Origin of the sequence: Cyclobacterium xiamenense (assembly GCF_009467825.1) — a bacterium.
GTDB classification, from domain to species: Bacteria; Bacteroidota; Bacteroidia; order Cytophagales; family Cyclobacteriaceae; genus Cyclobacterium; species Cyclobacterium xiamenense.
Genome location: NZ_WIOK01000032.1, coordinates 1 through 55,203, shown reverse-complemented (window position 1 = coordinate 55,203; position 55,203 = coordinate 1). Strand labels below are relative to the sequence as shown.

Here is a 55,203-nt window from a genome sequence, read left to right as displayed (position 1 = left end):
ATTCGAATATAGACAGACTCTTATACTTCTTTTCCATAAAATCAGCGTTTAACGACAATATAGCCTTATTCCAACCATTTAACAAACGCCTTATTCAATAATAGAAAATATTGTTTTTTGAATCTAAAGGTCTGATCATGATAGGGATTCCATCTTTGTCCAAAATACCATTTTTCAAATTATAATATTTGGATGTACTCTTTTCATATAAGAACAACATTCTTTCAGCATCTTGCATATATTCACATACTATATAGGAGGAAGAGTTAGAAATATTCAACATTAAAGGTGTAATATACCCATCCAAATCTAACTTTTTCGATTTTTCAAAAACAATTTTTTTATATGGTGTCATTGTAACTCCTTCTATTTGGTAGAGAGTATCTGGAAAAATTGACTCTTGTGTTAAAACTGGTTTATAGAAATAGTTTTCAAACTCATCACTTGATATATAAAATTTAAAATTATACCCTGTAGATTTATTTTCGTCGATAATTACTTTTCTTATCATTGAGCTATCATTAACGATCAAATCATGACCTAGCTTGTACAAAGTTGTGTTATTAGTAATTCCAAGCTCAGAATCTTCGACAATTTCGTCAGAAATGATCAATATGTTCTTATCGATAACATTAATATATGGAAGCAACATAGGATATCTCCTTTCCTCAATCAATTCATGGTCCTGAGAGAAAACAATTAATTTTCTAGCAGATGAGATATAAATCAAATTTGAATCGAAATCAATTGCCATGGAATAGACAACTCCATATTCGCCGGGTCCATCTCCCTGATTTCCTAATTTAAAAAGAAAATCTCCTTTATCGTTAAAAACGAGAACCTGGACTCCATCATTTACATAAAATTTTTTATTATAATATTTGACATCTTTAATTATTCCTAAAAGAGCAGTTTCATTGGTCTCTAATTGTACTCGCTGTACTGAACGGGTTAAATCAGTTAAATAAAGATCTGAATCGATATTTTCAGGAATTACAATGGTTGGTAATTCTTTAACAGTTGAAGGGGATGGACAAGAGGATATCAATATAGTCAAAAGGCATAAAAATGTGAAAAAATATAGATTTGGTATTTGGAGCATATTTTTATTTTTAAATAATATAATCGGAATATCCTTTTGGATATTCCGAAATTTTCAAAAAATTAAATCCTTTCACATCGTATCACCCAAGCACACTCAACCATCGCATCCTCAGGATAGGAACAATCGGTTATATATATGGACTGCCACGGACCATCCGGCGAACACATACATTTCCACCAACCATTGTTATTGCAATTACCGGATCCTCCATAAATATTTCCCATTTGGCTTCGCTGTAGCACATCCTCTGCTGCCAACTTTAATTTTTCTAAATTTAACTTTTTCATTTTTCTTTAAATTAGTAATATTTGTTATTTTCCCGGACCAGCTAAAGACACCCGGGATTTGTGCCCACTCATCGCGAAAGAATTTTTTTTATCTACTTTTAAGCATTGTATTCTTTGATGTCTGCAACGCTGGTAATCCCTTTGTAATGCTACTTTTAGTCATCCAAGGATTCTACCGGAACTGTCGAAACAATTATTCATGCGGATCAAACAGTTTAATAGTAGGTAGATTACCAGAAAAATAGGAGCCCAGATATATTTTTGCTCTTATTACTTCCCAATCTAATGGATAAAATCAAAAAATATAAATGAATAATTGTATTACCTGTGAACTGGCCTGTTTTTCCCGTGAACGGGCGGCATATTTTTTTCTATGGACTGATGAGCGTTTTGGCAAACATATTTCGCCCTTACAGGGCTGGGGTTTAGGTTTCGGGTTTTGTCACAGGGCTGCACCCTGTGCTTTGGTATTGCGCACCTTCAGTGCTCGGGATTCCGTTCGGTTTTCATTCATCCAAGCCCTGAAAGGGCGGGATACCTCAGCGATGGGTGTAGCCCATCGACATGGGAATCCCCGGTTGCTCTGAGCCCTGTATGGGCGGCATATTTTTTTCTATGGACTGATGTGGGCTGCACCCTGTGTTTGGGTATTGCGCACTTTCAGTGCTTGGGTTTGAATAACTGGATAGCGCATGCTGTCTTTCGTTTCTTTGATACGCAGGTATGGCAAAAAAATAACATATTGTTCCAATACAAGCCTTTGGGGGATCTTGGAGGATATTGTAATCAGGACGTAACACAATGTTCTTTTTGATTCACCCTATAATAGGTTAGGTGTTATTCTACTGTAGTCCGAAATACTGGCTCCGTATATGATACTGTTTTAGTATTCTATTTTGTGCCTTGGAATCCCAAGCCAGAGACCAAACTATAATCCTCCAAACACATGATCCAGCTTCAGCTCAAATCCAGGCAGGGCTTCAGAAATTACCCTGTCACCCAAGGTGAATAAACGGGAGGCGCGGTATTTCCGCTTATCCAGGGTATAAATAAGAAGCGTTCGCTCATCCGGATGGATGACCCAGTATTCTTTCACTCCCGAATCCTCATACACGTCGTATTTCAACTTCAAGTCTTTTCGATTGTTACCGGGAGAAAGTATTTCTATGATCAAGTCTGGCGCACCAAGACAGCCACGTTCGTCTATCTTCCCTGCATCACATACGACACATAAGTCTGGTTGGACCACCGTATCGATATCTTCATTCTTTTTAGAAGCCACCGGCAGTCGTACATCGAAAGGTGCTGAGAATACTTCACAAGGCTTACCCTTTAGAAAATCGTACAGCGAGTAGAAAATTTTTCCGGAAATCCGTTGGTGTATCACTCGTGGTGCGGCTGCCTGTCGAAACACCTTTCCACGGATCAGTTCTACCATTTCATCTATCTCCCAGGTAAGATAATCCGCATACGTGTAGGAGCCGTAAGCAAAGTCAGGTTCTTTGGCTATGTTTTTTTCAGGTTGCGTTTCCATAGGGCTAACAAAACACGTGAATGATTTATAAAAATAATAAAAACCAATCAATTCCGCGAGAAATACCTATCGGTAACGGAAACATGGACTGGATGCCTGGAGTTCGATACAAAATCCCAAAAAGCTACCAGGGTACTTTGCTGCCCAAGTCAATATCATCTGACGAAATCTAAACAACCCTTTTCCTACCCGTCTTATCAAATTGCCGTAAAAGAAACACAGAATATCCCTATTTTTGTCAGCTTCCAAAGCGTTTCCGGCCCTTTAACCCTTAACCACCACCTTGGCTACCGCAAACGAGTACAATCCGGCATACGAAAAGTCAAAACTCCGATTGTAAAATTACGGAAACAATTGATTTTAAATGGGGTAAGTCTTTTTGGATAATTTCCCAAACGGCTTTCATTTTGATGTTGAAATAGTCGTGAGCGATCATATTTCTAAAGGACTTAACCTTATACCATGGATAGTCATATTTAACCAATTTTTCGTTTTCCACGTAGTCGATTGACTCCCCGATAATAATAAATTGCATCAATACAGCATCCTGAACAAGCCCGTTTTTGCAGAAAGCAATCCGATCCAACCCTTCTACATATCGGTCGATGGTAATTATGGCTTTAAGGATTTGCGCTAATCTCCTCTGGCTATCCCAATGCTTCTCTTTCATATATCAATTTTAGGTCCTTTTTTACCTGCTCAAAAATATAAGGTTTAAATGAATCGATAAATCCTATATCCACCTTGCGGTCGATGGTTTTTTCCAAGGCATATTGGATATCCACCAGATCAAAATAGGAGAAAGTGGGATCAGCTTGAACCGCAATGTCCACATCGCTTTTCGGCCCATCTTCTTGCCTGGCAAATGATCCATATATCCAGGCCTTTTTTACCTGCTTGAATTTGCTGATTCCATTTTGTATTTTTCTCAGAATCCGATCCCTGTCAATTTTCTGAAATGCGGCATAAGCTGCCCTTTCTTCAGCCATTTGCAATGCTTCCAAAGCGAGCTCTTCATCACCAAGCTCATACGTTATTTTGTCTGCTAACCAGGCCAGCAATAAATCTTTTTCGGAAATTTGAAAATAAGCAGCCAGTCTGACTACCAGCTCCCGCTTTGGTCTTCGGAGTCCGCGTTCGATCTTACTCAAAATAGCCTGGTCAATACCGAGATGATCAGCCACCGTCCGAAGTGGAAGTTCCCTTTCATTCCTTAATTCCCTGATGGTTTCTCCCAGGCTACGCATACAATTTTTGGATTTTGGATACTTAAAACTTGACAAAATTTGTCAAAGAAGCAAAGAGTGATTTGAAAAAAAACAAAGGTTCCTAGTTATTATCTGCATTTTATTGGTAAACCGTGCTGTTCGGAATTTGCAATTCCGAACCTGGACTAGCAGGATTTACAATCCTGATTACGTGATTTCAAACGATTACATGGTTTTATGAAGAAATAACTAAATTTCATTTATGCCTGGCCATTACAAATGGCCTTTTGGAATATGGTGTTCCAAATTGCATTTTCGTAAATATCTGGGAGAAATTGCAAATTTCACCCAGCACAAATTGATGGTTTGATTATATGATGGTACAATGGTTTGATGAATGATTGGCTGATAAATTGATTTGCTAATGTGCAAATGGTTCGATTTCGGATTTGTCCTAATTTTTTTCCCTAATCATTTTCAAAAATGCCACCAATCCTATTACTTCAATACCGCCTTTCATAGGGAATTGGTCGGAACCGGAATAAATCACAAGCTTTCTTGTGGCTTGTATGTCTTCACAAGCATGGTAAAATCCTGAACTCAAGGTTGGGGAAACCGATTTTTTTATTTCTATCGCCCAAACCTCCCGGGCAGGTCCTTCCAAAACCAAGTCTATTTCACTTTGATTGCTTGATCGATAATAGCTGCTGACCCAATCGGGGGTCAGGAGCGTACTGATATTTTCTATAACAAACCCTTCCCAGCTAGCGCCAACCAACGGGTGTCCCATCAATTGTTCGAAACTGGGGATCGTTAATAGACTGTGTAACAAACCCGTATCTCGAATATAAATCTTCGGGGACTTGACCAATCTTTTTCTGGTATTCCCAGACCAGGGCTGCAACTGCCTCACCATAAAGAAATCCTGAAGAATGTCCAAATACGTCCGAATGGTGGTGTGACTGACTTCCAGACTTTTAGCTATTTCGCTAAGCACGGCTTGTTGGCCATGGTAATGCGCCAGCATGGACCAAAATCGTTTCATGCGGGTAGCTGAAACCTGGGCTCCAAATAAGGGTATGTCCCGTTCTACGTAGGTAGTGATAAAATCGTATCTCCAATCCCAACTGTCACTATCCGTTTCGGCCAGATAGCTATCTGGAAACCCTCCTCTAAACCAGAGTTTCTCATAGTTGAATCCCGAAGGATCATTCTGATACAGCTCCATGACTGAAAATGGACTGAGTTCCAAATACCTGATTCTGCCAGCCAAGGTCTCAGAAGACTGCTGCAATAGATCTTTCGAAGCAGACCCCAAAAGCAAAAATTGGCAGGTTCTTTCCCCAACTCTTTTCCTTACGTCCACCAATCCCCGGAGGATTTTAAATAACGCGGGGCGACGTTGAATTTCATCGATTACCATTAGTTGGTTTTCAAACCTTCTCAGGTAGCTTTCCGCATCATCCAGCTTTGCCAGATCCGAATCAAGTTCCAGATCCAGGTAATGGAGGGGTTTACCCAGGTCGAATTTGTTCAGATCTATTGCAAGGGTTGTCTTTCCGACCTGTCTGGGTCCCAATAGGACGACTACTGGCATGGATTTTAGACCCTGGATCAGTTTTTCTTCAAGAATCCGATGGATCATTGTTACTTAAATTCAGTAGGTTTTTTTTAAATTAACCATAAAGTATGTAATTTGAAAGTAAAACTTTCAAATTACATAAAATTAAACAGTAAACCTTAACCACCTCTTTTCCTACTCAAAGCAATTCCAATGACAAAAAATCAGGTCTGAACAACCCAAAACCCTCCCGATCCTTTAGCCCTGAGAGTGTTGGACTCCATTGAAAATTACCTTGATATTTTTAAATAATCATAAATCTTCGCTATTTTTAGTAGTAAAAATAACGGGATGCAGCCGCTTAAATTGAAAACGTACAAGGCAAAAAAAGGACGCCTGATACAGGGGATACTGCTTGTCCTACTGGTATTGCCACTGGCATACGGGCTTTTAGACCCGAAACCCATGGAGGAGAAGCTGCGAAGGATCATCCCCCTGGCCGCTCCGGCCTTATTGATTATCTGGCCGTATTTTGACACCCGGTATCGGGTACGGGGTCATACCTTTTACTACAAGTCAGGCTATATCAAGGGAGAAATTGACATAGCTAGCATCCGGACCATACGTAAAGGCAAAACCCGCTGGGTGGGAGTGAAGCCTGCACTGGCTACCGGAGGCTTGATTGTAAAATACAACCGGTACGACGATGTGTACATTGCCCCGGAAGACAGTGATGCCCTGATTGCCGACCTGCTCACCATCAACCCCAGCATTCAGGTGATCCCACCCGGGAAAGATACCTAGGGGGCATTAACAAAGTGCTGAGTATATCGAAATCCAGGAACGTACTTGCAAATTTTGAAAAAGTAAAATCCCCCTTTCAAAGGGGGCAGGGGGATTTACGTACGAAAATCGTATCAAAATCGTAAAATGCATAGATGGGATGGGTACAAAAAAATCCTCTCCCGACAAAATCCTCTCCCGACTCTGGTCGGGAGAGGCGTTGCCCTCCGCCGCGGCGGAGGGATTTTAGTTACACTACCCGAAAGCGCTAGCGGTCCACTAGTGCATGTAAATCTAATGGACAGTTAACCAACTAAAGCTGAATAAATGCCATTTAAACGGACTGAAAAAAATTCCCCTAACAGCAGCAAGTAGGAAGCTTTGCTTTGTTTTTTTAAACCAATAGTTTTACTTTTAATCATGTCGAATCTTCGCCTAGTCCTAATAACACTACTAGCAACTTGCCTGCTGTCCTGCTCCCGCTCCCAAAAGGAAACTACCCATTCCCCCAGCTATTCCCTTCAATTGGTAGACTCCGTTCGCATCGACTATATGGGCAGCCTGGAACTAAAGGATTACGATCGGGAAACCAACCGCTACCTGGCCTATAACCAACAAAAAAAGGAAGTCTTGATTTTTGATACCTCAGGGGCTATCCAACACACGTTTATCCTCCAAGACGACGGGCCGGAGGCCATCAGCGGCTATGGGTTGAACCCCAGGTTCTCCGCAGGAAACATCTGCATCTTTGGCGATAAAATCTACACCCTGAGCCGAGAGGGAAAGGTGTTGAACCGGACGGAGATACCCTATCCCTATTTTTGGATCGTGGGGGGCGCGCATATAGCAGCCTCTTCGCTGGGGGATAAATTGCTGTACTACAAACCGGAACCGGCGGAAGAGGGGCAGGACCGGCAGGCAGCCTACCAACGCATGTTGGACGGAGGACCCATGATGGAGGTGTTGGATACAATCAGCGACGAATATTATCCTACCATGCATTTTCCGGAAACTGATGCCTTTGAAGAAGGGCTCTTTTACGGGTATCCTACGCCACTTATTCAAAATAGCGGCTCCCAATGGTTCCTTTCGGTCACCAATGCCCTGGAGTTTCATGTTTATAGCGAAAAGGAACAGCAGTTGCTCTTTGAGCAGACGGTAAAAATTCCGGCGAAGAACGCCTTCACGGACCAGCCGGTGCCATTGGAGCAGATGGATACCTTCTTTGAAAAAAATGGAATGGTGTATCGTATCCCCCAGATCCACCGGTTTTTACCCCTGAAGGATCATTTTATCGCCTTTTACAGCAAGGGGGTTTCTCCCGAAACGAAAGCGGCTTATGATGTGTCGGATCCAGCACAGCGGCGGGAATTGGTGTACTCCTTTCCCATGGAATTCGCCGTTTTTGTTTCGGAGTTTGGCCTGCGCGCAGTGGACCTACCCATTCCGAAAAGCATCGTTCCTTTTACAGCCCAAGTGGACAAGGAAGGCCAACTCGTGGCTCTAAAAGACCAGGAACAGGCAGGTGTGGAAGAGGATTTTCATACGGTGTATAAATTTAAACTGGACTACGGAGGGGAGTAAATTTAATTTTTGGTCGCGAGAAGATAGCCAATTAGGTAGAAACCTGTATTCGATTCTAGCTGATGTTTCTGTGGACAAGTGGTTCCTTTTTACCATGAACATAGAAAATGCAGATAAGATAAATCCCTCCGCCGCGGCGGAGGGCAAGGGGGGATTTTTTCGACATGCTAAGTATTAAAATCCTTTATTTATCTCCCAAAATCCCCCGATTAGTAAAATTTAACACCTTTTATGTAATGGTTTCATTTTCTTTTGTGGATCTTGGGAAGATGAAAATAGGGCTTTGTATATGCTGTTTGGCTTCGGCCTTTTTCGGGTGTAGCAATAACGGTAAAAAAAGCAAGGATGATTTTACGTATCAATTGATGGTAACTGACTCCATTCAGGTGGATTATCAGGGGAATCTGTTTCTTTATGACTACGACTCGTTAACCCACCTTTTTCTGGGCATGGACAACGGTACGGACGAAGTATTGCTGTTTGACAGGGAAGGAAACGTCAGTTCCCGGTTTCACCTGGCAAAGGACGGTCCCAATGCCATCTCCTGGGCTATGGGATGGGGCTTTTTTACGGGGCAATTCACGGTAATGGATGCCGCAAAGGGCTTGCTGTTTTTTTCCAGGGAGGGAGAAATCGTCAAGCGCATGGATTTAAATCCACCGTACACCTTTATCAACGGGCTCAAAAGTCCCGTTCATGCCTTCGGAAAGGAACTGGCTTATATCCGGCCGGAAAGGGGAGAACAGGATTATACCAACCAGGCCGAAATGTTTGCAAGCATTTACCGCAGTCCCATTCTGGAGCTACTTGATCCGGAAACAGGTGCCTACAGGCAGACCATGCCTTTTCCCCCCGGAACGATATACGAGGACGGTAATTTTTACCACTGGACCTTTCCTACCGTGATTCCTGCCGGAGAGGAGTGGTTGGTCTATTTCAGGGGCGAATTGGCCTATCACCTGTACGGGCAGGAGGAGGAACATTTGATTTACCAAAAAACCATCGACCTGGACCTGAAAGATGCCGTCGCAATCAAGGGTGTTCCCATGGCCAACATGGATGATTACTACGAAGCGAGTCTTTACAATGTCTTTGGCAGGATCCAAAACCTGTTTGTTTTGGACAGCCAGATCCTCATCCATTACACCAAGGGTATGGAGGAGGAAAAGGCCAAATCCTTTCCCAGGAATACGATGGAAGAAAGAGCGGCATTTTCCCTTCAAATCACCAATTACCTGGCGGTTCTGGACCGGGAACATCGGATACTGCAAAAGGATATTGCGGTTCCACAGGGTATTACGCTCAGCAGTGTGGTGGATGAAAATGGAGCTATTTTTGGTCTGAAGGACCAGGATTATTTAGGGGTGGAGGAGGATAAAGTTACTTTTTATCAATTAAAGTTGAAAATAAAATAATCTAAAGAAGGTCTCTTCCGGAGCGTTTACGAAAAAAACCGTCGAGGTCCCAAAGACCTCAACGGTTTCAATGGCTTTTTTTAATCCTCCGAACTTTCAAATAAGTCCGAAATAGTTAATTTAAAACCTGTAATTACCTGAGAATGGACCAGATCTCCATGGGTGAGTAAGCGGCTGGGCTGATAGGCACCATTAATTAGCCGGTAGACCAATAAAGTCTGTTCATCTGGATGAATGATCCAGTATTCTTTAACCCCACTTTTTTCGTAAACGTCATATTTTTGCTTGAGCTCTTTCTGGTTATTGCCTGGAGATAGGATTTCCACCACCAGGTCGGGTGCACCCAAACAGCCCCTTTCGTCCAATTTGCTGCGGTCGCAAACCACGCAACTATCCGGTTGTACCACGGTATCTATTTTTTCAGGCAGGTTGGAGTCCTCAGGAAGACGAACATCAAATGGGGCAATAAACACCTTGCAGGGATGTTGATCCAGGTAGTCAGCAAATATTCTGGCCATTTCCAGCAAAAGTTCCTGATGGATCCTTCGCGGTGCAGTAGCCGCCCGGAATACGTTACCCTTGATCAATTCCACCATTTCATCCATCTGCCATTGGAGATAGTCCAAATAGGTATAATGGCCATAAGAAGTGAATGGCTCTTCCGATTGGTCAGATTTTTCATGGGGGATCATAACAGAAAATTACAAATAATATTTCAGAATTACAGGTTGATAGGCAGGTGATTCATGGAAAACTATACAATCAAGTTGATGTGCTGATGATGTGATAATTTGATGATGTGGTGATGTGCTATATTTTTTCCGACATCAATTTCAAAAGCTCAACGAATCTCCATATTTATAGGGAAGAGACTTTTCCTCCTAAAATCGGTAGGGATTTAGAAGTGAGTTTTAAAATGTAAAGTGCAGTGTTACTGAATATTTGCGAAAAAAATCCCCCAACCCCCCTAAAGAAAGGGGGATTTTGTCTACGGAGGGATTTACGTTTACATTCCTGGTTTGAATTGTCCTTGGACCTGGTGGTTTTCATTGACTTATTCCGATAAACTCATTTCCAATTCGGAAAGATTATCAAAGCTTCATCCTGTGTATGACAAAATATTTGGTATTTTGGTCGGCGTAAGTCAAAATCCTTATTGCCCAAAACACCCATCCCCTATGGACCAATCGGGTGGGCTACATGGATTTTGAGAAAACGAGCGACTCGGTGGCAGCAGCTATTGCCATTGCCAAACATGAACAGCAGCTATAACAACAATACGCAATGAAACTGATTGTACGTTTATTACCCCTGCTCATCAGCTTACCATTTAGCTTGGTTGCTCAGGATTCTGGCCATGTCACATTGAATGACTCCCTGGTTTTGAAGCCTTCTTTGATTTATTCGGAAGCATTCAATGACCTAAACGCTTGGAAAACCGAACAACAACCCGGAGGAACGGTTGTTTTAAACGGGGGTAGAATGGAAATCGAAGACAAAGCGGGCTGTACCGTATGGTTTGAACAACCGTTGCAGCAACCTGTTATGATCGAGTTTACCGCTACGGTGATCGATGAAGGTGGGCCGCAGGACCGGGTCTCGGACTTAAACTGTTTCTGGCTGGCCAGCGATCCCTGGCACAGGGATTTTTTTGGGGACCCGCATCCCCACAGAACGGGTAAATTTAGTCAGTACGATAGCTTACAGCTCTATTACGTGGGGCTTGGCGGTCATAATAACACCAAGACGAGGTTTCGCAGGTATGCTGGAGATGGGCAAAAGCCGCTACTCCCGGAGCACGATCTTTCGGATGAAGCCTACCTGATCGTCCCGAATGTACCCAACCGGATACGCATTATCGTGTACACTACTACGATCCAATACTGGAGAAATGAACAACTGATTTTTAATGTATACGATGCGTCACCGTATGATTCCGGCTATTTTGCCTTTCGAACGGTGAATAATCACCTTTTTATTGATGATTTTAACGTGTATGACCTTTCAAAAATGGATGTTCCGTAGTACCAAAAAAGAAAAAAAAAGTGGATAGTTCTAACACTTAGGAAAAAATGATCGAAAACAATCTTTTATATCGTGCAAAAATGAAAAAATACATCACTGGGGCCTTCCTACTGGTTGGCGTTTTCCTGATTTCCTGTTCGGAAAAGCAACAAGAAACGGAAACGAGGCAACCCAATATCCTCTTTATTGCCGTGGATGATTTGCGGCCCGAACTCAATTTTTATGGGGAAGGGCACATTCATTCCCCCCACCTCGATCGGCTGGCCAGCCAAAGCCTGGTATTCGATCGGGCCTATTGCAACGTGCCGGTCTGCGGGGCATCCCGGGCCAGCTTGCTGACCGGGGCCAGGCCCACCCGCCACCGGTACCTGGATTTTAAGACCCTGAAGGATGCGGACTACCCGGAGGCAGAATCCCTGCCCATGCGCTTCAAAAATAACGGCTATACGACCATTTCTAATGGGAAAGTGTACCACCATGCCAAAGACGATTCCCTGGCCTGGGACGAGCAATGGCAGCCGTCGGGAAAATATACCTATGCGACCGATGCCTACCGGGAAATTCGGGCAAGCACCTACCGCGGCATGCCTATGGAAAACGCTGATGTACCGGATTCCGCGTACAGGGACGGTAAGTTGGCGCTAAAAGCCATTCGTGATTTGAACAAACTCAAAGAAGGAAACAAGCCTTTCTTTCTGGCGCTGGGTTTTTACAAACCCCACCTACCCTTTACAGCACCCAAAAAATATTGGGATGCCTACCGACGGGAGGACATAGCGCTTCCCGAAAATTACCGGCAGCCGGAAACTACGCCCCGCAAAGCCTATCATAACTTTGGTGAGCTCAGAAATTACGAGACCATTCCCAAGGAAGGTGATTTGCCGGAAGCACAGGCAAAGGAATTGATCCATGGGTATTATGCCTGCGTCAGCTATACCGATGCCCAAATCGGCCTGGTTCTGGATGAATTGGAGCGGCTGGGCCTGGCAGAAAACACCATCGTGGTCCTCTGGGGAGATCATGGCTGGAATCTGGGCGACCACAAGCTTTGGTGCAAACACGCCAATTTTAATTCCTCCCTCCGGGTTCCCATGCTGGTGAAAGTCCCGGGGAAAACCAATGGACAGCACACCCATTTCATCACCGAGACCATCGACCTGTACCCCAGCCTATGTGAGCTCGCAGGCATCGAAAAACCTGCGCACCTGGAAGGTGACAGCTTCGTTTCCCTAATGCAAACCGGAAAACGGGAAAAGGACCATGCGGTGGTCAAGTTTCACGATGGAGTCACGCTGATATCCGGCTCGTTCCAGTATACCGAATGGACCGATGATCGAGGGGTAGCCTACGAACGCATGCTGTTTGACCAAGCCTCCGATCCGTTGCAGCTAGATAACCTGGCCGAAAAGGAAGCGTACCAAACCAAGGTAGCCGAATTGTCCCGGGAACTGCGGGAGCGATGGGGATCGGATTTCCTGACTAAAAGAGATCAACCATGAACAGGTCGAGGTGGTGGCTGGTTCCGATGTTGGTCTGTCTCTGCGGCACGCTTCCCGCGCAGCAAAAGCAGCGACCATTCATCTGGGTGCGTGCACAGGATAGAATGGCCATTCTGGAGAAGGTTGAGAAGCAGCCCTGGGCCAACGAAATTTATACGGAATTTATCGATCAACTGGACAAGACTATCCAAATCCATGAATCCGACCCCGTGCAGTTCCTCGGCGAATTGCCTTTCGATTGGGAGAAGCGAACAGGCGACCAAATTCCGCCCTTTCATCGGACGTACCACATCGAAGACGGAATACACAAAAACCTGGACAATGCCACAGAAGCCGAAATGGCCCATGCCAGAACCCTAATCCGCTACCTGCAAGTAGCGGTGGACTGTGGCATCGCGTATTACCTGACCGAAGAAGAAAAATACGCCCAATGCGCCGCAGATATACTGTACGTTTTTGTAACGGCCGTGCGCCAATCACCGGTGTCGGAATGGCGGGGACGCGGGGGCTGGCTTTTTCCGGACGATGGATTCCGGGAGGTTCGGGAGATCGGGTACAAGGTACCCCTGGTGTACGATTTTATCGCCGACTACCTCAAAGATGGCGGAAAACCCTTTGATCCGGTGAAAAACTCGACAACCGAATTTCCAGTTGCTGCCGCGCAGGAAGTATTCCGTACCTATGCAGCGCTGAGCATACATTATGGGCAGACCGGGTCGAATCACCCCATTCTGGAAGCTCCCAATTTGGTCTACAATGCCCTGGCCATGGAGAACGAGCAGGAGCGGGACCGGTTGCTGGCCTATTTTCTAACCGAAAATACCGAGAATCAGGATGCATTATCGGAAATGGCAAAAATGTATAAGAAAAAGGGAGACCTCTGGCCCGAAACCTCCCAATACCTGAATGCCGCCGCTTCCATTTTGACACGGCTCATGCTGGTCGTCAACCGCTACGATCCCACAAATAGGCTGGGACAACGGTACGCGCCCATCTTGTATTCCTTGCCGGCATTGGATTACCTGGTGTATCCAAACGGGCAACTGATTCGCTGGGGGGATGGAAAGCGAACCGGAACTCCTCCCTACAGCAGCTACGAAGAAGCCTACCTCCTGGGGGCCATGGACGGTTCGGAGGAAATCACCCGAGAATTTGCTTCCTTATTGGTCAGCGCCATGCAGGAGGGTGCTTACCATCGGTCCGGAATATTGGCCGTCCTCTGGTACGCGCAGGAATACAGTGGCGAGGGAGAAGAATTGGTATTGCCCAGAACGGATAAAGTGGACCACGCCGGGATCTTTCTCCAACGCAACGAAAGCAATACCGGAAATCCCGAAGACGGGCTGATGGCTTTTGTGGGGGGAGCCCACATGGTACACGGGCACGCGGAAGGGATGAACGTCGAGCTGTACGGCAGGGGCGAGGTGCTGGGTGTGGACAACGGCCGGGGCCGGTACCAACAAGACATTCACGAAAACTATTCCCGCCTGTTTGCGGCCCACAATACCGTAATCGTCAACGGAAATTCCCGGAGTGAGGGCGGCTGGGTAAACCTGGGCATCAACACCGTTACCCAGGTAGCCATGGAACCGCAGCCCTGGGAAAAGGCCCTTTCTCCCGATCATTCCTTCTCCATTACCCGTTTTGTCGACGACAAAGGCGAGCTGGCTAAGGCCGTTCAGGAACGTACCCTGGCCCTAATACGCACTTCGGATACCAGCGGGTATTACGTGGATGTGTTTCGCTCCCGTTCCGAATTACGGGAGCAGTACCACGATTACCTGTACCACAATATCGGCGATAGCCTGGTGTTTCTAAACGACGAGCTGACCTTGACACCCACGCCGGATCGCTATACCGCCAATGCCAGTTTGCCCTGGATACAAAACCGGCAATACCGCCATCCGGGCTGGCATTTTTTTGAACAGGTCCAAACAGCGGAAAATTACCAAAAAGGTGTCCGGGCCAGGTTTGTTGCAGAGAAATTCGATCAACCCATCTACATGGACCTGCACATCCCCCCACAGGACGGCCGGTCCTACACCAAGGTGCTCGCTCCACCCACGTTCGAAGCGCCGGATCCCTACGAAAACCAGCCCACGCCAACGCTGCTGATCCGCCAGCAGGGGGAAGCCTGGCACCAACCTTTTGCACTTGTTTTTGAACCGTTTGGGGGTAAAGCGGCGAGGCCCACGTTGCAGTCCGTTGAAAACCTGAGGCAGGAGGGGGATTTTGCGGGCCTTCGAATTCATAGCCGGGTAGCGGGTCGCGACCTGGTACAGTACGTCTTGCTACCGGCTTCCGGGAAAGGCTTCCGGGACGACAGCCTGGGCATTTCGTTTACCGGATCTTTTGCTGTCATTACCACTGATAGTGACGGTAAGCTGCAATCGATCTATATTGGGGAAGGGGAGGAGCTGCGGTACGGTTCCCGGGTCATTCGTCCGGCTTCTGGTAAAAAATCCGTATACCGGAGGTTTTAAATGCAAGTGCCCGCTGCCTGGCCATGCCGGTACGTTGGATAGAGCCAATTTTGGAAGACGTATCAAAAAACAAGGCGCTGTACTTGCCGGGAGGATTAGGGGTACATTTTTTGGCAGTCTTTGTTTGAAGCGGCCCAATAACTCGCGGGGTGCTGGATATTTTCTCAAAAAGAGGTATCTTTCCTATTCTTTTTTCAAACAGACAATCACCGAATACAAAATAACCAGATACATGCATAGACCCATGCTCGTCCTGTTGTTTTTCCTGGCCATCGGCCGGATACACAGCCAGGCACAATCCAATTCCAAGCCCAATATCATCTTTATCCTGACCGACGATCAGCGTTGGGATGCCCTGGGGCATGCCGGTAATCAGTTGATTCATACCCCGGAAATGGACCGGCTGGCAGCCGAGGGAGCCTATTTCAAAAATGCCATGGTCACCACACCCATCTGCGCTGCAAGTCGGGCCACCATTTTCACCGGCCTGTACGAACGCAGCCATGCCTACACGTTTCAAACCGGCCCTATTCGGGAAGAATACATGGAAACCGCCTACCCCAAGCTGTTGAAGGAAGCCGGATACCGTGTCGGTTTTTTCGGAAAATTCGGCGTTAACCACAAGGACCTGGCCGGGCAGTTTGACGAATACGAATCCTACGATCGGAACGGACAATTTAAAGACCGCCGGGGGTATTTTTACAAAACCATCGGCAGCGATACCGTCCACCTGACCCGATACACAGGGCAGCAGGCACTGGATTTCATTGAGCAAGCCAATCCGGAGGAACCCTTTTGCCTGTCGCTCTCCTTCAGTGCTCCCCATGCACACGATCCGGCCGAAGACCAGTATTTTTGGCAGCAGGAAGTGGATCCCCTTTTACAGGGCATTACGGTTCCGGATGCCGACCTTTCGGAAGACCGTTACTTTGAGGCCCAGCCGGAGATTGTCAAGTCCGGCTTCAATCGCCTGCGCTGGACCTGGCGTTACGATACTCCGGAAAAATACCAGCATAGTGTCAAGGGCTATTACCGCATGATTTCCGGTATCGACCGGGAAATCGCCAAAATCAGAAAACAGCTCGCTGACAAAGGATTGGACCAAAACACGGTCATTATCCTGATGGGAGACAACGGGTACTTTTTGGGCGAGCGGCAATTGGCCGGCAAATGGTTGCTGTACGACAACTCCATCCGGGTGCCACTGATCGTTCACGATCCACGGGTGGACAAGCCGGTAGAATCGGCCGCATTGGCTGCCAATGTGGACGTGCCGGCTACCATTTTGGATTTGGCTGGGGTCCAGGTACCCAAGGCCTACCAGGGCAAAAGTCTGGTTCCGGTGGTTCAGGGACGGGAGGAACTCGGCCGGGATACGATACTTATCGAGCACCTCTGGGATTTTGTGAACATTCCTCCCAGCGAAGGCCTGCGTACGGCAGACTGGAAATATTTCCGCTACATCAACGACAAGTCCATCGAAGAACTGTACCACCTGGGAACGGATCCCCGGGAAATAAACAATTTGGCCACCGACCCTGCTCATGCCGCTACCTTGCTGGCATTCCGCAAAAAAATGGATGCCATGGGCGAGTCGCTTTCGGACGAAACCACCGCGGCTCCGACAAACCTGCACGTGGAAATGCTGCGAAAGCCTGCAGGGCTGCCGCTGCGCGACCGAAATCCGGAATTTGGCTGGCAGGTACCCGAAGGAATCGCCTTCCAAACAGCCTATCAGGTGCTGGTGAGCAGTTCGCCGGAAAAAAGCCGGCAGAATCTGGGCGATGTCTGGGATAGCGAAAAGGTGCCGGGCAAAGCATCGATCAACATTGCCTACGAAGGGCCTGCCCTGGATGAAAATAAGACCTACTACTGGAAGGTGCGCATTTGGGACGGGGACAACCGTACCGGAAGGTATTCGGCTGCCCAGTCATTTCAGCTGGGCGGCCAGGAGCAAGGCTACCTTACCACGGCGAATCGGTTCATGCAGGAAGACATCCTGCCCCAGACCCTGAAAAAAGTAGGCAACGGGACTTGGCTCGCGGATTTTGGAAAAGCCGCCTTTGCCAACCTGACTTTCCGTTACCAGGCGGATAAACCGGAAACCCTGACGGTTCGTCTGGGCGAGCAGCTGGAAGGAGGGAGGATCAACCGGAACCCGCAGGGCCATATCCGCTTTCAGCAAGTGGAGGTGGCGGTGAGTCCCGAAAAAGACCGATATGTGCTGCAATTGCCACCCGATGAACGGAATACCGGGCCTGCAGCCGTGGCCCTACCGGACTCCTTCCCTGTGTTGCTTCCCTTTCGCTATGCGGAAATCACCGCAAAAAAACAGCCGGAAAGCCTGACCCAAAAAGCCTATTTTGGGTATTTTGAGGAAGATCAAAGCAGTTTTAGCAGTTCGGATACCATCCTGAATCAGGTGTGGGACCTGTGCAAGTACTCCATGAAGGCCACCTCCTTTGCCGGGATTTACGTGGATGGAGACCGGGAGCGCATTCCTTACGAAGCCGACGCCTACATCAACCAACTCAGCCATTATGCAGTAGACTGGGAATACCCTATCGCTCGTCGGAGCATCGAATACTTTATGGAAAACCCCACCTGGCCCACCGAGTGGCAACTGCACGTGGCGTTGATGTTTTACGAGGATTACCTGTATACCGGCAATACCGAATTGATCGAACACTATTACGAGGAGCTCAAGCACAAAACCCTGATGGAACTGGCCCGGGAAGACGGGTTGATCAGTTCGGAACGCGCCACGCCGGAATTTATGAAAAAGCTGGGCTTTAGCGATCCGGAGGTGAAGATGCGCGACATCGTGGACTGGCCACCGGCACAAAAGGATACGGGTTGGAAGCTGGCCACGGAAGAGGGCGAGCGGGATGGTTTTGTGTTTACGCCCATCAATACTGTCATCAATGCCTTGTACTTCCGCAACCTGCAGATCATGGGCGAATTTGCCCGGATACTGGGCAAGACTGCGGAGGCCATGGAGTACGAGCTGATGGCAGCCAAGGTGAAGAAATCCGTCACCGAGAAGTTGATGGATCCCGAAACCGGCATTTACCTGGACGGGGAAGGAGCGGGCCATTCCTCCCTGCATGCCAACATGATGCCGCTGGCGTTCAATATGGTTCCTGAGGAACATATCCCCCCGGTAGTGGAATTTATCAAGTCCCGGGGCATGGCCTGTAGTGTGTACGGATCCCAGTACCTGATGGACGGACTCTACAATGCCGGAGAGGCAGATTATGCACTGGACTTGATGACGGCCACCCACGACAGAAGCTGGTGGAACATGATCGCCATTGGCTCTACCATGACCCTGGAGGCCTGGGATATGAAATACAAGCCCAATGCCGACTGGAACCATGCCTGGGGAGCCGTACCCGGGAATATCGTGGCCCGCAAGATGTGGGGCATCGTCCCCAAGACACCGGGAGCCGCCCTACTGGAGATCAAGCCCCAACTGGGCCGACTGACCGAAACCTCCATTCGGGTCCCTTTCCTGACCGGTACCGTGGAGGCCGCTTACAAACGGGTCAATAACCGCCTGCAGCGTTACACGTTCGTTTTGCCTGCCAATGTCTCGGCAGAACTTTCGCTCGAATACGGCCCCAACGATGCACTATCCCTCAATGGTGAAAAAGTCAATACGCAGTTTGGCACCATCCGCCTTTCGCCCGGCATGAATGAAATTGAGTTGCAGGTGAATTCCTTTTAATGTCCTGGAAAAAGGTACTCGTATGGTTCTTTTGATCAACCGCCTACTGCTTCAGCTGTAGGCAATTTGAAACGTTCTCACTACCCCTGGCTTTAGCCAAATCATACTAAATTACAGGCAAAAACCCTGGAATATCAGAAAGTTCCTTAGTTCTCCGCAATCAACCCATCGCGTAGCAGCTGTTCGACGACTGCCTTGGCAAAGGAGGTGGAAAACTTCTCCAATGAGGAGGGGTTGGTGGTTTCGGATTGAGAGGACCAGACCAATTGCTCCGTTTCCGTATCGTACAGGTTGGCTTCCAGGTAATAATTTTTATCGGTGGTATAATAGCCAGGGTCGTACATAAAGGGATTGTAGGTGCCGTAATACGACCAAAACCGTCCGTGAAAACCAACCCCGATGGGCGCGTACATGGTGTTCCCTGGAACGTAACGTGTTTCGTTTGTTTGATCCAGCAAAGTCACCGTGAGGATGGCCTCCGTCCCCAACTTCCGGATTTCCTCCAGTATTTTTTCCTTGTCGGCTTCCTCCGCGTTAAACCCCGGAGGAATGACCGCAAAGCTTCCGGTCGCCGAGACTCCCTGGGATCGGATCGTTTCTTCCAGCTGTGACTCTACGGTTTGCCTGGCCAAAACATTCTTGGTCAGTGCCGTCACAAACAGACGGGAATAGCCTTCGGTTAGTTTTTTTTCAGGGCTAGTCCAGGATCCGATAATACGAACACTGGGAGCACAGGAGGAAAGTAAAAGCAGCAGGACTCCTGCGAGGATGGATAATTTTTTCATGGGGTGGCGGATTATTTTTTGGTCATTTTCTGAAAGAGAAGTTCGACCACATCGTCGATGGTGCCGGGAGTGTTTTTTGCTTTTTTGGGAAGGGCGCGTTGGATGGTTCCCACCCAAACGGGCTCCTCGGATGCGTTGTCTACCAGGTGCATCGTTAGCGTGCCTTCCTTGTAGCTACCTACCGGGATTTCCTCTACTTTCCAGGTATAGGAGCGTTGGCCGATGTACAGAAAAGGATCCGTTGCCAGGTTGGTTTCCCGGGTTTGAACTTTGTCTTCCACCACAATACCCAGGTTAATCTTCAGGTCGGGATTTGTGGAAGATTGCCGGAGGCCATACATTTCCATTTTTTGGCTGATGGCCTCTTTCAGGTAGGCGATGTTTTGCGCAAATTCCGGCGTGCCGGTGTCTTCCGCATCGATCTGGAAGAAATCGAAGGCTTGGTAGGCGCCCAGGTCAAGCGGTTCGTACCGTTCTGCATCTACCAGGACCGGGCCACTACCGCAGCCAGATACAACTGCGAGGAAGAAAAAAGACAGGATTTTCAATGTCTTGTTCATAGCTAGCAGGGGTTTTATTCGTTAGAATTCGTCAATAAAGGGAAGTTCCTGTAAGGTAATGTTTCGTAGGGTGCTGTGGATGTAATTATCCAGCTGCATAAATTTTGCTGCATCCCGGGCCGATGTCATCTTTTTGAATTGCTTGTAGTACTTTTTGTGGAGTTTGTTGCGAGCCGCGGTATTTTTCATGATGCCTTTGGCGAGCGAATCGGATAATTCATTATCCAGGTTTGCGTAATTTTCCAGGTACTCGTTGATGAGCAAAATGCGTTCCCGGGCGAGCAGTTGGCGTTGTCCCTCGTACTGCTGGTAAACGATCCAAAAGCCGGGTGCCACCGATTCAGGCAGATCCATTACGGCTTCTACCAGTTGTTTTTTACCCATGCCAAATTCTGCCTGGATAAGCGTGATTTCGTCGTTGATGTCCTGAGCGATTGCCAGGCTGCCCAGAGAAAAGGAGAGCAGGAAAAGAAACGTTGTTTTTTTCATGAGGATTATGGTTTACGTAGCTTACTGATTGGTGAATGCGTGTTTTGTTTAGGTTTTGATACGGCTTTTACCAGCAGAGCAGGTACCTGCGTTTCGTCCGCCGGAAAGGGAGTCAGGACCTGCCGGGAAAACCGTCCGTATTTTTTTGGTTACTGCCCGACCCGGAAGACCAGCCCTCCGTCAAAGCCAAACTGGAACATGCTGGAATAGGAGTTCAATCCAACTCCCGATCCACCGGTGCCGAAGTAAAAGCCCCCACCCATGGATTGCACGGCGGAAAACAGGGATGCTTGCGCCCGGAACGCCAGGTTTTCCAGCAACCATACATTGATGCCTCCGCGTGCACTGTAAGCAAGTTTGGTGGTCGATCGTTCGTTATTGGTGCTGGGATTGGTCAGCGAAAAGATCCCCATTCCGAGGGCAGCGCCGGCGAAGGGTTCCAATTGTTCACTTACCCGGAAATAGCGCGTCCCGTTTAACATCAGCCAGTTCAGTCGTAAATCAAAATTGGTTTGCTGCACCTGTCCTCCAGAGAGTATATTGTCCAGGTATACCGTGGGGGCGTTGGTGTTTTGCCGGAGGTACTGTAGCTCCAGGCCGCCTCTATCGGGGATGAGGTATTCGATACCGCCCCCAAAGCGGCCTCCGTCTTGAATCTGTCCGTCGTAGTACGAGCTACTGGAATAGTAAGAGTCCACCCGGTCTTTAAAGACATAGCCTCCATACGTATTAATGCGGATCTCCTGACCGAACACAACCGAACTTAGCCCGGTGAGCAGTAAAATAAATAGACATTTTTTCATGGTAGTTGCATTGGAAGGTTTTGGTTAATTTGTTTGCTTGGATCCGTTTTCAGAAAGCGGTCCCCCACCAACCACCTTGTAGTACCGGATATGGGCTGAAAGCAGGGATTGCCGCAGCTGTACCAGGGCCAGTTCTGCATCGAACGCCTGTCGCTGCGATTCCAGGACTTCAAGGTAGCTGGTTACACCTTGGGTGTACCGCTCTCCACTAAGGTATTGGGCGTTTAAGGCCGATTTTTTCCGTTCCTGGGCGGCGATTATTTCCTGATTGAGTGTGCTGATTTCCACTTTCACGTCTTCTACTTCCCGCAGCGCATTCAGCACCGTGTTTTCGTAGGCAAATAGCTGTTGAAAGGCGCTACTCTGCTCGATGTCCACCCGGCGCCGGAGTTGCCCCCAAAAGAACAAAGGGCCCATGAGTTGTCCGCCGATGTTCCATAGGGGATTGGAGAGATCCCAATTCCGGAAATCATCCGTGATGATGCCGAGGGTGGCATTCAGGCTGATCGTGGGAAGCCGGCTTGCTTTGGCGGCGCCTACCCGCGCATATTGGCCCATGAGTTGGTACTCTGCTTCCAGAATGTCGGGGCGGTTTTCCAGCAGTTCTACCGGAGAAAAACGATCTGTATCCACGTCTACCACCAGTTCGGGTAGGGAACGTCCTTTTGGAAGGCGGGTGGGGTTTCTGCCGATCAAAAAATTGAGGGCATTTTCCAACTGAACCGATTTTCGCTGAAATCTTGGTACCGCACCTGCCGCGATGTTTTTCAGGATATTCGATTGATCCACGTCGGTTTGCTGGATGATGCCTTCGTCAAAGCGCGCCACGATAATGCGGTGCATGCTGTCCCTCAGGGCCAGGTTGCGTTCGGCGATTTCCAGTTCTTCCAGGGCCTGCAACCAATTGAAATAGATAGCTGCCACGTCTGAAATCAGGGATAGTTGCATGCTTTTTAGCCCGTGCTCGCTTGCCAGGAGGTTGTACCGGGCGGCATCGGATAAGTTCCGCAACCTGCCCCAAAAATCGATCTCCCAGTTGAGACCGGCGCCGGCAATGAACAGCTCGTTTACCTGCCCAATTTGGTTGAATAGAAAGTTGCCCCTCTCTGCCGAAGCCTGCGCACCGATTTTGGGCAGTAGCTCTGCATTTTGCAGACGCAGTGCGTAGCGGTTCTGCAGCAGCCTTTCTGCCGCAATATTCACGTTTCGGTTGTAACGCAGGGCGGAACGGATGAGCGTGTCAAGTAAGGGATCGTCAAAATAGCTCCACCATTCCAGGTTTGCATCGCCAGCTTTGGCTAAATCCAGGGTATTGACGCTGTCGGCTTCGGCTTGTTCCGTTGGGTCCCCAGATGCCTGGAAGGCGCCAGGGACGACGACATCCACGCCGGTATAATTTTTCCCGGCTTTGCAAGCGCCAAGCAGTAGTACCAAGAGTAGGACTTGAAAGATCGTTTTCATTCGTCTGAGGGATTTATGGTTGCAGCCAGCGCTCTTTTTTTCTCGTAGTTGAATACTTTGCCTACCAGCACAAAAAGCATGGGGTACAGAAATACGCCCAGGAAGGTGGCCATGCCGATGCCTCCGAGCAGGGCCATTCCCATTACTTTCCGTGCTTCCGCACCCGATCCCGAGGCCAGAATCAAAGGGAGAATTCCCAGCACAAACGAAAATACCGTCATCAAAATGGGACGGAACCGCAATCGGGCGGACTCGATCGCTGCATCAAACAGGGACAGCCCCTCATCAAATTTCATTTTGGCAAATTCCACAATCAGAATCGCGTTTTTGGCTGCCATGGCGATCAGCAGGATAAGCGAAATCTGCGCGAAAATGTTGTTTTCAAAACTCAGGCTAAAGAGGCGGGCTCCCGCCAGAAAGAGAAAGGCACCAAAGAGCGCAAATGGCGTCCCCAGCAGGATGCTGAGCGGCAGGGACCAGCTTTCGTACTGAGCGGCCAGTATGAGAAATACCAAAAAGAAGGAGAAGGCGAAAATCAGTCCTGCCGAGCCGGAGGAGGCTTTCTCCTGAAAGCTCATCCCACTCCAGCTAAATTCCATGGTTTCCGGCAATACCTCTGCTGCCACTTCCTCCAGGGCATTCAGTGCCTGAATGGAACTGTACCCGGTCGCCGGAATCCCCGTCACCTCCGCCGAGCGAAACAGGTTAAACCGGTTGGTGTATTCCGGTCCGCTTACTTCGCGGACGGTGAGAAAGGTACTGATGGGCACCGACTCACCGGCGTTGTTTTTTACGTAGAAGAGGTCCAGCCCCTGCTCGTTTTGGCGGTATTCCGATTCGGCCTGAATGTAGGCACGGTACGTTCGTCCAAATTTGGAAAAGTCGTTGACATAGGCACCTCCCAGAAAGGCGCCAAAGGTTTGGTACAACTCCTGCAGGTTCACGCCAGTTTTCAGCACCTTGTCGGTATCCAATTCGATAAACCGCTGGGGTACGGAGGCCTGGTACTGGGTGGAGGCCCGGGCAATTTCCGGTCGCTGCCGGGCTGCTGCGATAAATGCCTGCGTTTGCTGAAAGAGGTACTGCGGATCTTCGCCCAGTTTGTCCTGGATCATCAGGCTGAACCCCGCGCCCGAACCCAATCCCGGGATGGCTGGAGGACCAAAGGCAAAGGTAAAGGCGTCTTTGATTTCCCGGGAGAGCAAAACGTTGATTTTTTGGGCCACATCCTTGGCTGTCTGATCGGGTCGTTCGTCCCAGTCTTTTAGGGAGATAAACATAAACGCGGCATTGGTGCTCAGCGCATCGGCCAGCATATTATACCCCACAGCAGTAGAATAGGTGTCGATTTCCGGTATTTCCTTCAGCAGGCGTTCGATCTTCTGGGAGACCTCGTCGGAGCGCTGCAAGCTCGCCGCATTGGGTAGCTGTGCACTCAGGAACAGGTAGCCCTGATCTTCTTCTGGGATAAATCCTCCGGGAAGCCTGGATCCGAGAATGCCGGCTGCCAGCAGGGTAAGGACAATGAATACGGCGCCCCGCTTCAATTTACCTGAAATCACCGTGGTAAAGGACGTATAGGAGGCAGTGGTGCGGTCAAAGGCACGATCGAATCGGTCGAAAAACCGACCCAAAAGCCCCGTTCGGCTTTCTCCTTCCTTTTTTGGCTTGAGTAGCAGCGCACAAAGGGCCGGAGAGAGGGTGAGCGCGTTGATGCTGGAAATGATGACCGATACGGCGATGGTGATGGCGAATTGTTGGTACAGCTTGCCCGTAATTCCCGGGATACCGATTACCGGCACAAATACGGCCACCAATACCAGGCTGGTAGCAATGACAGGCGCGGTCACCTCTTTCATGGCTTCGGTGGTGGCCCGTTTTACGCCCAATCCCTGCTCCATTTTGACCTGTACGGCTTCCACTACCACAATGGCATCGTCCACCACGATGCCGATCGCCAGGACCAGCCCCAGCAGGGAAAGTACGTTGATACTGAATCCGAGCAGGGGAAATAGCATAAAGGCCCCGATCAGCGAAATGGGAACCGCCAAAGTGGGAATCAGCGTGGCCCGCCAGTCTTGTATGAACAGAAAGACCACCAATATGACCAATACCAGGGCAATGACAAGCGTCTCGACGATCTCGTCGATTCCGGCGACTATTGGCTTCGTGGCATCCAGTGAGACGCCGTAATCAATTCCTTCCGGGAAGCCCTGCGAGAGGGCTTCCAGCTCGTTTTTCACGTCTTCGGCCACCTGTACAGCATTGGAGCCGGGCGACTGGTAGATGGAGATCAGGGCGGCGTCGGTGCCGTTGGTCCGGGTAAAGGCACTGTAACTTTCTGTACCCAGTTCTACCCGGGCAATGTCTTTGAGGCGAACTTGTGAGCCATCGGGATGGGTTCGGACCACAATTTCCTGAAAGGCCTCCTCTGTCTGCAGCCGCTCCGGTAGCCGCACCACGTAGGTAAATTCCGTACCCGGCGGTGCGGGTTCGGCCCCCAGCTTCCCTCCCGGCACGATGGTGTTCTGGGCGCGAATGGCTTGGGTAATTTCGCCGATGGTAAGCCCCATCTTCGAAAGGCGGTCCGGTTGCACCCAGATGCGCATGGAGTAATCCGAGGCGCCGATCACGCTCACCCGTCCCACACCGGGAATTCGGGCCAGTCGGTCCTTGATATTGATCATGGCATAATTGCCCAAAAATTGCTGATCGTAGGACTGATTGGGGGAAATCAGGGAGATCAAAAGCAGGGTGTTGGACATGGACTTTTCCGTGGTGACGCCCATGCGGGTGACTTCCTCCGGAAGCTTGGCCATGGCCGAGGACACCCTGTTTTGGGTAAATACCGTATTCATGTCCGGATCCGTACCGATATCAAAGGTGACCTGAATGCCCATGGTACCGTCGTTGGAATTGGTGGACTTCAGGTAGATCATGTTTTCCACCCCGTTGATTTGTTGTTCCAGGGCGGTGGCTACGGATTGTTCCACCGATATGGCATTGGCACCGGTATATTTGGCACTGACCCGGACCACCGGCGGAGTGATGTCGGGATACTGCTCGATGGGCAAGCCGGCCAGGGATACCAGTCCTACAGTAACGGTGATGATGGAAATGACAATGGCGACTATGGGCCTGCGGACAAAAAAGTGGTGCTGCATTTCCTTCATGGGTTTTCCGGGTTGAATGACACAAGTTCAGCGGTCACTTTCTGACCCGATTGCACGGCCATCAACCCCTCCATCAGCACTTTTTCGCCCTTGCTTAGTCCGGATTGGATGACAAATAAGTCCTCGAAATCGTCCAGTATTTCCACCCGTTTTTGGGTGACCAGACCGTCGTCTCCCACGACAAAGACGTTGTAAAATCCCTGAAGCTCGACCACACAACGCTGCGGCACGAGCAAGGCTTGGTCCAATACCTGTACGATGCTTTTCACCTTGGCATACAAGCCGGGTCGAATCAGTCCCTCGGGGTTGGGAAAAATGCTTTGCACCAGTATGGTGCCTGTACCTGGATCCACGTTTCGGTCCAAAAAGGTGATTTTTCCGGTGTAAGGAAATTTTTCCCCATCTGCCAGGTACAGTTCCAGCGGGTGGCTGGTACGATTTAATCCACTGTCACCGTTTTCCAGCAATTGTTTGTAGAATGTAATGTAATCTTTTTCGTTCAGAAAAAATTCGACTACCACGCTGTCTATCTGGGAGATGGTATTGAGAATGACGGGGTTGGGGCTTTTACCCACGTATTCCCCTTCCTTTGCTTTGGTTTTACCGATGATACCGCTGATGGGGGCGCGTATCTGGGCATAGCCCAGGTTGACCTTTGCCAGGTTTAGGTTGGCTTCGGCGGCTTTTACCGCATCGGCGGAAGCATCCCTTCGGGCGGTAGCGGCATCCAGGTCCCGCTTGCTGATGGCATTGATGGAGACTAGCGGCTCAATGCGGGCGAGTTCGTTTTCCGCGTTGACCAAATTGACGTTGGCCTCGGAGAGCATGCTTTCTTCCCGGCTCACATTGAGCCGAAAGGGATCGTCGTCGATGCTGTACAGGAGTTGCCCCTTAGCAATCCGGCTACCTTCCTGGAAATGGAGCTTCTCGACAAAGCCGTCTACCCGTGCCCGAATGGGGATGTCGGCCTTTCCGTATACTTGCCCGACAAATTCTTTAAAGAGGGGAACTTCCCGTTCCACTACCTCGACGGCTTTTAGGTTTGGGGGAGCGGCCTGTTGTACCTCCTTTTCCGAACAAAAGGCGAGAAGTAAAGGCGCAAACAGGTATAACAGCGGAAAATCGTTTTTCATGGTGCTAACGTTGCGTGATAAAAACGTGACGGCAAAAGTTTTTTCAAACCACAATATACCGCTCATCAAAAAAATATACCTATAATTTTTTATTTTATATAAAAAAAATTGGTGCGCCCGGTCCCAAATGGAAGGAACAGGATCGGGTTATCAACCGGATGATCCCAGGTAGCTCGCTGGCACCGGTATTCGTTTTCTTGCAGTTGGAGGATTGGGTTTAGGGCACTGATAATCCTTGGATTATCCCGTTCGAACGGGCAGGGGAGTTGGCGGCGATCCGAGGTTGGCAGCGTCCGGCTGCAGTGGGAAGGGCTTGCTGCAGGAGGAGGATTTTGCGGAAACCGGCTGCTGATTTTCTTTTGCCTTGCCAAATGATAGCCTACCGTTCGTACTTGTTTCTATACGTTATATTGATTATTTTATACGGTTGATTTTTTTGAGTTTTTTATGGGCGGATGCCGTCGCTTGCTTATCGGCCTGCTTTTTGTTTGTTTGAACACAGACCAAAAGTGTTTCCTATGAAAAAATCACCCTATACCACCTTCGTTTTGATGCTGGCCTGTTCGGCCCTTTCCATGTACGTCACCATGTACTTCAATACCTACGCGATCAGTCATGTCTTTTTTAGCTGGACCCGGATGTACATGACGCTGATCGGCATTGGCGGCATGGCGATCATCATGTTTTTGTTTATGCGAAAGATGTATGCCAACAAGAAAAAAAATGTGGCCGTGATCCTGTGCAGCCTGTTGCTGATGGCAAGTGCCACCTTTTTGGTACGGCAGCAGGTACCCATTGCGGATGTGAAATGGATGCGGGCGATGATACCGCATCATTCCATTGCCATCCTGACCAGCAAGCGGGCAGACCTGCAAGATCCCGAAGTGAGGCAGCTTGCCGATGAAATCATCAAGGCCCAGGAGCGGGAAATCGCCGAGATGAAGGCGATGATCAAACGATTGGAAAATAAGGAATAGGAAAGCATGGAAACTAGTTGGTTTGATAACTGGGAAAGCCTGATCCGGACGATTTGCTTGACAACACTGGGATACGCCGCTATGGTGCTAATTTTACGGATTTCGGGCAAGAGAACCTTATCCAAAATGAATGCCTTTGATTTTATCGTTACCATTGCCCTGGGCTCCTGCCTGGCGACTGTGGCGTTGAATAAAAATGTCCCTCTGGCCGACGGAGTGACGGCTATTATTCTATTTATAGGCTTTCAGTTTTTGTTGACCTGGCTGTCTGTCCGGATAAAGACCATTAAAAAATTAATTACCAGTAGTCCTTCCTTACTGTTTTATAAGGGAGAATTTTTATATCCGGCGATGAAAAAGGAGCGAATCACCGTTGAGGAAATCTATAGCAAAGGCCGGCAAGAAGGTATCGCCACTTTGGACGAGGTCGATATGATCGTTTTAGAAACTACCGGTGATATCACCCTCATTAAAAAGGCAGTGGGAGGCAAGAAACCGACCTATGAAGACGTTAAGGTTGGCACCTGAAACAGCTCCTTTTTCGCAGATTAAAAGCTTCTGGCGTTGAAGGGCTATTGTTCCGGACTCTGACGAATAGGCGGTTTCATCAATTATCTTACAAAGGGCAAAAGGATCCGTACCGGCAATGGCAGCAGGTAAGCGGAAAGGACCTTCATGCGTTTTTTTCTGTTTTCATGTAGGAGAGCCTCATTTGGGTTCGTTCCCAAATCCAGCAATAAAAGCTAACGGTATCTAACCTGGTTTCGAGTCCGACCCGCCACCGCTTTCAGGCAGATCAGGTCAGCCCGCCACCCAAGCCAGTTGCCCGTTGCACGTTTTCCAAAGGCTGTCGTTCGGAAAAACCGCTACTTTTCCAAAAGCCCTTCGGTGGCCAGATAGGCTTCCAGCGCTTCCAGATCGGTAACGTCCACCCGGGCATTTGCCATGCGCGCCATGACCGATCCACTGATGATGACATAGCGCAGGGTATTGGTGGGCACCGTCCAGTTCCGGATGTCGGGCATGGTGCCCTCGGTATTTCGGGTAAAATAAAAGTTAACCGTGAAGGTATTCAGGCTAAAGCCACTGGTATAATTGGCGGTATAAATTTGATTTAGGTGTCGGTAGGTATAGGGCAAACTGGTCCATTGACTCGGCTCGAAAGCCAATCCCAGGGGCACGCGGATGTAGGACAGGACCATGCCGTTGTCTATAATGTCCGCCGTAATATCGGGATCGGTGATCCGTGCAATTTTTGCCGGAAAAAAGAAAAGGGTATTGTTGGAATGCCTGGCTGAGAGGTAATCATCGGTATAGCTCTCATTGGCGATGGTGACGGTTTTTATCCGGACATTGGCATTTCCGTCGGCCCCGTCTTGTCCGGGCTCTCCTTTTTCTCCCTGAGTGCCGGCCTGTCCGTCCTCACCGGGGATTCCCTGCTCGCCCTGTTCACCCGGAGGACCTTGTTCCCCTTGTTCCCCCTGCGGTCCTTGATCGCCCGGAGGGCCTTCGGGGCCTTCCAGCAAACTACAGCCGGCCACCAGGAAAGCCAGCAAAAGCAGGTAAATACGGGGGAGGGAAAATAGCGTCGGCTTCATGGCGAATAAAGATTGGATTACCTAAACGGGAAAGCTGGATTTTATCCAAACAATATAGGGTAAACTTTTATACAATACAAAATATATTTTTTCAGTAGCTAAAAAACATAGAATAAGACTTGGTTTTAACGGAGTATGAAAGGTATTTGTTAGGTATATCTTAGGATGCGCGACCATGCGCCTTCTCCCAAAGAACTTCAGGATAGGTTTACCGGCTTTACCGACGGTTTGCTGGCCGATGAGGTACATTGCAAGCAGGCAGCGGCCGAATGTATCGCCAGCCGCTACTACCGGATATTGGAAAATGTGCTGGAAGTAAAAAACGAGTAAGCCAAACCAACGCCCCGCCCCACAACAAAAGGGCTTGCCTTGTGCAAAGGGAATGCATCGTAACGCTTTTGGGTAGGCCGGGAGAAAATCCAAAAGCCTAAAAAAACAGAACTTTTCCTGTGCACGGTCGCCAACTGCAACCTTGCGAATCCAGAGCTGCCAGACACTAGCGATCAATCCAGTCAGCGAAGGAGAAGTTGCTTCGCTAACTGGATGGATTGCATGTCAATTTTCTCTTGGGCGCTTTTTTAAAAACGCCGGTATCTCCTCCCAGCCTTCATAGGGAGCTTTCAGCGTGTCGGGGACGGGATAGTCCCAGAGGATTCGGCTTTTTTTTATATCCTTTATCGGGACTTCGATAAGGTAGTTTTTGCTTACTATTTTATTTGTCCCTAAATAATTTGAAGCTTTATTCCTTTTTCCATAATAATCAAAAATAAAATCAATAGACGTTCCCTGTCCATAAATTCGATAAGTCTTTTCTAATTCTCCGACAACATAGTTTTTTTCAAAAGCATTATATCTGTTTTCATACCATTGATTTCCGAAATATACAGCCAGTAGTACGAGTACTATCTTTATTGCGGTTATAAATTTAGATTTTCTGTTCATTTCACTGTTGTATTTTCATTGCTTCACCAACTAACACTCTAGAATATCCGTTAATGGAAGAGACAAGTTTTATTACACTTTTATTTATTTCAGAAATATCCAGCAATTGATTAAAACTACGATTGTATCCCCCGATTCCCATATCTATTGTTGTTTCGTAGATTGACTTTTTATTGCCTATGCCAAAGGATGTAGAGAATCCTTGATCTGGTTTAATATCAATTAAGGCACTACTTATGAATCCCCATTTCCCAAACAATCCTGCAAATCCAATATCGGCAATATCCACGCCTGATAAATTGCTCCTAAAAATCAAGTTTGCTCCCATCTGCAATCCTGCCTCCATTCCCATTCGTTGAACTACCCGGCCACCCAGTCCCTCGACCATTCCCCTAACCAAAGCCGGGGAAGCGGCGGCTGCTACCATGCTGCCGCTAATGCCATAGGTAACCATTTTGCCAATCCCGTCTAAATACCGGCTGTTTCTGGATGCCAGCGCTTCCGATTCGCTGAAGTGTAATTTCCTCCCCCGCTGGTACAAGTCCAGGGCGGCCTGCAGCCCTTCCCGGTAGGCCGTTTGCCCCAGGTTGCGGTAAACGGGGTTCCGACTCTGACGCATAAGCTGTAGTTGGGACTCCAACATCATCCGGTTACTATGGTTCGGATTGGCGCTTACCGTCACTAACGGGAGCCGAGATTCAGGAAAGCCTATGAAGAATGTTGAGCGTATCCGGAACAGGATTAGCATTTATATCATAGCCTTGCTTATGCTTTTCCATTAAGGAAGCGGCGGTAAAAGGCTGAAACTATAAATAACCAAGGCAATTGTACTGGCTACAAATGCTAGAGACAATACCCCATATTTTCTTTTTTCCTGCTTTGATCGTTTATCAAATTTTTTAAAGTATTTTATGTATTTTTCATTTTGAAAAACAAATAGATAGCTAATGAAGTAAGCCCAAGCAAAGCAGAAAACGAACGGATGCCAGGAAAAATTTAAAGGATAACCCAATAATCTATTCACAAATAGAAAGCTCGCCCAAATCACGAAAAAAAGAAATACGGTCAACGCTGCACCAGATATCATTATCCCGAATCCATATCGTCTATCTGTCCAAAACTTGTTTCCAAATTCTTTTAAGCTCGTGCCTTGTTCTCTAAAATTCCTTTCCACTGACGGAATTTTTCCTATAAGCAAAAATGGATTTATTTTATTGGATAGTAGGTGAATCTTATAATCCATTTTATATATGCAGTAATGTACAATATTTAACCAAAGTTCTATTTTTGCCATCATTGTTGCTTTTTTTATCACCAATATTTAGCTTTATGAAGTTGATCAATTGCGGCCTTGCTAGCAAACTCGCCTAAATAACTTCCTCCCATTCCTAATCCAAAACCACCAATTACACCACCGATTACAGCACCAGGAATTGCTCCCGCCCCTCCAAAGAAAGAACCTGCTGCCCCTCCAATCAATACACCTGCTTTAGCTCCTGCTAATCCTCCCAATATACTTCCTGCACTTCCGGCAGCCGCCCTCTGGGTATTATAGCCAAATTCTTCTCCGTCAACTTGATATGCTTTTAAGGTTAAATAAAAACCAATCCCTAATGATCCAATTAAAGTAGCCTTGCCCGCCAATCTATATGATCTTGCTGCTTGTAAAGCTCCAGCTCTACTTCCAGAATACTGGTTTCCGCCCCACTTGACCGAATAATATTTTTCGTTTTTGCCAAGCCATAAACCCTGACTTGTTGCCAGTCCCTCAAATCCTCCATAAATGCCCCCTCCAATAGTCAATGCGAGGTTTACACGACCGAGATCGGGCCCATTATTTTCTAACCTTGAGGCCTCAACATTAACTCCGTCAAGTATTCCCCCATCTCGCGTCCATTGCCCATTTCCAAACGTATATTCCGTACCTCCACGTGTCTCATACACCTGCCCGTCAATCGGATTTTTCACCTCTTCTTCACATTCAGGACATCTCCCATCGGGGTCATTGTACCTGACCGGGTTGTTCCACATGGCAGCATAGGGAGATTTATCCAATTGTTTTTGGTGATCGGATAAAGGGTCAACTGTCGTCCATCGTCCAACAGTTGGCTCATAAAGTCTCGCACCAAAATCATATAGATTAAGCCTAGCGTCAGAGATTAATTCTTTACCATTGAATCCGTACCTACTCTCCTGCCGATCTTCCATCCGGTATTCCAGCCCGCTAAGCGCCAGCCCCCAGGGGTCGTAGTGGTCTTCCTGCACCACCAGCGGACTCAGGGTCTGTACCCGGAAGTCGTCAAACCAGACATCGGTCTCGGTCTCGTTTACCAAAAAGGCTTCCATATACCCATCCTTTTCAATATAAAAATTTACCTCCAGAAATTCGTGTTTTCCGGCCGCTTTTTTTGACAAGGCCCTTTTTCCCTGGCGGTAGAGTTTTCCTTCGCTATCGTATAGCGCGTACAACAGATAGGCCTCGGGTACCGGTTTGCGCTGGAGCGAGTGAATCAGCAGGTCCGCCAGCGAAAGCCAAAGCACCGGGTTACCGGCTGCCGCAGGAGCATTTCTAAATTCGGTCAGGCGGTCGAGCAGCTGGGTTTTGGCGCCACTGGCGATAAAGGTCTCCGGCTTTACCGACAAGCCTCGCCTATCCCGGTATTTGCCGCGGACCGAAAGGAGTACCTGCTCGCCAATTGCAACCTCTTGTCTCCTGGCAGGACCGAGAATTCTCCCCCGGCCGGCATTCAGCCAGGCCGAATGGCTGCCTCCGGGCGTGCTATTGTGTTCGACACCGGATTGGCGGGTTTGGTGTATGCCTTCAAAGTTTTTGGTTTCCTGGCTGCTTCGTGCCGGTTCCATGCTGGCCGTTACCGTGGAAGATACCGGTTTTCTGAGAACCTGACGGACATTCCCCAGGTGGTCGCGGACAAAAAGCTCGGGCACCCATTTTCCGTGTTCCCAAACCGACCGGCCTTCCGGATGCAGCAGCTCCCTGGGCGTACCATTGATCACTACCAGGTCCCCTACCTGGTCGGTACGCTGTACCGGTTTTCCGGGTTTTTCCAGCTTCCGGTAGAGCAGCTGTCCTTCCGCCGAATAGGCGAATTGTAGTTTTTCACCGGAGTCCATTACCATCTCTTGGGGAAGATCCAGGTGGTTGTAGCGAATACGTTGGATGCCTTTATAGGGATCGGCCGTTAGGTTGCCGTTGGCGTCGTACTGGTAATTTCCCCGAGCAGGAGCGGCGCTAAAATCCCTTGCGGCAAAGCCGGCATCGGGTACGGCATCGCTGATGCCTTGCAGTTGATTGCTATGGGGCGCATAGTGGTAGCGGAGTCGGTCCACTTCCCCAAAGCTGTTTTCCCCCTGTCGGTTGCTACGGGTAAGGGATAGGAGGTTGCCATTGGTATCGTAGCGCATATCCCGCAGGTTGTACCGTCCGTTTTCGGGTGTTTTTCCCGGAACGGTATAGCTAGCGCCTGCGAGGCGGCCGGCTGGATCGTAGCCAAACCGGTAGCTTCGGCGTTGTTGGTCGCGTCCGCTCCAGGCCATTTCGGAGATGTTGCCATTGTACGAAGGCCGCGGGCCGGTCTCGTAAGACAGGTACAGGGAAAACAAACCAGGGTAGGGGCTTTCGGGCCGGAGGGCCGTGGTCCATCCCCGAATATGCCGCTGGTAGTGGAATGGGGCCAGGCCACCTGGGTTCGTTGCTTCCAATTGCCCGGTCAACCCGTAGGAATAGGAGGCCAGCAGGGTTTCCGGCTGCTCCCCCATGCGCCGGTACACTGCGCTGAGGTAGCCTTCGGGACTATAGCGGAACCGATCGGTATATTCCAAGGACACCGCACCCCGAAGTTGGGTTTTTGTTTCGAGGGGCCTGCTTGTGAAGTCGTATTTGAATGACGTTTCGATTTGCCCGCCCAGGTGGTTTTCCGATAGGGTAAGCACTTCCCGGCCCCGCTCGTCGTAATACACAGCGGATTCCATTAACTGGCCGGAAGCCATATTTTTCACCAGTTTTCCCGTGAGTAGTCCGGAAGCGGGAAGGGAGCTGATGCCGATTCCTTTTTCCCGAAATGCTTTTTTGCTGTATCGGTAGTCGTCGTAAAAGCTTTGGCTAAGAATCTCGCCCGCTTCCCGGGGGAAGGTTTTGGGAGGAAGCGATTTCTCCGGCGAAAGCTTTATGCCGGTAGGCGTCGTCCGGGCGCTTTGTGTGGGAAACAAAAATCCGGGTTTCAGTTCAGGAGGCTGAACGGTCGGGAACTGTTCCTGCCAGTTAAAGGAGGCTGTAGGACTGGTTTGTCCGAGCTGGGGCATGCGGGTTTCGGGTTTGGCGGGTAGGTGCCGAAGACTCTCCGCATCCAATTGGTTTTGCAGGGGCCCTCTGTTTCTGCTGTCGGAAACCAGGCCTGTCTGTACGGGACGGTTGTGTGCGTCGTAGTTTGTGTACCGCCATTTGCCGGCCAGTTTCAGGTTTCCGTCCTGATGGCCCACCAGCCGGTCGCGGTGGTCGTAGAGGAATTCTTCTCCTGCTTTTCCCGGGCTTTTCTTTTCGATCAACCGTTTTTTGCCGTCAAAGCGGTAGCGGAAATACAGGCCATCGACCAACCGGAGTTCCCGGGACCGCTGCCAGTTTCCGGCCAGGATTTCCACTGCTTTGGGAGGAAGCACCACCCGTAAATCGCCCGGTAGGTCATATACGTAATAGGTACAGAGCCATCCCGCGTGTGCCGCTGAAGGTTTGGGTGAAGCCTGGGTCTTTTTCAGGATTACCCGATCGAGTTTATCGGTGTACGTCAGGCTGCGCATACCTTCCTCGTCGGTGATCGTGTGGACCCATAGCTCGCCTGCTGCGTAGGCTTCCTTGGTCAAGGGCAGGCCGTCACTAGCTACGGTCCAGATGCGGACCTGTTCATCGGCCCGATTGGGTCGTTCGTGAAACCTTGTTTCCCGTCCGGACCCCGGTCGCCAGGCCTTCCCGGGAGGGGATACGGTATGCGGGGATAGAAGTGGCGAAGGCTGGTAAACGATTTCCCGATAGCCAAACGGGTCTCCGGAATGGGTTTGCCTGTAGTAAGCAGCATGTTCGTTTTCAAAATCCGGACGGAAGGCGCCGGGTGTCGTCACCGCTGCAGGCGAATAGGGTAGGTATTCCCGGTCGGGTCTGCCGAAGCTATCGTAATGCAGTGGCTGTACCATGTCTCCACCTCCGGGAGAGGCGCCCTGTTCGACGGCTTGTAGTTCCCGGCCCAGTCCGTCGAAATACAGGATGGACTGCTTGAGGGAAGGGGAGTTCGGTAATGCGGATATTGCATTTACCGGCATTTCCGGGCGAATGGTCCGAATGCTGTTTTCCTGGGCAACGGACTGCTTCCCAAGCCAGAAAAATACCGGAAGTAGGGTTAGGTAAATAGAAGAGGTTTTCATGGTTTTGCCTGTTTTTGGGTTTGAAAAGTATAGAGGTAGTGTTCCAAAACATCCCGATCCGCGTTGCGGATGGTCGCCAGGCGGCCCATGCCATCGTAGTCGTAGTAGTGGGTGTAGTGACGCTGATCGGTTCTACTACTCATCCCGAGCAAAGGTTCATGGGTAAAAGTCTCCATAAATGCGTCTTTGGGATGAAGCCGTACTTCATCTACCAGCACTCCCTGTCCGGTAATGGCAATCCGGGATGTAGTAATTTCCCGTTGGATCAACTGCCAATCATCCGTTAACACTTCCGTTTTGCCCATAAAGGACCAGCTTCCGGACATGCTTTTACTTGCTTTCTTAGCCCAAAAAGAAAGTAGGAAAATACGGTTTTTTGAAGCCGGGATACCGGTTTTGCTGATGGGTCCCGAACCCAAGTGGTACTGTTTTTGCCCTGTTTTGCCCTGTTCTGTGGCTTGAGGGTCTCCACTGAAGGTCCATCCGCCCATGTCTTCCGTTTCGAAGGAAGTATAGGCAATCTCTTCGGCGGCTGCATTATGCACGGCCGCCGCCATCCAGTTTCCCTGCTCAAACCAAAGAAAGCTTTGCCTTGGGCCGGTTCGCGGTTTTTGCTCCAGGATATTACCGAAGCGATCGTACGATAAAACCCTGAGGTCTTCGTACTCGGATTGGCCCGCATGCTTTTTCAAAAGCGCAGCTGGCAATAGTCTCCCGTGGTACCTTTGCAATTGTACCTGTTCTTGTTCGAGCAGCTGCCCGCCCGCTTTTCTACGTTGGGCCAGGGTGGGGACAATTCGGTTGGCTTCGATCAGGTCGGTGAGTACTGACGGATCTCGGGAGGCATTTAGGGATGCGGGCAGGTTGAACGGATAGTAATATTCTTCTTCGATGCTGTTGTTTGTAGCGATTACACGAGTCGTTTTTGTGGGTAAAAGGTAGTTTTTGTCATAGGTTAGGATGCTGGTTTTTTCAAAAGAAGCCCCCGTCTGGCTATCGTAGCGGATCTCCTTTATTTCAACGCGGGGATTCCAGACGGTGGTGTTGAAGTATTTCAAATAACGGACGTCCCGACATCCGCCAGGCCCGTATCCCATGCAGAAAAATTTAAAGTTTTCGTGAGAAACCCGTTCCGATGGTTGGTAGGTGTAGACCTTTTCCAAGGATTTTTGAAAACTGTCTCCGGTTTGCACATAATAAACTTCCGCTTTAGGAACACCCCGTTTGGCAGCGGCGCTCCTGACGATGCCAAAGGGGGAGGAGTAGCTGGATTGATCTGGAAAATCCGCTGGGGACAGGTACCGGTAATCCGTACGCAGGATTTCCCCCGCTTTGTTTTTCCGGATCTCTTTGACGTTGCCATAGCCAAAGAAATCCGCGTTTACCGACAAGGGAACCTGGGAATACGACCGTAATTCAAATTTCAGGCATGCTTCCAGAATGATATCGTTCCTAGTTGGTACCCTTCTCTCGAACGTATTAAAAATGATGAAATCGTATTTCGGGAAGGTTGCCAATGAACCGGAGGATTGGTTGGTTTCGGGCTGCTCGTAATGATATTCTACCGTTTCGGTTTGGTTGCCAAAATCTTTGGTGATCGACTTTACCCGCAATCCTCCGGTACTCACCTCTATACGCCCGGTTTCTTCCTGTTTCGGAGGATTTCTTCGTCCGAAAACCGTGGCGGACAGTCCGGCAGCCAGTCGCGATGGGCCATCCAGGTGCAGTTCGTAACGGGTTCCTGCTTTCAGCCAGACGTTACCGGAGACGGCACCGTCCTGGATGGTATTCGAAAGCAGACTTATAAAGGACCTGTCCGCAGGGGAGTACAGGTATACGTCCACGGAGCCTCGGCAATCTCTGTCTCGTCCGTCGCAATCCACCCTGCCGCTTAGTTGAACGCTGTACCTGATCAACTTGAGCGTATCCAGGTCGGATTCCTGCGGTTCCACCTGAAAGAAGGCTTTCCTACGTTGGCTGTTTACCGATACGGCATAGGTTGGTTGATCCGCCTCCAGGGTTACCGGACTAAAAAAATTGTAGTATTCGCCCGAATGAACCAGCGCGGTATTGCTTTCCATTTCATAGCTTACACTGCCTCCGGTGGGGTAGGAAACCTTCTTCAAGGTACCGGTCAGCGCGTACTCCGGAACGACCAGCCGGTTGGCATTCGCTTTTCGAAACCTCATGTACTGGGGGATCAGGCTCTCGTTAATTGCTCCATTGTAGAAACCCCAATGGTCCTGGGAATTGGAAAAAAAATGGGGCAAGACATTACCATGGTATTCAAAACGATAATCCAAGAAAGGATTCGTCGTGTTTTCTGTAACCAGTACGAGACGAAGTCTTTTCGTGGGCGTCGCTTTCTTTATAGCGTCCGGTAGGTGGGTGTATTTCGAAGACAGGTTGGACTGGTAGTAATCGTGATCAAACACAAATGATTTGATTAACCTACCCCGATTATTGATCACTTTGATCCCGGCTAGTCGATTGGAACTGGCATCCTTCCGGTCATTTTTACTTTCAATGAGGACTTCGCCCAATCCAAAGCGAATCGACTGCAGCTGTTTTCCCCGAACGGTTACCTCGGTAAAGGCATCGGTAATTCGGTCGTTTCCGCAGATGTATTCGCCGGTAGTTCCTGTTAGGAAATAGGAAGCGGATTGAGAAGAACGTGTATAGTAGGAGGCTGTGTAGGGTGCATAGCTGAAGCGTATCTCCCTCCCGTTATAAGTGATGATTTTACTTAGGTGCCAGGCCGAGTAGTAGTTGGAACGGTACGGCACCGTCCTGTGCTTGGAGAAATCTTCTGTAATGGTTCGCTCCAGGTCTTCGAATATGTAGCGGTTTCCGTTTCCGTCCCATACGTTCCAGCGAACGATGTCCCGGTTTACCTGTTCAAATTGAATCTTTAAATAGCTGGCGCTTAGAAAGGATACGGTGCCATCTTTTCCAAGGACAAATTTCCCAGCGTAATTGCCAAAGGCGAAGTGAAAGATATCCTGCTCAAAATCGATGGTTCCGTTCTGCGAGCGGTGGTAATAATCCATCCTTTCGGCAGTCGAGAGTCGATCGAATGCTACTTCGTGCTTGGTATAGCCACTGCCCGATCCCGTTTGCTCGTCCGGAAGGCCCTTTAGGGTTCGGCTGATGCTTCCTCCGGCATTCAGCGCCCATCCCAGTCCGGCCCATCCCGCTCTTTCTTCGACTCGGATTCCTCCGGCGTGGTACTGCAAGGCAATCGGTAGTTCCAGGTCCTGTTCCACAAGTGTATAGAGCGGTAGTTGGATATCCGGTATCCCGGAATAGTGGGATACCCGGGTATCGGCAAATTTGGCCAGGGCGCTTACTTCGGGAGAAGGCGGGATGACCTGCGCCCGGAAGGTCATATCCTGGGCACTTGTGAACGCATACAGCGTACCGAATAGAAGGGATAGAGAAAAACGTCTCCACCCGCGTTGGTTGCATTTGTAGACTGTTTTCATGGCAAAAAGCGTAGCGGTTTAAAAAGGGTTGTTGTTTCCGGTCAAGTGCCGGAATGTTCGTTTTATAAAGGTGTGTTTTCTTCCTGCTCCGGGCGTCACTCGGCAGAGGTATTCCCGGATAGTAACCCTTCCGTCACGATCGTTGGCAGCAGTGGGGTAGTACCGCTGGTATGGATGGATACCTTTACTGCCTGCCGGATGCGGCGGAAGACAAAAAACCGAAGCGAAGATTAAAACCAATGTGCAGGTTGCATGAAACCGGCGTTTCGGCCGGAGTTGGCATACGATCGCAACGGGGGGCTTGTGGTGCCCTGGCGGGAACCTGCCTTGCAAAGCCCTGGTGTCGGGCTGCGATTAAGACGGGGGCATGCCGGGTCCTCCCCGTGTGTGGGTTCCGGAGCCCTCCGCTTGGGAAGGGGCTGATTCCGTTGCTTTGCGGCGCCATGCGGTACGGTTGGGGTGGGCCGGGCTTTTGTCGGCCGGCTTGTCATGGGATGTGTGGCAGTGGTCCGAAATCAGGCGGGGCCAGATTTTTTTCGGAGCGGATAGGGTTCCCAGCCAAAGGCATGGGAGAGCTTCCGGTGCGCTTAAAAAAGGTTTCATACGCAAAAGGCGTTCGTAGGGTAAACACGTAGAAATGCCAAATTCCTGTTTACAGCGGAGACACAAGCTCGATGAAACGAAAACCTTTAAGCACTGCGGTGTAATCGACATTCAAAAAGTCACCAGGGACTGAAACGACACCTAAAGGTTGGTAAATTGGTAGATTTGTTTTTGAAAAAAGCTGTTTACCGTCAACAGTTTTCGGCGTTGAAGTTGATTGAAAAACCTTTTTGTTACAACAGCAAAAAGATGTCTGCATCAAAAAGGACCCCTGACAAAACACGATGTCAGCAACGAAAACGAGAATAAACCGGTCAACGGTAGTATTGACCGTTTATGGAAGTGAATTTAGTAATTTTTTGTAACGATCCAAATTTTTTTATGGATAAATTGTTGCTTAGGTGGAAATTTTGCGAGGTGGTAGCAATTTTGCCGCCTTTCGTGCGATGGAAGGAATGGGAATAGGGAAGAAACGATTCCGCCAAAAGCCGCTTATTGGATACAAACGGAATTTTTGGGTAAATGAGTAGATCGCTTCTAGATGGTGTGCCTCCGGTTTTTATCGTCCGTTCCGGCGCGTCCGATCGCTATCTCGGTCGGCAGCTATTGTTTTTCCCATGGGAGACAGGATCTTCGTGGAAATCGAGGCAGCAGTATATTCCGCAGCAACTACCCCCACCGGTAAAATCGCCGTCCGATACTCCCCCCATCCGATTGAAGTAGCAACTATTTCGAAAACGCGTTGCGTCTAACAGGAAAATTTTGCTAGTTTTAATGGACCTTTGTTTGTGGGAAAGGAGGGTAGGCATGGGGCGGCGGTAACCCGGAGGCACGCGCGGTACCTGCAGGTCGCCCGGAATGCCGGTACAGGGGCGCTGCGTTGCGGCGTTTGTTCCGTTCTCCCTACTTCCCCCTTCGGCAAAGGCCTTAACTAAAAACAGACGATTCCTATGAAAACAGTTGGATTAATCCTTGGCGTACTGGCCGCCTTGGGTATGTTGCTGGGATTTATTCCGCTTTTGGGCTGGTTTAATTGGATCAATATCCCTTTCGCCATTATCGGCTTGATCATTAGTGCGATCGGAAAATCCAACGAAGGCATGGTGCTCTGCGGTATCGCCGTGTTGGTGGGAATTATCCGATTGGTCCTGGGAGGAGGGATCCTGTAAAAAGGCGATCGGTTGGAAACAGCACCTATCCGGAAAAATCGGAAGCTTCGGATAAAGCGGCGGGAGTAAAACCGGGTAAAAAAGCGAGTTAACATCAAGCTACCAAACCGAAAAGAACGTTTTTGGGAATAAATGCTTTCCGCATTCTTTGGGAAGTCTTTGCCGCGTATACATGAGTGCGAAGTCCTTCATTGAAACCGGTCACCGTTTCCTTTCCATTTCTTCCGAAGAAAACGATGTCTTCAAAATTTAGGTGCATTTTCTGCTACGGATTTCACATTACCGACTAAATCCCCGTATTGCCTGGACGCATTTTTGAGAGGGTGTAAAAAAACCTTACCTTTTATGTTGATACATCGGAATATGATGTATATTTGCCCTATGTATTCAAAAGAATTGTTAAAAGGCACCCTGGGGGTGATTATTTTAAAACTCCTGGAAGAAAACGGAAAAATGTACGGATACGAAATCTGCCAGAAAGTAAAGGGCATTTCGGACGGTAAAATCCTGATCAAAGACGGCAGCCTCTACCCGATCCTGCACAAGCTGCTCCAAGAGGGCATGGTTACCACCGAGGAAGTCGCCTTGGGAAAACGGGTACGCAAGTACTATACCCTGACACCCAAAGGCAAAGGTGAGCAGAAAATGGCCGTGCGGGAGTTGGCCGACTTTATGGGCACGCTACACAAAATCATCTTTACCGACACGAAAACCACTCCAGCCGTATGATTTCCGAGCAACAACTAACCATCATCAGCCGGGCCATTCGGCACAGTGAAATTGCCGACAAAGCATTGCAGGATGACCTGATCGACCATTTTTGTTGCGTTGTAGAGGCGGAAATGCAAAGCGGGCAATCCTTTGAAAACGCCTTTAAAGCCGCGTATGCGCAAATCACGCCCAATGGATTTGGAGAAATACAGCAGGAAACGCTTTATCTACGCAACCATAAAAAGCGCCTGCTCCTAAGCCAATGCACCTTCCTCTCAGGCTATGTGTTTGCCCTTTCGGCTACCCTCGGTGCCTTTTTTAAAATCATGTATTTGCCGGGGGCTACTTCCTTACTGTATGCGGGTATGTTGGGTTTTGCCTTTGTTTTCCTGCCCTTGTTATTGGTCACCAAACTCAAAAACAGGCTGTTTTTACACCTTTCCGGAAAACTACAATGGCTGTTGGGTTCCCTGACTGGTATGGTATTGATTGCGGCATGCCTTTTCAAATTACTCCATTTACAAGGGGCCGGTCTGCTGCTGGGGCTGGGCTTTTTGCTCTTTGGCCTGGGCTTTCTCCCCTTTTTCTTCTTCCGAATGTTTCAAGCAAGTCAGGCAGCAACCTAATACCTGCCTGGATTCCTTCCTTCGTAGAAAACCAGATACCACCTATCAAAATGAAATCCTTCTGCCTCTTATTATGGATACTTACGGCTGTTCAGGTACATGCCCAAAACCCGGTGAAAAACAGCATCGATGCGCTGTTAATGGAAGTGGTACCGGAGGAATCACATCCCGGACTAACCGTTGGCCTGGTAAAAGACGGGCAGGTCCTGTACCAAGGCAGCAGGGGAAATATGAACCTGGAATACCAACTCCCATTCAATGATTCCACGGTGGTCGGGCTGGCCTCGGTTACCAAACAATTTACAGCCGCCTGCATCGGTCTATTGGAGAAGCAGGGTAAATTATCCATAGAGGAGGATGTAAGAACGTATATCCCGGAATTGGCGTTTTATGGGGACACGATCCGGATAAAGCATTTGCTCAACCATACCAGTGGAATCCGAAACCACAACGTGCTGCTGGATTTAAAAGGCTTTGACTACAGCCATCAGGGCTACACCAATGAAATGATTCAAGACCTGATGTTTCGGCAAAAAGGTGTCAATAACGCCCCGGGCGAAAAAATGCTGTACGCCAATACGAATTACGTTTTTCTGGCCCTGATCGTGGAACGGGTGTCCGGGATGGATCTGCATGAATTTTCAAAACGGGAACTTTTCGACCCCCTGGATATGGAACAAACGTTCTTTATCCAGGATCTGGAAACCCTTGTCCCCAACCGGGCCTATCCCTATTTTGCCACGGAGAAGGGATATCGCCAACCCAAATCCCTCACCCTTTGCGTAGGAGCCGGGGGCATGGAAAGTACCATTCCCGATATGCTCCGCTGGTCGGAACTATTCCTAAACCCCGCACATGATTTTTCCTACCTGAAAGATTTCCTCACGCAACGGGATACCCTGACTAATGGAGAACGGATGAGCTATGCCAGGGGACTATTTGTTTCTCCCTATAAGGCGCTTACCACCTACCATCACAGCGGACGGGATCGGGGCATGCGCAGCCAATTTATCGCCGTTCCAGCCCTAAACGTAGCCGTGGTTGTATTTGCAAACGATGAAACTATCAATGCCGTCAATCTCTCCTACCAGATCCTGGACCTGTTTGTGCAGGAACCGGCAGAAGCCGGTCAACAGGCAACGTTTACCCCTCATTCGCCGGCGGACTTAAAGGCCCTTACCGGAACCTACCAGGAATTAAACAGCGATTTGCGCATGGCGATTTATGTGGAGAACGATACCTTGAAAGCGGTTAGCAGCAGGGGAAGTACGGGCACGCCCCTCATTCCGGAAGGCCCGAATCGATTCTTCCGAATCGACAATCCGTATATTACCTACACCTTTGGACAAGGAGATGCGGATGATGCGCTACAGGTAGATTTTGGCGGTGCTATTTTTTATTTTGAGAGAATCCAACTAGCGGATCAGCCCAATCAGCATCTGGAAATCTATGCAGGGAACTACTATTCCAAAGAACTAGATGTGACCTATGTGCTAGAGGTAATCGATCAGCAACTGGTTTTAACGTACCCCAATAATCGCCTGGTCCTCACCGAGGGGCAAACCGGAGTATTTGGGGCGAATAGAAGAACGAAATACAGTTTTCATGGAAAAAATAAGCAGGACATCCTGTATTTTGAGGTGGCATCGGAGGGCACGGTGAAAAATATTCTATTTGAAAGAGTAGCGGAATAAAACTTCACCAATAAACTGATGCCCTAAGAAATGGAAAGACCGAGGTTCAACAATCCCTTCCTGGTTTCCCTGATGAATTTTCCAAGGCATCCCTCCCAAAAAGAAAAGTTTCGCCGGTTTTTTAACTAATTTTCGGAAAAATAGGGTACCTTATATGCTTAACTACTAATCCTTTTTACCCATGAAATCGAGCATGACGTAAGCAACCCACGGAGGAATGATTATAAAGCATGCGAGATTCCATATGGCCATTTAAGAGCAAATTATAATCATATGAAACCCATCGATAAAAAAGACCTGGACCAGGAAGTATTTGACCTGTACGACGATTACGCCCATAGCCGCATTGAGCGAAGGGAATTTGTGCAACGCTTGTCTAAATTTGCCGTAGGCGGGCTGACCGTGTCGGCGATTATGGGCTACCTGATGCCCAATTACGCTGCTGCCCGGCGCTACAGCCAAGACGACCCCCGGCTGATTTCGGAGTACGTGAGCTATGCTTCGCCCAAAGGAGCCGGCACCATGAAGGGCCTGCTTACCCGGCCCAAGGACCAAAGTGGCCCGCTTCCGGGCATTCTGGTGGTGCACGAAAACCGCGGGCTCAATCCCTATATCGAAGATACGGCGCACCAGGCCGCCCTGGACGGTTTCATCGCATTTGCCCCGGATGCACTGACACCTTTTGGAGGCTATCCGGGTTCGGATGACGAAGGCCGTACCCTGCAGTCCAAACGGGAGCGGGAGGACATGTTGCAGGATTTTATCGCCGGCTACGAAATGCTAAAGGGCCACGAACATTGCACCGGCAAAGCAGGTGTGGTGGGATTTTGCTTCGGTGGCTGGATATCCAATATGATGGCCGTGCGGGTGCCGGACCTGGCTGCTGCCGTTCCATTTTATGGGGGACAGCCTACGGCAGAGGAGGTGCCGCAGATTCAGGCGCCGTTGATGCTGCATTTTGCCGGACTCGATACCCGGGTGAATGCCGGCTGGCCGGACTACGAAACCGAACTGAAGGCCCATAACAAGGAATACCAGGCCTTTATGTATCCCGAGGTAAACCACGGGTTTCACAACCATTCTACGCCCCGCTACGACGAGGCCTCGGCCAAGCTCGCCTGGGGCCGGACCATCGATTTCTTTCAGGAAAAGTTGGGATAAAGCCAGCAACTGCGTGGGGACCGCTTCGGTGCTTGTAAGCCAGTTGCCGGGGCAGATTCTGGGCTTGTTTCGCCGGGTTCTGGGGGAAGTCTGGTACGTTTAGTAGCCGTTTTCTTGCAAAAGTCATTTATTTTCGTAGATTAGGGGGCTATGGATAAACGAAAAAACGGATTAATCGCCTTGATTTTCCTGATGGCGGTTGCCTGTACGCCGGGGGAAAAAGTAGACGAAGCGACAGGACTACTGCAGGCGGAGGTGCCCTATTCTGTGTCGAAAGACCTGGCACAGATCAAGGAAGATGGCGTGCTGCACGCCATCACCATCTACAGCTCCACCAGTTACTTTCTCTACAAGGGCATGCCCATGGGCTTTGAGTACGAACTCTTGTCCCGCCTCGCGGAGCACCTGGACCTGGAACTAAAAATCACCATCGCAGAGGACATTGACGAGTTGTTTACCCTGCTAAACGAAGGCGAGGGCGATCTGATTGCCTACGGCCTGACGATCACGGAGCCGCGCAAGCAACTGGTGCACTTCACGGATTACCATTACGTCACCCACCAGGCCCTGGTACAGCGCATGCCGGACAATTGGCGCTCGCTTCCCGGCTACAAGATTGACAAGCAGGTGATTTCCAATACGCTCGAATTGGCTGACGATACCGTCTGGGTGCGGGAAAATTCCTCCTATTCCCAGCGGCTGCAAAACCTGCAGGACGAAATCGGGGCTACGATCCCCGTGGCCCATATCGACGGGAATGTACCCACCGACGAAATCATCCGCATGGTGGTGGAGGGAGAGATCGAGCGGACAGTGGCGGATTACAACATCGCGGCCATCAACAAGACCTACTACCCCATTTTGCACATCGATACCCGGATTTCCTTTTCCCAACGCATCGCCTGGGCCGTGCGGCAAAATTCTCCGGAACTGCTAAGGGCCATCAATGCCTGGATACGGGAGGAGAAAAAGGAGGACGACTACTACGTGATTTACAATAAATACTTTAAAAATACGAAATCCTTTCGAGGAAGAATCCAAAGCGATTTTTTTAGTAAAAATGGTAATAAAATCAGCCGCTACGATCCGATCATTCAGAAAAATGCCACGCAAATCGGTTGGGACTGGCGCTTTCTCAGTTCTCAGGTATACCAGGAATCGCAGTTTGACCCCCAGGCTACTTCCTGGGTCGGTGCCGGCGGGCTGATACAGCTGATGCCGGCCACGGCAAAGGAAGTAGGCGTTACCGACCGTTTCAATCCGGAACAAAACCTGCGGGGAGGGGTGCGGTATCTGGAAAAAATGCGGGCCAATTTCGACTCGGTAGAGGATTCCATTCAAAAAGTGAAGTTTACCCTGGCTGCCTTTAACTGTGGCGCCGGGCACGTGTACGATGCCATGCGGCTGGCCGAAAAGCACGGCAAGGATCCCACGATCTGGGACGGGCACGTAGAGGAATACCTGCTGAAACTCATGGACAAGGAATACTACTACGACGAGGTGGTTCGGCACGGTTTTGTCCGGGGAACCGAGCCCTACAACTATGTAAGAGATATTTTCCTGCGCTACGAGCATTACAAAAAATTCATCGAACTGTAGCCGCTCCAAACTGCCTTACCCTAATCAGGTATTCGGACCCGGTCTGCTTTGGCTTCGCAAGTATGGAAGCAATAGCCCTATTTTGGGGTAGTACACTGGGTGGCGGTAGGCTTATTTCGGTACCTTGACCAAGGTTCCTGCCGGCAGGGATTCGTCTAGCTTCCTACCATTTAGGATGGCCAGTTCCTCCAGGCGCGCATCGGGCATGCCCTGTGCCTTTAGCGCCTGCTTCAGCGTTGTGTCCCGGGAAAGCGTCTGTATGCGCAGCCGTTCGGGTTGCCGGTTCAATTTGTCCGCCTCTTTCAGCACGCTGAAATTTTTCATGGTGGAAAGAAAAGCGGATTCGTAGCTGGAGAAATTGCCGCTTTCGGCCAATCCCATTAACTGATACCGGGTACCGCTGTGCTCGATAAAATACACCAACAGCCGAATACCGGATCCGTTTTCCTGTTTCTGTTCGGCATATAGCTGCACGGAGGGCAGGCCGTTGACTTTTTCTTCGCTTAGGGAAAGGACCTCCAGCTGGTAGTTTTCCACGAGCTGATTGGCCATCTCGCGAAGGCTCTCACCGGAAGCCAGGGTCAGGGAAAGGACGGCTTCGCCATTTTTGGGCGCCATTTGAACCTGTTGGGGGCTGTTTTGAAAGCTCCAGTCGGCGGGCACCGGAAAGCGGAATTTTAGTTCGGGATGGTAAAATACGCCCTTTTCCAGGAATCCCTGCCGGGGGTCTTCCCCGTAGACCAGTCCCTCGATACGGCGCAAATAGGCTTCCCGGTTTACCTCGGTGTCTGTCAGGTTCAGTTTTTCCTTCCAGGTTTCTGCCAGTTGGGCCACGGTGAGGTTTCGCTCAGCGGGTGAGGGGTGGGTCGATAGAAATTCCGGTACCGTACTGCCTCCGGCTTTATCTTGCTGTCGCTCCAGGGTTTCAAAAAATCCGGCCATTTCCACGGCGTCATAGCCGATTTTGGAGGAATATTCCACGCCGAGTTCGTCGGATTGCCGTTCGGCATCCCGCCCAAAGCTCAACAGTGCCAGCTGCATGCCCTGAGAAAGGGGCTCGATAAATTCCGACAACTGGGGCACCAGCACCACACCGGCGATCATGCCCAGCTGTCCCAGCAGGTTGTTGCGCTGCTGAATCACGGAATGGCGGGCCGTCACGTGCCCGATTTCGTGCCCCAATACACCGGCAAACTCGGCCTCATTATTAAAATGGGCCATGATACCCCGGGTGAAGTACACAAATCCCCCCGGTACTGCAAAGGCATTGATCACCGGGGAATCAACGATCTTGAATTCGTAGGCCAGGTTGGGTCGGTGGGAGACTGCGGCCATTTCGTTGCCCTTTTCAGTAATAAATGCCTGCAAATCGGGATCCTCGTACCGGCCAAAGAAGGCCAGTATTTCCGGGTCCGATTCCTTCCCCATCTGGATTTCCTGGTTTTCGGACATCAGCACCAGCTGTTTTTTGCCTGTCACCGGATTTCGGGCACAGCTGATTTGAAACAGGACCAATCCGACAAGGAGTACACGTTCAACAATAAGGAGTAAGGGCATGGCTTTTTTCGTTTTTTTTACCGGGGGTATACGGCATGGTAACGTATCAAAACCTGTGCTAGTTACGGGACCGGGTCGGTTTATTTTGGCCCGGGGAGGAAGCGGGTTTCGTCACCTACCCAACCCCACAGCAGGGAAGTAAAAGAAAATCCACCCAATAGGGGTTTTTTCCAGGCTGTTTTTTCGGCAATGGCTGCGAAAATTGATTACTTTGGTGCTATGAAACAGCGAATCCATCTCTATGCTATCCCTTATTTGGTCCTACTCGGTCTGGGCTTTCTTCTCACGCTGCCTTTTTCGGGAAGGGCACAGGTGCCTGCCGTGCACCGCGATCCCGGACTGGCATCCATGGTGGCGCAGGTGTCCACCGACAGTTTGCAGGAGTACCTGGAAGACCTGGTGAGTTTCGGCACGCGGCATACGCTAAGCCCGGAGGAGGAAGGTCGCGGGATCGAGGCCGCCCGGCAATACGTCCTGTCTCGTTTCCAATCTTTCGAAGCGGGTTCCGAAGGCAGGTTAAGCGCGACGATTGATTATTTCCAGGTAGAACCGAACGGGCGACGGGTGGACCGGGAGGTGCGCATGGGCAACGTGATGGCGACGCTACAAGGAACCGATCCGGAAGATGACCGGGTGTTTCTGGTCAGCGGACACATTGACAGCCGGGTTTCGGACATCATGAACGCGACCGACGATGCCCCGGGCGCCAACGACGACGGTTCCGGTGTGGTCGCCCTGATCGAGATGGTTCGAATCATGAGTCAGCAGCCTTTTCCCGCCACCATTATCTTTGTGGCCGTATCGGGGGAGGAACAAGGCCTGATCGGTGCGGCGTATCTTGCCCGTCGGGCAAGCGAAGAAAACTGGAACCTGGTGGCCATGATCAATAACGACATGATCGGCAACAGCGCGTCCAGCGGCACCAACTTGCGGGACAATACCCGGCTTCGCGTGTTTAGCGAGGGCATTCCCCTGGTAGAAACCGAACAAATGGCCGCGCTGCGCCGCTCCACCAATGCCGAAAACGACAGCAAGTCCCGGCAACTGGCCCGCTACATCAAGGAGGTGGGCGAGCGCTACGTAGATCAGCTGGAGATCAAGTTGATCTACCGCAACGACCGGTTTCTACGGGGAGGGGACCATACCCCCTTCTCCCGGGAAGGATTTACGGCCGTGCGTCTCTGCGAAATGAACGAAAACTATTTCCAGCAGCACCAGGACCTTCGAATGGAGGGAGGGCAGCAATACGGGGACTTGATCGAGCACATCGATTACGAATACCTGCGTAAAAATACTTCGGTAAACCTGGCCGTGTTGGCCAGTCTGGCCTCCGCACCCGGGGTGCCCCAGGAAGTAGGGGTGGATATCAGCGGGCTGAGCAATGCCACGCGGCTGCGCTGGAAAAGCCCGGAAAACGGTACCGCCCGCGGCTACTACGTGCTGATGCGGGAAACGAGCGATTCCATGTGGAAGCGAAAATTTTATACCGAAGCGCTGGAAATGGAACTGCCCTACTCCAAGGACAATTACTTCTTTGCCGTGCAGGCCGTGGGAGCAAATGGTGCAGAAAGCCTGCCCGTATTCCCCGTTCCGGTGCGGTGAAGGTTCGGTACGATCCTCTGCCTACCGGATCAGGTCGAGGCAATCGATGTGCGGGGATAGGCTGCCTTTAGCGTCCCAGGCCGGCTCCCATTAACCCGGATCATGCATGAAGAATCGTTAGGTTAATGGATACTGCAAGAAAACCAGGCTGTTTGGAGATGGAGGCATAGCGCGGCCAGGTTGAAATCGAAAACCGCAGCGTAGCGACTGTTCCTGAAGCAGTTTCGGTTCGTAGTAGATAGGCTAACGCATCGTTCCGGTTTAATAGGCAAAATTGGTTAGGTGGGTGGCCGCGAAGGTTTGGAATACCTTGTTGAAATAGGTGCAGTATTCGGCGTAGATGCCGGGATTGTTGCAATCCAGCCCGGTGGTCAGCGCCAATGCCAGCATTTCCACCGGTACGGGGATGGTAGCAATCGCGATAAAGGTTTTTTCTTCCGTCAGCAGCAGGGTGGTGTACACGTACAGGCCGTACTGCAGGCCATCCTGCCCCATCAGGTATTCGTTGCCCAGGGAGAGGATCCAGGCGATTTTTCTTCCGCCTTCAAATTCGTTCCAGACGGAGTACTCTTCGTCGACGGTAAACCCGCTCATCCCGTAGCGCGCGGCAAAATTTTGATTGATGGTTTCGCCCATGACCAGCAGCAATTCTTCAAAATTAACGGAAGAAAAGTCGTCCTGCACCCCGTAAAAATACACCTGCATGTCGCTGCCTTCGGCACCGCTTACCTGAAAGGCTTCCTCCGCCGGATTGTAATACAGGTACTGCCCCTCCGGTACCGCCAGTACCACGCCGTTGTTGATATCCTCGTAGATATCGAAGTACATGTTGTCGTAATCGAGTTGAATGTTCAAGTCCAACGCAAACTCGTCCGAGAGCATTTCAATGTTTTCCGGATCGTCGGAGGTGTCCATCATTTCGCTGAGGGAGCGGGTTTTGATGGGATAAAAGGCAAAGCCCAGCGCCTCGATTGATTCGCCTTCATCGCTGACGAAACTATTTTCCAGCATTTTTTCTGTACCGGTATTTGCTCCGCCGGCATTGGCTGTCGTTTCCGCGGGTAGTTCGATTTTCGCTGCCGCAGAAAAGAGCTGCACCAGGTTTTCAAATCCTGCAGGCAGGCTGGTAGAGGAGGATTTTTCCAATTCGGCCAGGTAGTGTGCCGGAATGATCCAACTCACATTGCTTGCTCCTTTTTCCAGGCCCCCGTCCCCAATTCCAACGAGTCGGCTGCGGTTATCAAATACCGGCGCTCCGGAAAATCCCGGAAGCAGGCTACCCTCCAGGTACAGGATGTTTAAATCCAGGGCCGGAAAACCGATGCGGGCCAAAGCGTCTTTGTCCTTTTTTGGAATGAGGTTGGCCAGGGTTTCGGGGTCTACGAAGCCTTTTTTTAACTGCCGGGAGGAGCTCCCGGCGGCGCCCCCGTTGAATCCCATGGCATAGATGCTGCTGCCAAAGGGGACTTTTTCCGCAGAATAGCTGGCCAGCGGGGTCACTCCAGCCGGAGGCGCTGCCTGTCCCGGCAGGAGTTCCAACAAGACCAGGTCGGCTTTCTGGAGTACTCTTTTGATGCGGGCTTTTCGCCAGGCCTGGCCTTGGTACAAAATGCGGATATCTCCGGTCCGGCTCATGCCGTGCAGGGAAGTGACGATTTGTTCCGGCGATTTCCAGACGAATCCCGTCAGGGCATTGGAAGAGCGGCTATCGACCGTCACCAATACCTTCACCAGGGAGTTTTTTACCCTCCCGGGATCAAATGTCTGGGCAGAAGCCTGGTAAACCAAAAGGAACGTAATGCCCATTAAAAGGGAGCGGAATTTAGTCATTGCGAAGTTCGTCAACTAGTCGGGAATAGATTTGCTGTCGGGTTGCTGCCGGAAATTTTTCTTCCATCAGGCGGACAATATCGGGCCAGGGTCCGTCGAGGCCGCGCAGTTGTTTTTCCAATTCGGGCAGCTCTTGTTCGGTCTGTATGCCTTTGGGAATGCCGAGCGTCTGCGCTCCCTGCCCATTACCGGCGCAAAGCCCATCTCGAAGGAGCAATAGGGCTGTTTTGGAATCGCCTTCGCTCAAGCCGTTTCGAAAGCTAGTGGCCACCTTGGCCCATAGGCCTCCTGCCGTCTCGAAGGTGTTGAACACCTCGGAAGCGGGAGTGGAGGGATCGGCATAGACGAGCAGGTCGCAGGCCGTGATGCTGATTTCGTCGCTGTAGAGCACGTTCGCCTGGCGGATGGCCAGGGAAGAATCGGCGCGGATAAAGTTCGTTACCAAGACCTTTGCCTCTTCGGGGCTGTAGCCAATCTCCAGGTATTCCTGCATTTTGTCAGAAAGGCTGGGTGCGAAGGGGTCGTTTGACCGGATGTACAGTCCCAGCAAAATACCCAGGGCGGAAAACAAGCCAAAGGAGCCGATACGCAGGCTTTTGACCGGGTCCAGAAATTTTTCATTCAATCCAATCAGTACGGCAAGCAGGGAGGTGATGGTTCCGATCACCCCGCTCACCACGGGCGATACGGAGAGCCCCATCAGCAGCCCCAGAAACAAACCGATACCGAGGCCGTTGAAGACGGCCGTTAGTCCCTGTAGCCGTCCGGCCCGGTAACCGGCCTCGGGAAGCAGGTCCCGAAGTGCAGATTTGGGGTCGGGCTCCGCATGTGCTGCATCGTTTTCGTCCATGTGTGTGGGTTTTGGTGGTTGCTAGCTACCGGCGCATTCGTCCGGTTTGCCTTTCAATATAGCAAAAAGAAGGATATATTATGCATTATTTTGTGTTTTAAGTTTATGATTTTGAGTTCGTTGACCGGGACGTGTGGGTTGAATACCTCCCGTACCGGCGCACAAAATTTTAAATCGTTGCCTAAAATCCGTAACATTGGGAAAATCACTGAATCGATACCGCATGAATCATTACTTGCTTATGTATACGGTGGCCTCCGATTACCTGGAAAGGCGGGGTGCCTACCGGGAGGAGCACCTGGCCCTTGCCGGGAAGCATCACCAAAACGGAGACTTGCTGATGGGAGGAGCCCTGGCCGACCCGGCAGACCGGGCCATCTTGTTGTTTCGGGGAGAAAGCCCGGCGGCGGCGGAAGCATTTGTCCGGGAGGATCCATACGTAAAAAATGGATTGGTACATTCCTGGGAAATTAGAAAATGGACCGTGGTGGTAGGCGGGTAGACTGCTGTCCGGCCACCAACCCATCATACCTATGCCTACGTGCAGTGTTTCCGTCATTGTACCGATACAAGCGTACACGCCGTTCCTGGAAGAAAGCCTGAAAGGCACGATTTCCTGCCTGCATACCGGGATGGAACTTGTCCTGGTGGACGAGCGCATGGATCCCCGTTGCCAGCCGTTTGTCAATGAAGCGCTAACCCATCCCCAGGTTCGGATGGCGAAAGCCCGGGGAGCAGGATTGGTAAACGGGTTGCTTACCGGTTTGGCGGCGGCCCGTGGTACCTATATAGCCCGGATGGATGCGGACGATTTTTGTCTGGGAGACCGGTTTGCCGTGCAGCAGCAGTACCTGGATGCAAATCCTGAGGTGGGGCTGGTAAGTTGTCGGGTGCGGTACGGAGGAGACCCAAGCAAAAATCCCGGCTTTGCCCGCTTTGTCAGCCAGGTAAACGACCTGGATACGCACGAAAAGATGGAATCAAAGCGCTACGCAGAAGCGGTGGTGATCCACCCATCGGTCATGTTTCGCCGGGAATTGCTCAACATGGCTTCCTACCGGGAACGAAACGAAATGGGACAAGCGGTGCCGGAAGATTTCGATTTATGGCTTCGCTGGATGAACCAGGGCGTGCGTTTTGCGAAATTAGAGGAATGCCTGCTTGTCTGGAACGACTGGGAAGGCAGGTTGTCTCGCAGCCATCCTGCTTATGCCAAACGGGCCTTTCGGGAAGCCGCTGCCGAGGCTTTCGTTGCTCCGGAAGGGAGGCCCATTTGGATCTGCGGGTACGGCCGAACCGTGGAGCGGAGGCTCGCTCCCTTTCGACGCCGTGGCTTGAAACCTGCGGGCTATCTGGCCCTTACACCGGAGCTGCGCGAGGATCAGCTGCCGGTGATTACGCCGGCGGAGGCCGGGCAATTGCGGGGAAAAGCCCTGTTGCTGGTAATGGTAGGAAACATGAAGGGCAAACGGTGGATCCAGAACTTTTTGGACGCCGAATCTTTCACCGAAGGCCAAGATTACTTGTGGATGGTGTAGCCCTGCCAGCCTATTTTTTTCTGCCAAAAAGCCATTTTCTGGGTGACGTGCTAGGAAGCTGGAACAGTTTCCGGATTTTTCACCTTGAGAATTTGGATGATTCGTCTGCCTACTGGCCATAGCCGTCAGTTTAAGGACGTAAAACCCTAAAGGTCAGGTTATTTTGGAAAAAACAGTAGATCCCCTTTGGGATCTTTCTTCCTTTTGTTCATA

Annotated in this window: 42 protein-coding genes; 20 read left to right on the top strand and 22 right to left on the bottom strand. The window is 49.9% G+C overall.

The annotated features are described in order from the left end of the window. Nucleotides 1-94 precede the first annotated feature (94 nt). The 5 genes from GCU44_RS19220 to GCU44_RS19200 form a co-directional block, all read right to left on the bottom strand. Nucleotides 95-1,057, bottom strand: a complete 963-nt coding sequence (locus GCU44_RS19220; RefSeq protein ID WP_161993984.1) for a 6-bladed beta-propeller — start codon at nucleotides 1,055-1,057, stop codon at nucleotides 95-97. A 1,263-nt stretch (nucleotides 1,058-2,320) separates the two neighbouring features. Continuing rightward, nucleotides 2,321-2,926: a Uma2 family endonuclease gene (locus GCU44_RS19215; RefSeq protein ID WP_154858758.1), complete on the bottom strand. Its 606-nt coding sequence runs from the start codon at nucleotides 2,924-2,926 to the stop codon at nucleotides 2,321-2,323. A 322-nt stretch (nucleotides 2,927-3,248) separates the two neighbouring features. Further along, entirely contained in the window at nucleotides 3,249-3,596 is a 348-nt protein-coding gene (locus tag GCU44_RS19210; protein WP_154858756.1) for a HepT-like ribonuclease domain-containing protein, read from the bottom strand. Beyond that, complete coding sequence (locus tag GCU44_RS23025; protein WP_161993983.1) at nucleotides 3,574-4,173, bottom strand: XRE family transcriptional regulator; 600 nt, start codon at nucleotides 4,171-4,173, stop codon at nucleotides 3,574-3,576. The genes GCU44_RS19210 and GCU44_RS23025 overlap by 23 nt, the downstream gene beginning before the upstream one ends. A gap of 415 nt (nucleotides 4,174-4,588) precedes the next feature. After that, nucleotides 4,589-5,731 (bottom strand): ATP-binding protein, encoded by a 1,143-nt coding sequence (locus GCU44_RS19200; RefSeq protein WP_206670860.1) that lies wholly within the window; start codon nucleotides 5,729-5,731, stop codon nucleotides 4,589-4,591. Between the two features lie 315 nt (nucleotides 5,732-6,046). On the opposite strand from GCU44_RS19200, the gene GCU44_RS19195 reads away from it, so the two are divergent. The 3 genes from GCU44_RS19195 (at nucleotide 6,047) to GCU44_RS19185 (ending at nucleotide 9,477) form a co-directional block, all read left to right on the top strand. Continuing rightward, nucleotides 6,047-6,499 (top strand): PH domain-containing protein, encoded by a 453-nt coding sequence (locus tag GCU44_RS19195; protein WP_154858752.1) that lies wholly within the window; start codon nucleotides 6,047-6,049, stop codon nucleotides 6,497-6,499. Between the two features lie 399 nt (nucleotides 6,500-6,898). Further along, a complete protein-coding gene (locus GCU44_RS19190; RefSeq protein WP_154858750.1) occupies nucleotides 6,899-8,062 on the top strand; it encodes a hypothetical protein in 1,164 nt (387 codons plus the stop codon). 365 nt (nucleotides 8,063-8,427) lie between these two features. Continuing rightward, nucleotides 8,428-9,477, top strand: coding sequence for a hypothetical protein (locus GCU44_RS19185; RefSeq protein WP_154858748.1), 1,050 nt, complete (start codon nucleotides 8,428-8,430; stop codon nucleotides 9,475-9,477). A gap of 80 nt (nucleotides 9,478-9,557) precedes the next feature. Here the strand turns inward: GCU44_RS19185 and GCU44_RS19180 are convergent, their stop codons facing one another. Further along, nucleotides 9,558-10,169 carry a Uma2 family endonuclease gene (locus tag GCU44_RS19180; protein ID WP_154858746.1) on the bottom strand — a complete coding sequence of 204 codons (612 nt, stop codon included), beginning with the start codon at nucleotides 10,167-10,169 and terminating at the stop codon, nucleotides 9,558-9,560. A gap of 592 nt (nucleotides 10,170-10,761) precedes the next feature. Between GCU44_RS19180 and GCU44_RS19175 the strand changes: the two genes are divergently transcribed. From GCU44_RS19175 to GCU44_RS19160, 4 genes are all read left to right on the top strand, one after another. Beyond that, on the top strand, nucleotides 10,762-11,502 hold the full coding sequence (locus GCU44_RS19175; RefSeq protein WP_154858744.1) for a DUF6250 domain-containing protein: 741 nt from the start codon (nucleotides 10,762-10,764) through the stop codon (nucleotides 11,500-11,502). An 80-nt stretch (nucleotides 11,503-11,582) separates the two neighbouring features. Beyond that, nucleotides 11,583-13,001 (top strand): sulfatase, encoded by a 1,419-nt coding sequence (locus GCU44_RS19170; protein ID WP_154858742.1) that lies wholly within the window; start codon nucleotides 11,583-11,585, stop codon nucleotides 12,999-13,001. Beyond that, the gene (locus tag GCU44_RS19165) at nucleotides 12,998-15,484 is read left to right on the top strand and encodes a heparinase II/III domain-containing protein (protein WP_154858740.1); all 2,487 of its coding nucleotides are present in this window, start codon (nucleotides 12,998-13,000) and stop codon (nucleotides 15,482-15,484) included. Before GCU44_RS19170 ends, GCU44_RS19165 begins: the two co-directional genes overlap by 4 nt. 232 nt (nucleotides 15,485-15,716) lie before the next feature. Continuing rightward, on the top strand, nucleotides 15,717-19,214 hold the full coding sequence (locus GCU44_RS19160; protein ID WP_154858738.1) for a sulfatase-like hydrolase/transferase: 3,498 nt from the start codon (nucleotides 15,717-15,719) through the stop codon (nucleotides 19,212-19,214). A gap of 146 nt (nucleotides 19,215-19,360) precedes the next feature. Here GCU44_RS19160 and GCU44_RS19155 read toward each other — a convergent pair whose 3' ends face one another. The 7 genes from GCU44_RS19155 to GCU44_RS19125 form a co-directional block, all read right to left on the bottom strand. Next, nucleotides 19,361-19,999, bottom strand: coding sequence for a DUF4136 domain-containing protein (locus GCU44_RS19155; protein WP_154858736.1), 639 nt, complete (start codon nucleotides 19,997-19,999; stop codon nucleotides 19,361-19,363). Between the two features lie 11 nt (nucleotides 20,000-20,010). Continuing rightward, a complete protein-coding gene (locus GCU44_RS19150) occupies nucleotides 20,011-20,559 on the bottom strand; it encodes a DUF4136 domain-containing protein (RefSeq protein ID WP_154858734.1) in 549 nt (182 codons plus the stop codon). 21 nt (nucleotides 20,560-20,580) lie between these two features. After that, a complete protein-coding gene (locus tag GCU44_RS19145) occupies nucleotides 20,581-21,048 on the bottom strand; it encodes a hypothetical protein (protein WP_241685030.1) in 468 nt (155 codons plus the stop codon). 149 nt (nucleotides 21,049-21,197) lie between these two features. Further along, nucleotides 21,198-21,851, bottom strand: a complete 654-nt coding sequence (locus GCU44_RS19140) for a porin family protein (RefSeq protein WP_154858730.1) — start codon at nucleotides 21,849-21,851, stop codon at nucleotides 21,198-21,200. A gap of 24 nt (nucleotides 21,852-21,875) precedes the next feature. Then, nucleotides 21,876-23,312 (bottom strand): efflux transporter outer membrane subunit, encoded by a 1,437-nt coding sequence (locus GCU44_RS19135; protein ID WP_154858728.1) that lies wholly within the window; start codon nucleotides 23,310-23,312, stop codon nucleotides 21,876-21,878. Then, nucleotides 23,309-26,485, bottom strand: a complete 3,177-nt coding sequence (locus GCU44_RS19130; RefSeq protein WP_241685029.1) for an efflux RND transporter permease subunit — start codon at nucleotides 26,483-26,485, stop codon at nucleotides 23,309-23,311. Before GCU44_RS19130 ends, GCU44_RS19135 begins: the two co-directional genes overlap by 4 nt. Beyond that, nucleotides 26,482-27,618, bottom strand: coding sequence for an efflux RND transporter periplasmic adaptor subunit (locus GCU44_RS19125; RefSeq protein WP_154858724.1), 1,137 nt, complete (start codon nucleotides 27,616-27,618; stop codon nucleotides 26,482-26,484). Before GCU44_RS19125 ends, GCU44_RS19130 begins: the two co-directional genes overlap by 4 nt. A 518-nt stretch (nucleotides 27,619-28,136) precedes the next feature. Between GCU44_RS19125 and GCU44_RS19120 the strand changes: the two genes are divergently transcribed. Next, on the top strand, nucleotides 28,137-28,595 hold the full coding sequence (locus tag GCU44_RS19120; protein ID WP_154858722.1) for a DUF305 domain-containing protein: 459 nt from the start codon (nucleotides 28,137-28,139) through the stop codon (nucleotides 28,593-28,595). A 6-nt stretch (nucleotides 28,596-28,601) separates the two neighbouring features. Next, complete coding sequence (locus tag GCU44_RS19115; RefSeq protein WP_154858720.1) at nucleotides 28,602-29,123, top strand: DUF421 domain-containing protein; 522 nt, start codon at nucleotides 28,602-28,604, stop codon at nucleotides 29,121-29,123. 338 nt (nucleotides 29,124-29,461) lie between these two features. Here GCU44_RS19115 and GCU44_RS19110 read toward each other — a convergent pair whose 3' ends face one another. Beyond that, the gene (locus GCU44_RS19110) at nucleotides 29,462-30,193 is read right to left on the bottom strand and encodes a collagen-like triple helix repeat-containing protein (RefSeq protein WP_154858718.1); all 732 of its coding nucleotides are present in this window, start codon (nucleotides 30,191-30,193) and stop codon (nucleotides 29,462-29,464) included. A gap of 165 nt (nucleotides 30,194-30,358) precedes the next feature. On the opposite strand from GCU44_RS19110, the gene GCU44_RS19105 reads away from it, so the two are divergent. Then, nucleotides 30,359-30,523, top strand: coding sequence for a hypothetical protein (locus GCU44_RS19105; RefSeq protein WP_154858716.1), 165 nt, complete (start codon nucleotides 30,359-30,361; stop codon nucleotides 30,521-30,523). 225 nt (nucleotides 30,524-30,748) lie between these two features. Here GCU44_RS19105 and GCU44_RS19100 read toward each other — a convergent pair whose 3' ends face one another. From GCU44_RS19100 to GCU44_RS19080, 5 genes are all read right to left on the bottom strand, one after another. After that, nucleotides 30,749-31,135: a hypothetical protein gene (locus GCU44_RS19100; RefSeq protein ID WP_154858714.1), complete on the bottom strand. Its 387-nt coding sequence runs from the start codon at nucleotides 31,133-31,135 to the stop codon at nucleotides 30,749-30,751. A 1-nt stretch (nucleotide 31,136) separates the two neighbouring features. Next, a complete protein-coding gene (locus GCU44_RS19095; protein ID WP_154858712.1) occupies nucleotides 31,137-31,754 on the bottom strand; it encodes a hypothetical protein in 618 nt (205 codons plus the stop codon). 159 nt (nucleotides 31,755-31,913) lie between these two features. Beyond that, nucleotides 31,914-32,432, bottom strand: a complete 519-nt coding sequence (locus tag GCU44_RS19090; protein WP_154858710.1) for a hypothetical protein — start codon at nucleotides 32,430-32,432, stop codon at nucleotides 31,914-31,916. 14 nt (nucleotides 32,433-32,446) lie between these two features. Then, a complete protein-coding gene (locus GCU44_RS19085; protein WP_154858708.1) occupies nucleotides 32,447-36,565 on the bottom strand; it encodes a DUF6443 domain-containing protein in 4,119 nt (1,372 codons plus the stop codon). Beyond that, on the bottom strand, nucleotides 36,562-40,050 hold the full coding sequence (locus GCU44_RS19080; RefSeq protein ID WP_154858706.1) for a carbohydrate binding domain-containing protein: 3,489 nt from the start codon (nucleotides 40,048-40,050) through the stop codon (nucleotides 36,562-36,564). The genes GCU44_RS19085 and GCU44_RS19080 overlap by 4 nt, the downstream gene beginning before the upstream one ends. Nucleotides 40,051-40,302: 252 nt before the next feature. Here GCU44_RS19080 and GCU44_RS19075 point away from each other — a divergent pair, with 252 nt between their 5' ends. The 7 genes from GCU44_RS19075 to GCU44_RS19050 all read left to right on the top strand — a co-directional run bounded on the left by GCU44_RS19075 (nucleotide 40,303) and on the right by GCU44_RS19050 (nucleotide 47,613). Further along, entirely contained in the window at nucleotides 40,303-40,473 is a 171-nt protein-coding gene (locus GCU44_RS19075) for a hypothetical protein (RefSeq protein ID WP_154858704.1), read from the top strand. 1,130 nt (nucleotides 40,474-41,603) lie between these two features. Then, entirely contained in the window at nucleotides 41,604-41,822 is a 219-nt protein-coding gene (locus tag GCU44_RS19070; RefSeq protein WP_154858702.1) for a hypothetical protein, read from the top strand. A 381-nt stretch (nucleotides 41,823-42,203) separates the two neighbouring features. Beyond that, nucleotides 42,204-42,551, top strand: coding sequence for a PadR family transcriptional regulator (locus tag GCU44_RS19065; RefSeq protein WP_154858700.1), 348 nt, complete (start codon nucleotides 42,204-42,206; stop codon nucleotides 42,549-42,551). Further along, nucleotides 42,548-43,159, top strand: a complete 612-nt coding sequence (locus GCU44_RS23020) for a hypothetical protein (RefSeq protein ID WP_161993981.1) — start codon at nucleotides 42,548-42,550, stop codon at nucleotides 43,157-43,159. The genes GCU44_RS19065 and GCU44_RS23020 overlap by 4 nt, the downstream gene beginning before the upstream one ends. 50 nt (nucleotides 43,160-43,209) lie before the next feature. After that, nucleotides 43,210-44,853, top strand: coding sequence for a serine hydrolase domain-containing protein (locus GCU44_RS19060; protein WP_161993980.1), 1,644 nt, complete (start codon nucleotides 43,210-43,212; stop codon nucleotides 44,851-44,853). Between the two features lie 273 nt (nucleotides 44,854-45,126). Continuing rightward, nucleotides 45,127-46,014, top strand: a complete 888-nt coding sequence (locus tag GCU44_RS19055) for a dienelactone hydrolase family protein (protein WP_154858696.1) — start codon at nucleotides 45,127-45,129, stop codon at nucleotides 46,012-46,014. 150 nt (nucleotides 46,015-46,164) lie between these two features. After that, nucleotides 46,165-47,613 carry an MltF family protein gene (locus tag GCU44_RS19050; RefSeq protein ID WP_174238273.1) on the top strand — a complete coding sequence of 483 codons (1,449 nt, stop codon included), beginning with the start codon at nucleotides 46,165-46,167 and terminating at the stop codon, nucleotides 47,611-47,613. A 111-nt stretch (nucleotides 47,614-47,724) separates the two neighbouring features. On the opposite strand, the gene GCU44_RS19045 is transcribed toward GCU44_RS19050, so the two are convergent. After that, entirely contained in the window at nucleotides 47,725-49,170 is a 1,446-nt protein-coding gene (locus GCU44_RS19045; protein WP_154858694.1) for a M48 family metalloprotease, read from the bottom strand. A gap of 219 nt (nucleotides 49,171-49,389) precedes the next feature. Here GCU44_RS19045 and GCU44_RS19040 point away from each other — a divergent pair, with 219 nt between their 5' ends. After that, complete coding sequence (locus GCU44_RS19040) at nucleotides 49,390-50,772, top strand: M28 family metallopeptidase (protein WP_154858692.1); 1,383 nt, start codon at nucleotides 49,390-49,392, stop codon at nucleotides 50,770-50,772. A gap of 261 nt (nucleotides 50,773-51,033) precedes the next feature. Here GCU44_RS19040 and GCU44_RS19035 read toward each other — a convergent pair whose 3' ends face one another. Further along, on the bottom strand, nucleotides 51,034-52,602 hold the full coding sequence (locus tag GCU44_RS19035; RefSeq protein WP_154858690.1) for a S1 family peptidase: 1,569 nt from the start codon (nucleotides 52,600-52,602) through the stop codon (nucleotides 51,034-51,036). Further along, on the bottom strand, nucleotides 52,595-53,452 hold the full coding sequence (locus GCU44_RS19030) for a hypothetical protein (RefSeq protein ID WP_154858688.1): 858 nt from the start codon (nucleotides 53,450-53,452) through the stop codon (nucleotides 52,595-52,597). The genes GCU44_RS19035 and GCU44_RS19030 overlap by 8 nt, the downstream gene beginning before the upstream one ends. A gap of 223 nt (nucleotides 53,453-53,675) precedes the next feature. On the opposite strand from GCU44_RS19030, the gene GCU44_RS19025 reads away from it, so the two are divergent. Both GCU44_RS19025 and GCU44_RS19020 read left to right on the top strand, forming a co-directional pair. Beyond that, nucleotides 53,676-53,954 carry a YciI-like protein gene (locus GCU44_RS19025; RefSeq protein ID WP_154858686.1) on the top strand — a complete coding sequence of 93 codons (279 nt, stop codon included), beginning with the start codon at nucleotides 53,676-53,678 and terminating at the stop codon, nucleotides 53,952-53,954. Between the two features lie 31 nt (nucleotides 53,955-53,985). Then, entirely contained in the window at nucleotides 53,986-54,990 is a 1,005-nt protein-coding gene (locus tag GCU44_RS19020; RefSeq protein WP_154858684.1) for a glycosyltransferase, read from the top strand. Nucleotides 54,991-55,203: the final 213 nt, after the last annotated feature.

Coding starts and splice junctions, on each gene's coding strand:
- GCU44_RS19215 (WP_154858758.1), bottom strand. CDS start 2,926: ATGGAAACGCAACCTGAAAAAAACATAGCCAAAGAACCTGACTTTGCT.
- GCU44_RS19210 (WP_154858756.1), bottom strand. CDS start 3,596: ATGAAAGAGAAGCATTGGGATAGCCAGAGGAGATTAGCGCAAATCCTT.
- GCU44_RS23025 (WP_161993983.1), bottom strand. CDS start 4,173: ATGCGTAGCCTGGGAGAAACCATCAGGGAATTAAGGAATGAAAGGGAA.
- GCU44_RS19200 (WP_206670860.1), bottom strand. CDS start 5,731: ATGCCAGTAGTCGTCCTATTGGGACCCAGACAGGTCGGAAAGACAACC.
- GCU44_RS19195 (WP_154858752.1), top strand. CDS start 6,047: ATGCAGCCGCTTAAATTGAAAACGTACAAGGCAAAAAAAGGACGCCTG.
- GCU44_RS19190 (WP_154858750.1), top strand. CDS start 6,899: ATGTCGAATCTTCGCCTAGTCCTAATAACACTACTAGCAACTTGCCTG.
- GCU44_RS19185 (WP_154858748.1), top strand. CDS start 8,428: ATGGTAACTGACTCCATTCAGGTGGATTATCAGGGGAATCTGTTTCTT.
- GCU44_RS19180 (WP_154858746.1), bottom strand. CDS start 10,169: ATGATCCCCCATGAAAAATCTGACCAATCGGAAGAGCCATTCACTTCT.
- GCU44_RS19175 (WP_154858744.1), top strand. CDS start 10,762: ATGAAACTGATTGTACGTTTATTACCCCTGCTCATCAGCTTACCATTT.
- GCU44_RS19170 (WP_154858742.1), top strand. CDS start 11,583: ATGAAAAAATACATCACTGGGGCCTTCCTACTGGTTGGCGTTTTCCTG.
- GCU44_RS19165 (WP_154858740.1), top strand. CDS start 12,998: ATGAACAGGTCGAGGTGGTGGCTGGTTCCGATGTTGGTCTGTCTCTGC.
- GCU44_RS19160 (WP_154858738.1), top strand. CDS start 15,717: ATGCATAGACCCATGCTCGTCCTGTTGTTTTTCCTGGCCATCGGCCGG.
- GCU44_RS19155 (WP_154858736.1), bottom strand. CDS start 19,999: ATGAAAAAATTATCCATCCTCGCAGGAGTCCTGCTGCTTTTACTTTCC.
- GCU44_RS19150 (WP_154858734.1), bottom strand. CDS start 20,559: ATGAACAAGACATTGAAAATCCTGTCTTTTTTCTTCCTCGCAGTTGTA.
- GCU44_RS19145 (WP_241685030.1), bottom strand. CDS start 21,048: ATGAAAAAAACAACGTTTCTTTTCCTGCTCTCCTTTTCTCTGGGCAGC.
- GCU44_RS19140 (WP_154858730.1), bottom strand. CDS start 21,851: ATGAAAAAATGTCTATTTATTTTACTGCTCACCGGGCTAAGTTCGGTT.
- GCU44_RS19135 (WP_154858728.1), bottom strand. CDS start 23,312: ATGAAAACGATCTTTCAAGTCCTACTCTTGGTACTACTGCTTGGCGCT.
- GCU44_RS19130 (WP_241685029.1), bottom strand. CDS start 26,485: ATGAAGGAAATGCAGCACCACTTTTTTGTCCGCAGGCCCATAGTCGCC.
- GCU44_RS19125 (WP_154858724.1), bottom strand. CDS start 27,618: ATGAAAAACGATTTTCCGCTGTTATACCTGTTTGCGCCTTTACTTCTC.
- GCU44_RS19120 (WP_154858722.1), top strand. CDS start 28,137: ATGAAAAAATCACCCTATACCACCTTCGTTTTGATGCTGGCCTGTTCG.
- GCU44_RS19115 (WP_154858720.1), top strand. CDS start 28,602: ATGGAAACTAGTTGGTTTGATAACTGGGAAAGCCTGATCCGGACGATT.
- GCU44_RS19110 (WP_154858718.1), bottom strand. CDS start 30,193: ATGAAGCCGACGCTATTTTCCCTCCCCCGTATTTACCTGCTTTTGCTG.
- GCU44_RS19105 (WP_154858716.1), top strand. CDS start 30,359: ATGCGCGACCATGCGCCTTCTCCCAAAGAACTTCAGGATAGGTTTACC.
- GCU44_RS19100 (WP_154858714.1), bottom strand. CDS start 31,135: ATGAACAGAAAATCTAAATTTATAACCGCAATAAAGATAGTACTCGTA.
- GCU44_RS19095 (WP_154858712.1), bottom strand. CDS start 31,754: ATGCGTCAGAGTCGGAACCCCGTTTACCGCAACCTGGGGCAAACGGCC.
- GCU44_RS19090 (WP_154858710.1), bottom strand. CDS start 32,432: ATGATGGCAAAAATAGAACTTTGGTTAAATATTGTACATTACTGCATA.
- GCU44_RS19085 (WP_154858708.1), bottom strand. CDS start 36,565: ATGAAAACCTCTTCTATTTACCTAACCCTACTTCCGGTATTTTTCTGG.
- GCU44_RS19080 (WP_154858706.1), bottom strand. CDS start 40,050: ATGAAAACAGTCTACAAATGCAACCAACGCGGGTGGAGACGTTTTTCT.
- GCU44_RS19075 (WP_154858704.1), top strand. CDS start 40,303: ATGAAACCGGCGTTTCGGCCGGAGTTGGCATACGATCGCAACGGGGGG.
- GCU44_RS19070 (WP_154858702.1), top strand. CDS start 41,604: ATGAAAACAGTTGGATTAATCCTTGGCGTACTGGCCGCCTTGGGTATG.
- GCU44_RS19065 (WP_154858700.1), top strand. CDS start 42,204: ATGTATTCAAAAGAATTGTTAAAAGGCACCCTGGGGGTGATTATTTTA.
- GCU44_RS23020 (WP_161993981.1), top strand. CDS start 42,548: ATGATTTCCGAGCAACAACTAACCATCATCAGCCGGGCCATTCGGCAC.
- GCU44_RS19060 (WP_161993980.1), top strand. CDS start 43,210: ATGAAATCCTTCTGCCTCTTATTATGGATACTTACGGCTGTTCAGGTA.
- GCU44_RS19055 (WP_154858696.1), top strand. CDS start 45,127: ATGAAACCCATCGATAAAAAAGACCTGGACCAGGAAGTATTTGACCTG.
- GCU44_RS19050 (WP_174238273.1), top strand. CDS start 46,165: ATGGATAAACGAAAAAACGGATTAATCGCCTTGATTTTCCTGATGGCG.
- GCU44_RS19045 (WP_154858694.1), bottom strand. CDS start 49,170: ATGCCCTTACTCCTTATTGTTGAACGTGTACTCCTTGTCGGATTGGTC.
- GCU44_RS19040 (WP_154858692.1), top strand. CDS start 49,390: ATGAAACAGCGAATCCATCTCTATGCTATCCCTTATTTGGTCCTACTC.
- GCU44_RS19035 (WP_154858690.1), bottom strand. CDS start 52,602: ATGACTAAATTCCGCTCCCTTTTAATGGGCATTACGTTCCTTTTGGTT.
- GCU44_RS19030 (WP_154858688.1), bottom strand. CDS start 53,452: ATGGACGAAAACGATGCAGCACATGCGGAGCCCGACCCCAAATCTGCA.
- GCU44_RS19025 (WP_154858686.1), top strand. CDS start 53,676: ATGAATCATTACTTGCTTATGTATACGGTGGCCTCCGATTACCTGGAA.
- GCU44_RS19020 (WP_154858684.1), top strand. CDS start 53,986: ATGCCTACGTGCAGTGTTTCCGTCATTGTACCGATACAAGCGTACACG.